Raw genomic sequence first — 49,206 nt, 5'->3', positions numbered from 1 at the left:
TCCAGAGACAGGCCGTGAAGACGCAGTTGCTCAATTAAATTGACCACGAGTAGTGAATGCCCGCCTAGTTCAAAGAAATTATCTTGCCGTCCGATTTGTTCTACATTCAGCAGGGATTGCCAGATTGCGGCCAGGGTTTGTTCAGTTTCGCCTTGTGGCACTTCGTATTCACGGCTGACAATAGCGCTTTGATCCGGTGCTGGCAGGGCCTTGCGATCCAGTTTGCCGTTGGCGGACATCGGGAAGGCATCCAGCATTACAAAGGCACTGGGTAGCATATGCTCCATCAATCGGCTGCTCAGTTGCTTGCGTAATTCAGCCGGACGAAGTGTCATGCCGGTTTCTGGGATCACATAGGCGATTAAACGTTTGTCACCGCTTTCTTCTTCACGGGCGATCACCACGGCATCGCTGACGCCTGTGCAAGCCACCAGTTGAGTCTCAATTTCCCCCAATTCGATGCGGAAACCGCGTAGCTTGACCTGAAAATCGTTGCGCCCTAAATATTCAATTTCGCCATCGGGTAACCAGCGCCCCAGATCGCCGGTTTTGTACATACGGGCATCAGGTTGTGTGCTAAATGGATCAGCCACAAATTTTTCCGCGGTTAAATCGGGGCGATTGAGGTAACCACGGGCTACACCGGCACCGGCAATATGAATTTCACCACTGACGCCAATGGGAACCGGCTGGCCGTGCGTATCCAGAATATAAATACGGGTATTAGGCAGCGGATAACCAATCGGGATAACCCCTTTAAGCTGGGGTAAATTTTGGTGATCCAATTTCAGCGTGGTGGCAATCACCGTAGTTTCCGTTGGGCCATAAGAGTTAATCCAGCGGCAGGATTGGGTTTCCTGATGGGACAGCCAGTTGATCAAATGGCGATGTTCTGCTTTTTCACCCCCCACAATAAGGGTGTGCAGGTGGGGCTAAAACCACTGCGCCCAGCCATCATCTCCTGTACCCACAAGTGCCAGAAAGCGGTCGGCATATCCATAATGGTGATTTTCTGCTCACACAGGAAGGTGACAAAAGTCATATCTGGTATCCGAATATGGGGCGGACGCAGCACCAGTGTCGCACCAGAGGCCAGGGTGGGGAAAATATCCGATACCGAGGTATCAAAAGCGATAGTCGCAAATTGCAGGATACGATCCCCCAATTGTGGTTTGCTGGTTTGATGTTGAGCGTGGATAAAGTTCACCACATTGCGGTGCTCCAGCATCACGCCTTTAGGCTGGCCGGTGGAGCCGGAAGTATAGATAATATAAGCCAGATGATGGGGTTGCAGTCCCAATTGATCAGTATCGGGATTATGGGTTGGCTGTTTTGCCACGTTATTCCGATTATATTGATCATCCAGCAGCCAGACAGGGATATTCTGTATTGGCAAATGCGTCTGTAGATGCTGTTGGGTCAGCAATAACATCGGTTTGCTGTCTGATAACTGGTAGGCCAGACGTTCAGCCGGGTATTCCGGATCGAGTGGAATGTAGCCGGCGCCAGCCTTAAGAATAGCGTATAAACCAATAATTAAATCCAGACTGCGATCAGCGCAGATTGCCACGCGATCATCAGGACGAACACCCGAAGCGATTAAATGGTGTGCCAATTGGTTAGCATGACGGTTTAGCTCTGCGTAACTCAGTTGGCTATCGCCAAACACTAATGCGGTAGCGTCAGGGGTTTGTTCCACCTGTTGTTCAAACAGTTGATGGATCAATAAGGTTTGTGGATATGGGAAGGCCGTATCATTGAAATCGTCTAACACTTGAGTGCGTTGGTATGATTGCAGCAGGGTAAACTTTCCACTGGTTGCGAATCATCTTTAACCATCGCGGTCAGCAGGGTTTGCAGGTAACTGGCGATACGTTCAACGCTGGCATGGTCAAACAGATCACTGGAATATTCCAGGCCACCCACTAACCCATTTTCGGTATCATTTATTGAGAGAGACAGATCGAAATGCGAGCTGTTTTCAGCCAGATTGATTTCACTAATGGTGATATCCGGCAATGCTATATTCTGCTGTCCAGGGGTATTATCCACTGACATCATCACCTGAAAAATCGGGCTATGACTGAGGCTACGTGGTGGTTTTAGTACTTCCACCAATTGTTCGAATGGCAGATCTTGATGTGCGTAAGGCATTGCCAGTGCATGTGCCTTGACCCTGGCTAGCAGAGCGCTGACCGTTGGATTGTCATCTATTTGAATGCGCAGAGCCAGCGTGTTAACAAAAAAGCCAATTAACGGCTCTAATTCGCTATATTGCCGATTAGCAACAGGTGTGCCAACCACCAATATCGTTTGCCCGCTAAGACGGGAAAGTAAAGTAATCCACCCCGCCATCAAGGTCATGAATAATGTTGTCCCGTGACGCTGGCTAAGGCTTCTTAATCCACTACTTAATTCCGGTGACAGAGTAATATCAACATACCCTCCGGCATAACTTTGCTGCTCTGGGCGTGGCCGGTCTGTCGGTAGTTCCAAAAGCGCAGGAGCACCCTGTAACGCATCGCGCCAGAAATTCACCTGTTTTTCCAATAATTCTCCCTGTAGCCACTCTCTTTGCCAAAGGGCATAGTCAGCATATTGGAGTGTCAAAGCGGGCAGGGGATCACCTTGTCCTTCGCTGAACGCATGATAAAGCGTGGAAAGCTCGTGCATCAGGATGTTAAGGGACCAACCATCGGAAATAATATGATGCTGGGTTAATAACAGGATATGTTCATTTGCAGCCAGTCGCAGCAAGCGCCCCCTGATTAGGGGGCCTTGCGCAAAGTCAAATGGCTGGCTGGTTTCACGCTGGGTTATCTCTTCGAGGGTAATTTGTTGTTTTTCCGCAGGCAGATGGCTGAGTTCTTCCACTGCCAAAGAGAAGCCGCTATCTGGTTTACCAATAACTTGCAGAGCTTGGCCTTCGACCATCTTGATAGTCGTGCGCAGAATTTCATGACGAGCAACAATTCTGTTTAATGCAGCTTGCAGGGCATCTAAATTCAGATAACCTTGCAGACGCAGACCGCCTGGAATGTGATATGCCGCTTGTGCTGCTGGATCTAACTGCGCCAGGAGCCATAAGCGTTGCTGTGCCCAGGAGAGGGGAAGCGTTTGCTGATCAGCGTTTCTCGGGATAATGTGCCTTTTTTCTCTGATCTGCTTTTTTTCCTCAATCTGACGGTTTTCAATGCGTTCTTTAATTTTTTTCTGGAGTACCGCTTGTCTTAATTCAAACAGGCTTAGTTCTTTGTTACTCATTTAATTAATTATCTCCATTTAGCAGGGCACGCAGTTCATCTTCGGACAAGTTTTCCAATTCTTTTTGCAGCAATTCGATGTCTTCTTGTGCGAAAAAGGTTTCGATCTGTCTTGATGCGATAAGCTCGGCGAGTTCAGAAAGTTCTGGATGGGTAAATATGTCTTGAATAGACATTTCAAGATGGAATGCATCACGTAATCTTGCCATTAACTGAATGATTGATAGGGAATTTCCACCCAGATCAAAGAAGCTGTCATGGCGTCCTATTTGTTCTAGTCCCAATAAATTCTGTAGGATAGCGGCAATTTGCTGTTCGATTTCACCTTGGGGCGCTTCGTATTCACGGCTGGCGATGGCGGAACGATCCGGTGCTGGCAGTGCTTTGCGATCTAATTTGCCGCTTCCGGTTAGCGGGAAGGCTTCCAGCACAACAAACGCGCCAGGCACCATATAACTAGCCAGACGGTTATTGAGTTGTTCACGCAGGCGATTGGCTTCTAGTGTGAAACCGGATTGTGGAATGACGTAGGCTACCAGACGTTTGTCGCCGGTTTCTTCTTCACGGGCGATGACTACAGCATCTCTGACGCCTTCACAGGTGGCGAGTTGTGCTTCAATTTCCCCCAGTTCAATGCGGAAGCCGCGTAGCTTGACCTGAAAATCGTTGCGTCCCAGATAGTCAATCATACCGTTTGGCAACCAGCGTCCTAAGTCGCCGGTTTTGTACATGCGCGCATTTGGCTGTGCGCTGAATAGATCGGCGACAAATTTCTCCGCTGTCATCTCTGGCTTATTCAGATAACCCCGTGCAACACCTGAACCAGCGATGTGAATTTCACCACGGACACCAATAGGAACCGGTTGACCGAGGGTATCCAAAATATAGATACGGGTATTGGGTAATGGGCGACCAATCGGAATATTGTCATTGAGATATGGCACTTGCGTGTTATCGATCGTCAGATGATCTACGGTCAAGGTTGTGGCAATAACGGTAGATTCGGTCGGGCCATAGGAGTTAATCCAGCGGCAGGATTGCGTTTCCGGGTGAGACAGCCAGTTCATTAAATGACGATGTTCTGCTTTTTCGCCACCGACAATAAGGGTGTGCAGATAGGGGCTAAAGCCACTGTGCCCCGCCATCATCTCCTGTACCCAGTGATGCCAGAAGGCAGTGGGCATATCCATGATGGTGATCTTCTGCTCGCGCAAGAAGGTGACAAATGTCGCATCTGGTATTCGGATATGGGGTGGACGCAGAACCAGTGTCGCGCCGGAGGCCAGGGTCGGGAAAATATCGGATACTGAAGTATCAAAGGCGATGGTCGCGAATTGCAGAATACGATCACCCCATTGTGGCTGGCTGGTTCGGCGTTGAGCATGGATAAAATTCACCACGTTACGGTGTTCCAGCATCACGCCTTTGGGTTGTCCGGTAGAGCCAGAAGTATAGATAATATAGGCCAGATGGTGTGGTTGAAGCCCCAGTTGGCGAACATCAGGGTTATGAATAGGTTGTTGTGCTAGCGTGTTACGATGGGCGTCATCATCCATCAATAAGGTTGGTATATCTTGCGTCGGCAAACGTGCCTGTAAATGGTGCTGAGTTAACAACCAGGCAGGTTGGCTGTCTGATAGCTGATAAGCCAGTCGTTCTGTGGGGTACTCTGGATCAAGGGGAATATAGCCAGCGCCTGCTTTAAGGATGCCGTACAGACCAATGATCAGATCCAGACTACGGTCAGCACAGATAGCGATACGATCATCGGGACGCACGCCGGATGCAATCAGATGATGAGCCAGTTGATTGGCATGATGGTTCAGTTCGGCATAGCTCAATTGGCTTTCACCAAACACCAGCGCAATGGCATCAGGTGTCCGTTCAACTTGCTGTTCAAACAGTTGGTGGATTAAAACATTTGGCGGAAGATCAACGGCAGTATCGTTAAATGTTGCCAATACCTCAGTGCGCTCTTCTGGGGACAGAATATCGAGCGATTCAATTTTCTGGTCATTCGCGTGTTGCAGGGCTGCGATCGTTCCCCTTAAAGCCATCTCCATATAAGTATTGATACGCGCCGGATCAATTTGCTGATAGCACTGTGCAGTGAGCGCAAATCCATCATCAAAATCATCGACATCCAGTGACAGTGGATAGTTACTGCGTTCTTCACCACTAAGTATCTGCACACCTTCCCATGCCAGCGATGCAGATTGAGATTTATTACGTGGACTATGGCGAAAGTTCAGTAAGCTGTTAAACAACGGTAATGGTGCCTGGATGCCACTGCAACGTTGAGCAACAGCCAATGACGCTTGCTCGTGATCGAGCAATTCACTGAGTTGTTGATGGGTTTCCCGAACTGCCTGCTTAACGGTACGCCCCTGTAACCGAATACGGATAGGCAGGGTATTGATAAACATACCCAATACTTCGGAAGCTCCCACTCCCCCCTGTAAGCGTCCCAGCAGGACTGTGCCAAACACCACATCGTTTTGCCCACTGCATCGGGCTAATACGTGCGCCCATGCGACATGGAACAGCACTGCGGCACTCATACCGAGTTGGCGGGCACAGTTACGCAGGTTATTGGCGAGTTCGTTATCCAGTGTGACAGTATTTTCTACAATTTTATTGCGGTTTGTTTCTTTAAGATCGTCGAGTAATTCAAAAGGTAAAGTGGGTTCTTCAACATCCCCAAGTTGTTCGCGGAAATAGGCTTGATGGATTTCCTGCGGCACGCTACGGGACTGGGCGATAAAATTACGATAAGGCAGGGGAGCCGGCAGCGTGTCACTTTCTCCCAAGATCATCGCCTTAATCTCATTGAAGATCATGCCTAATGAAATGTGATCGCATACTAAATGATGGTGCAATAAGGAGAGCAACCACTGTCCAGATTCAGGATCTTGGGTAATATGTGCAGCCAGAAGTGGTGCTTTGGTGATCGCCATTCGCACCGTGTGTGGGTCGGTGAGACGACGTAATTGCGCTTCCGTTAACAACGTGTGTTCAATAACCGGCAGCGGTGCACGACGATAAACAATCTGAACAGGTTCTGGCAATTCTTGCCAATGTACCGCACTACGCAGGATATCGTGCCTATCAATGACTTGTTGCAGTACCTGCAAGAACGTATCTAAACGTGTCCGGCTATCAAATGCCATAAGCTGATTATCCAGATAGATATCGCCTTCTGTTTCCAGCAGATGGTGGAACAGGATACCAGCCTGTAATGGCCCAAGTGGATAGATATCCTGAATATTGGTAACGCCTTCAGGAACGAGGTTGACAATCTCCTCGATCTGGTTTTGTGTCAACGCCACCAGTGGCAGCATGTCTGGGGTAATAATCTGGCTGTCTTCGCGGATCAGGTTTGGCGGAACAGCCAATTCGGTGCGACTCCGTGCGCTATTTTGATTTAAACGAGCGCTCATGGCAGCCAAGGTGGGTGCAGAAAAGACGGTACTAACATCAAGGAATAGATCATGCTGGCGTAATTCTTCGATCAAATTAACGACCAACAAAGAATGTCCGCCCAGTTCAAAGAAATTGTCATGGCGTCCCACTTGCTCCAGGCTCAGCAGGGATTGCCAAACTGTCGCCAGGATTTGCTCCGTGTCTCCTTGCGGCGCTTCATATTCACGGCTGATAACGGCAGAGCGATCCGGTGCTGGCAGCGCTTTACGATCCAGCTTGCCATTGGCGGTTAGCGGGAAAGCATCCAGCATAACAAAGGTACTGGGGAGCATATGTTCCATCAAACTGGTGCTCAATTGCTCACGCAGATAGGCTGGGTTGAGGGTCACTCCCGATTGTGGAATAAGGTAAGCAATCAGGCGCTTATTACCATTTTCCTCTGCACGGGCAATCACCACCGCATCACTGACACCTTCGCAAGCGGCCAGTCTCGTCTCAATTTCTCCCAGTTCAATGCGGAAACCACGTAGCTTGACCTGGAAATCGTTGCGCCCCAGATATTCAATGGTGCCATTTGGCAACCAGCGTCCCAGATCTCCTGTTTTATACATACGGGCTTCGGTTTGTTCACTAAAGGGATCGGGAATAAATTTCTCTGTCGTTAAATCGGGTTGGTTTAGATAACCACGAGCCACCCCTGCGCCGCCGATATGAATTTCACCACTAATCCCAATGGGAACCGGCTGGCCTTGGGTATCCAGAATATAAATTCGGGTATTGGGTAGTGGATAACCAATTGGGATCACACCTTCAAGTTGTTGCAGGTTTTGGCTATCCAGCTTCAATGTTGTGGCAATAACGGTGGTTTCAGTCGGGCCATAGGAGTTAATCCAGCGGCAGGATTGCGTTTCCGGGTGAGATAGCCAGTTTATTAAATGACGATGTTCTGCTTTTTCGCCGCCGACAATAAGGGTGTGCAGATAGGGGCTAAAACCACTGCGACCTGCCATCATCTCCTGTACCCAGTGGTGCCAGAAGGCAGTGGGCATATCTATGATGGTGATCTTCTGCTCGCGTAAGAAGGTGACAAAAGTGATATCCGGTATTCGGATATGAGGCGGACGCAGAACCAGTGTCGCGCCGGAGGCCAGGGTCGGAAAGATATCGGATACCGAAGTGTCAAAAGCGATGGTCGCAAATTGCAGAATACGATCACCCCATTGTGGTTGGCTGGTCTGGTGTTGCGCATGGATAAAGTTCATCACATTACGGTGTTCCAGCATCACCCCTTTGGGTTTGCCCGTGGAGCCGGAGGTATAGATGATATAGGCCAAATGATGGGGTTGCAGTCCCAGTTGGCGAACATCAGGGTTATGAGTGGGTTGTTGTGCCACCGCGTTACGATGGGCGTCATCATCCATCAATAAGGTCGGTATATCCTGCGTCGGCAAACGTGTCTGTAAATGGCACTGAGTTAACAGCCAGGCAGGTTGGCTGTCTGACAACTGATAAGCCAGTCGTTCTGTCGGGTACTCTGGATCAAGGGGAATATAACCCGCACCCGCTTTAAGGATGCCATACAGACCAATGATCAGATCCAGACTGCGGTCGGCACAGATAGCGATACGGTCATCGGGACGGACGCCAGACGCAATCAAATGGTGAGCCAGTTGGTTAGCATGACGATTCAGTTCGGCGTAACTGAGTTGGTCATCACCAAACACTAATGCGATCGCATCAGGTGTTTGTTCCACTTGTTGTTCGAATAATTGGTGGATCAACTTGTCTTGTGGATAGGGTTGAGCGGTATGGTTGAAATCCACTAATACCTGCTTGCGTTGTTGCGGTTGCAGCAACGGTAAATCTTGTATCCGCAGAGCATCATCAGCCACCATCGCGGCTAACAGGGTTTGCAGGTAGCGTGCCAGCCGTTCAATACTGGCACGATCAAACAGATCACTGGCGTATTCCAATTCACCAATTAACCCATTATTGGTGTCGTTCATGGAAAGTGACAGATCGAAATGGGTGCTTCTGCGGGCTAACGGCAACTCATCCAACACTAAACCGGGTAATTCAAGGGATTGTTGTATCGGTGTGTTATCCAGCGCGAGCATAACCTGAAATATCGGGCTATAACTCAAGCTACGTGGCGGTTGCAACGCTTCGACCAATTGTTCAAAGGGTAAGTCCTGATGTACATAAGCTGCCAGTGCATGGACTTTGACTTGTGCCAATAACGTGCTAACGGTGGGGTTATCTTCCAGTTTTATCCTGAGTGCCAGCGTATTGGCGAAGAAACCAATCAACGGCTCTAATTCACGGTGCTGCCGGTTAGCGATCGGGGTTCCAATAACAATATCGTGTTGACCACTGATGCGGGCAAGCAAGATTGACCATGCAGCCAGCAATGTCATAAATAATGTGGCACCATGGCGCTGGCTCAATGCCTTTAAGCCATCACTTAATGCAGGTGAAAGAGTGAATGCCACTTGATCGCCATGGTAGCTCTGAACCGCAGGGCGTGGCCTGTCTGTTGGCAGCTCCAGTAACGCCGGAGCGCCTTGCAGGGCTTCTCGCCAGAAACTGACCTGTTTTTCCCGCACTTCACCCTGTAGCCATTGTTGCTGCCAGAGAGCATAGTCAGCATATTGCACTGTCAGTGCAGGCAGTGGATCGTTTTGCCCCTGAATGAAAGCACGGTAGAGGGTGGTGAATTCATATATCAGGATGTTTAATGACCAGCCATCCGAAATCATGTGGTGCTGAGTCAACAACAGAACATGTTCATTATTGGCGAGTTTTAGCAATTGTCCGCGAATTAATGGCTCCAGGGCAAAATCAAAGGGATGGTTAGTTTCAAATTGAGCGGCGGTATCAATAGCCGCCTGTTTTTCTGTCTCAGTTAACTGACTGAGATCTTTAATGGTCAACTTGAAGCCACGCTCCGCATCGGCAATGACTTGCCGGACAATACCCTCCTCCATTTTGATCGTTGTGCGCAGAATTTCATGGCGGGCAACGATCTTATCCAAAGCCGCTTGCAGTGCATTCAGGTTTAACTGGCCTTGCAGACGTAACCCACCAGAGATGTGATATGCCGTTTGGGCGGCAGGATCTAACTGCGCCAGGAACCACAGGCGTTGTTGTGCCCAGGAGAGTGGCAGAATTTGTTGCCGGTCGGCGGGTAATATCGCTGGTTGTGTGGCATGTTGTACTGGTTGATTGGTTGTATCCAGTGATTGTGCCAAATCGGACAAAATGGGATGAGTAAATAGATCTTGCAAGTCCACTTTACGGTTGAAAACCTGGCGCAAGCGGGTTGCCATCTGTACTGTCAGTAAAGAGTGACCACCCAACTCAAAGAAATGGTCATGACGTCCCACTTGCTCCAGCCCCAGCAGGGATTGCCAGATTTCTGCCAGTTTCTGCTCAATATCCCCTTGAGGGGCTTCATATTCACGGCTGGCAATGGCAGTACGATCCGGTGCAGGCAAAGCCTTGCGATCTAATTTACCGCTGCCGGACAGGGGAAAGGTGTCCAGTATGACAAATGCACTGGGGATCATGTGCTCCATCAGGTGGATACTCAATTGTTCACGCAGATGGGAAGGAGTGAGCGTAACACCAGGTTGTGGTATCAGGTAGGCAACCAGACGCTTGTCGCCAGCCGTTTCTTCACGGGCAATGACGACAACATCTTTAACTCCGTCGCAAGCTGCCAATTGCGCTTCGATTTCTCCCAATTCAATACGGAAGCCACGTATCTTGACCTGAAAATCATTGCGTCCTAAATATTCAATGTTACCGTCCGGCAGCCAGCGCCCCAGATCGCCGCTTTTATATAGACGGGCATTAGCTTCTTTGCTGAACGGATCGGGTATGAAGCGTTCTGCCGTCAGTTCTGGTCGGTTTAAGTAACCACGGGCGACACCGGCGCCACCAATATAAATCTCTCCACTGACACCGATGGGAACAGGTTGACCGAAGGGATCGAGAATATAAATACGGGAATTGGCATTGGGGCGGCCAATAGGAATGCTATGGATAATCTCGGTAGGGGTGCCACCATTTAGGATCAGGGAAGTCACGATCACGGTGGTTTCAGTTGGGCCATAAGTGTTGATCCAACGGCAGCGTTGCGTTTCGGGCAATGATTGCCAATCTACCCAATGGCGGTATTCCGCTTTCTCACCACCGACAATCACCGTATGCAGGTAAGGGCTGAAACCTGTACGATCGGCTTTCATCTCCTGTACCCATTGGTGCCAGAACGCAGTCGGCACATCCATAATGGTGATCTTCTGCTGCTGTAAAAAATCGATAAATTCTATATCCGGTACACGGATATGGGCAGGACGCAGGACTAAAGTTGCCCCCGCAGCCAGGGTCGGGAAAATATCTGAGACGGAGGTATCGAATGCCATGGTCGCAAATTGCAGAATGCGATCCCCTGGTTGGGGATGGCTGATTTGATGTTGGGCATGAATAAAATTGACGACATTACGGTGTTCCAGCATCACGCCTTTAGGCAATCCAGTCGAACCGGAGGTATAGATAATATAGGCCAGATGGTGTGCTGACTGGCTGGCATCAGGATTATGGGTCGGCTGTTGTGCCGCAACATTTAGATAATTTTCATCATCCAGTAACCAGAACGGCACTTCCGTCAACGGTAAACTTGGCTGTAACTGTTTTTGGGTCAACAATAACTTTGGTGTGCTGTCTGATAACTGATAAGCCAGCCGTTCGGCAGGATATTCTGGATCGAATGGAACGTAACCTGCCCCTGCTTTGAGAATGCCTAACATGCCAATGATCATATCCAGGCTGCGCCCGACACACAGTGCCACGCGGTCATCTGGGCGTATACCAAAGGCAATCAGGCGGTGGGCCAGTTGGTTGGCGCGTTGGTTTAGTTCGGTATAACTTAGTTGCGTATCTTGGTACACCAAGGCAATAGCATCAGGTCTTGATTCTGCTTGTTGTTCAAAGAGCTGGTGGATCAACTTATCTTGTGGGTAGGTGAAGTCTGTGTCATTAAAATCCACCAACAATTGTTGGCGTTGCTGGGGCGTTATCAACGGCAGTTCAGCCACGTGCCGGCTATCATCAGCCACCATTGCCGCCAGCAAGGTGTTTAAGTGGCTGACTATACGTTCAATCGTGGCGTGGTCGAACAGATCACGGGCATATTCCAGATCACCCACTAACCCATTTTCAGTTTCATCCAGGGTTAATGTCAGGTCAAAGTAAGCACTATCCCTGATTAATGGCCGCTCATCTAATACCAATCCTGGCAGCTCAAAATGCCGTTGTCCCGGCGTATTATTGGTTGCCAGCATGACCTGAAAAATGGGGCTATGACTTAAGCTGCGCGGAGGTTGTAAGATCTCGACCAATTGTTCAAAGGGCAGGTCTTGGTGGACAAAGGCATTGATTGCTTGTTCTTTTACTTGTGCCAGTAGTTCACTGACAGTGGGGTTATTATGCAATTGCACACGTAACGCCAATGTATTGGCAAAAAAGCCGATTAAAGGGGCTAATTCAGGCTGCTGGCGATTGGCGATGGGAGTGCCAATCACAATATCATCCTGACCACTGAGTCGGCCAAGCAATGTAGCCCATCCCGCCAATAACGTCATAAATAAGGTAGTTCCGTGACGCTGGCTGAGTTCTTTTAAACCGGTCTGTAATGCGGGGGGAAGAATAATATTAACCCGTCCGCCGGTATAGCTTTGCTTCGCGGGGCGTGGACGGGCGGTAGGTACTTCCAGAAGTGCGGGAGCACCTTGCAGGGTGTTACGCCAGAATTCGGCCTGTTTTTCCAGCGCCTCTCCCTGTAACTCGTTTTTCTGCCAGAGAACATAATCAGCATACTGAATGGTCAGGGCGGGCATGGGATCAGGCTGTCCTTGACAGAATGCGCGATAAAGTGTGGACAGTTCTTGCATAAAGACACTGACTGACCAGCCATCAGAGATAATATGGTGTTGAGTTAACAGCAGGACATGCTGATCTTCTGCCAGTTTTAGCAAGCGTCCCCGTGCTAATGGGCCATGAGCAAAATCAAAAGGGTGGTTTGCTTCAAGACAGGCGATTTTTTCAATGGCCGCTTGTTGTTCTGAGTCTGTTCCTGCGGAATAGGATTGGCTGAAATCTTCTTGTATCAGGGGAAAACCACAATCTGCATCATGAATGATTTGTTGGGCTTCGCCTTCTACCGTCACGATAGTGGTACGCAGAATTTCATGGCGTGCCACAATGCGATCCAAGGCTGCCTGCAAGGCATTCAGGTTCAGTTTGCCCTGTAGGTTCAACCCTACTGACATATGGTATGCCGTTTGTGCAGCAGGATCTAACTGAGCAAGGAACCATAAACGTTGTTGTGTCCAGGATAATGGCACGCCGTTATCACGCGGTTGAGCCGTGATTGTTGTCTTTTGTGTCGATTGGCGGGTTATTTTTGCTGATTTGGCTAACTCAAGTAGTCTTCTGCGTTCCGCTAATGGTAGAGATGAAAGCTCGTTATTATTCATTTGATTATCACCATTTAAAACAAGGTAAATTAAAATCTAATTCATTGATTTATAAACATCTTGCAGAGACTCTGAATCGAATTGCAGTAATAGAGAGTCAATAATGCATTCTTCAAGTTGACAGAGGGTTGGGTGGGAAAACAGTTGATGAATAGATAATTCAACATCAAATGTTTGTTTTATTTGCGACTGTAGCTGTAGCACTAACAGAGAATGACCACCTAGCTCAAAGAAGTTGTCATAGCGACTTACCCGATCCAGCCCCAATAATGTTTGCCAAATGGCGGCCAATTGCGTTTCGGTTTCGCTTTCTGGAGCCGCATATTCACGACTTGACATCGCTGCGTGATCGGGAGCAGGCAGAGCTTTGCGATCGAGTTTGCCATTTGGCGAGAGAGGAAACGCCTCCATTACCACAAAGGCAGCCGGTATCATGTAATCGGCGAGAGTGCGGCTTAATTGCTCACGCAGTTGAGAAATGCTTGGGGTGCTATCCTGATTTGGGATCAAATAGGCAACCAGTCGTTTGTCATGGGGTCCATTGTCACGGGCAATCACCACCGCTTCACGAATGCCCGCACACTGGGTCAGGCAAGTTTCAATTTCACCCAGCTCAATACGCAATCCGCGAATTTTGACTTGAAAGTCGTTGCGTCCCAGATAGGCGATACTGCCATCCGGTAGCCAACGTCCCAGATCGCCAGTTTTATACAGACGAGCATCAGGATCGGCATTAAATGGGTCGTTAATAAAACGTTCAGCGGTTAATTCAGGCAGGTTTAAATAACCACGGGCGACACCCACTCCACCGATATAAATTTCCCCCGCCATACCAATTGGAACGGCTTCTCCATGAGTATCGAGAATATAGATTTGGATATTGGCAATAGGCTGTCCAATCGGCACTTGTCCGATATAGCGATCCGGAACACATTGCCAGGCCGTGACATCAATGGCTGCTTCCGTGGGGCCATATAAATTATGCAGTTCACTGTGAGGCAAGTGAGAAAGACAGTGTTGTTGCAAGGCATAAGGCAGCGCTTCCCCACTGCATAAAATTTGGCGCAGGGAAAGGCAGCGTCCGGCTGGAATGTAATGGAGAAAACTTTGCAACATGGAGGGGACAAAGTGGATCGTCGTGATATGACGGAGTTCTATCTCTTCCAATAAATAATGCGGTTCTTTGTGACCGCCGGGGCGAGCCATCACTAATTGCGCCCCAGACATCAGGGGAAGGAAGAATTCCCAGATGGAAACATCAAAACTAAACGGCGTTTTTTGTAAGACGCGATCGTGCGGGGTTAATTGATAAGCCTCTTGCGCCCAAAGCAAACGGTTAACCACGCCGCGATGCTCATTCATCACCCCTTTGGGGAGTCCGGTTGAGCCAGAGGTATAGAGGACATAGGCCAGATAACGTGATGTCAGCCCTAAATAAGCGGCCTCTAAGTTATCATTATCCTGGCGGGTAATATTGGCCTGAACGGTGGGATTATCTAAAAACCAGACAGGAATTTCAGTCACGGGCAGTTGTTCTTGCAAGCCATGATGAGTTAGCAGGATCACAGGTTCACTGTCTGACAGGATATAAGCGAGTCTGTCTGTGGGATATTCCGGATCGAGTGGCACATAAGCCGCCCCCGCTTTCAAAATCCCCAACAGACTAATGACCATATCCAAACTACGTTCCATGCAAACGGCGACGCGATCATCGGGATGAATTCCCGTTGCGACAAGGGCATGAGCTAGCTGGTTAGCCCGCTGATTCAATTCCATATAACTGAGTTGCGTATTCTCATATAGCAGTGCAATGGCAGTTGGGTTGCGTGCTGCTTGTTGCTCAATAAATTGATGGATTAAGGCGTGTTGCGGGAAGGGCTTATCCGTATTGTTAAAATCATGAAGGATTTGCTGACGTGCCTGTTCATCCATCAATGGCAAACGATCAATTGTCTGTTGTTCGTCGTTTACCATCGCTTCCAGCAGAGTCAAAAGGTTTTGCATAAGCTGGGAGATGAATGCTGCATCAAATATTGCCGTGTCGTAATAAAAGGTATAACCAATATGCTCGCCAGATTCTAAGACATTTATCATTAATGGAACTGGGACATCGGCATAGAGGGGATATGGGAAAGGTCGTAACTCTGCATTTCCCCACTGTACCGTGATATCGTCATCTTCCGCCATCCAGAGGGTAGTCAGGTCACCGATATATCTGGCTTTTTGGAATATCATGACTGTCTGGAAAACAGGGTGAACTTCTGCATTGCGTTGCAGTTTTAGTTGTTCCAGTATCTTGGTGAACGGATATTTCTGGTTTTCAATACCCTGCCGAATAGTCTTCGTCGCTTGTGTGATATGTTCCTGTACGGTCATATCACGGTTTATCTGGCAGCGTAAAGCAACCGGATTGATAAATTCGCCGACTAATTTTCCCCAACGTGCCCGGCCTCTGCCCGGCAAGATAGAACCGATAATGACGTCATCCACTGCGGTATAACGGCTGAGAAGAATTTGGTAGGCAGCCAGAAAAACAGCAAATAGGCTGTTGTCATATTTTAGCGCTAATGCTTGCAGCTTGTGCGTCAGTGACTGGTTAATGATTTTCTTTAACGATATTTTTCCTGTGGCGTGCAGGGGGCTGTTTTTTGGTGGCCATTGTGAGATAGCTAAATCACCCGCCAATGTGTTTTGCCAGAATTGCTGTTGTTTTTTAGCGCTGGCACTTTTTAGCCATTGTTGTTGCCATTCCACATAATCATGGAAACTATTTTCTGGTGCGGGTTCCAGGGGGGTTGCCGACAGCAGAGCATCAAGTTCATCTAACAGTATCCAATAAGACCAGCCATCAACGGCCAGATGATCAAAGGTCAAGACCATGACACTTTCTTGTTGATTGCGTTGATACCAGCTGGCATAAACCCGCAACGGATGGGCCAGGTCAAACATATGCCAGCAATCGTCCTGAACACGCTGTTTAAGCGTTTCTTCGCTAAGATGCTGGGCATCGTGTACTGTAAGTGTGATGTTAGCGCTGTCTGCGATGCAATAACCTAATTCGCCGTGGTATAGTCCAAAACTTGCCCGCAGCATCGGATGTCTTTGTACCAGTTTATTGAGAGCCTCTTCTAAACGCTTGGCCGTTAATCCTTTAATGCGTGTACAAAATGCACTATTATTTTGACCGCGTTTGTCAGGATCAATTTGATATTGAAACCAGCGGCTGCGTTGAGCTTCTGATAAAGGGAATGATTTCAATTTTTCGGGGTAATTCATTCTATAGCTCCCTTTTTATGGGTACATTAAAAATAAAAACATGAGAACGGATAAAACAAAAAATCACACTTGGGTTTTAACAATGAAAATAACTGACCATTCTAATAAAAAAGAACAGTCTTATTTTTTATATTTATTTAATTCCTTCTTGCCGACTAGGAAATTATGTTTATACCAATCCAACTTCAAGGTGCAGTTTGCGAATCAATGTGATTGTTTATATCTCCCTGCGTAGCGGGGAGATATAAAACACATATTGAAAGACGATTGGTATATTACAAAATTAGATAATTCAAATTAAATAGTTCTATTACATATGTCTAATAATGTTTTTCTAATATATCTCATTTTATTATAGAAATTATGTAATAAATTTTATTACCGTTAGTGATTTTTTCTCAAGTTTTTCTGAGTATATAAAGTGAAATAAGAGCCTGCTTTATCAGGCTCTCTGCCATAAGATTTATTTCATTTTATTGAATATAATGGTCCTTATGATCAACTTCTTTAATATGGCCATCCTCTAATTTAATAATGCGGTCAGCTATATTAAAGTAAGCATCGTCATGACTAATAACCAGGACAGTTTTACCTCTGGCTTTTAATTCTGGCAGTAGCTCAGTATAGAATAAGCGTTTAAACACCGGATCCTGGTCGGCGGCCCACTCATCAAACAGATAAATAGGGCGGTCTTCCAGGTAAGCTGAAACTAAAGCCAGTCGTTTCCGTTGACCTGCGGAAAGATTTGTGGTGGAAAATCCGCCATCAACAATTTTAACTTTGTGTGCCATATTTAACGCTTCAATATAATGTGTTGCTTTTTCGGTGACATTCGCATCGCTATTGAGTAACTGCTCAAATAGATGGTAATCAGAAAAAACGGCCGCAAAATGTTGACGATAATGTTCATTATTTGCTGGTGTGATTTCCACACCATTTAATGAGATAGTACCGGATTCTTGCTCAAACAGGCCAACAAGCAACATAGCAAGTGTTGTTTTCCCACTGCCATTCCCACCGACGATAAAAACAATTTCACCTTGCGATATTTTTAAACTTAATGGGCCGAGTGCAAACTGGCGATCTTCTTTATCCGTTGTGTAATGGTGGACAACATCTTTCAGCTCAATCTCGATGGCTTGCTGCTTGTTAAATGGGTTGGAGCCTTCAATTTGTGCCGACAGGGCTTCTTCCAGTTGGCTGTCAAGACGCCGCATTTTATTTAATGAAACTTCCGCCTCTCTCAGCTCCGGAATTGCGCCAATAACTTCACTGATTGGGCCGGATAAGAAGAGAACAAGCAACGATACAGTCACCAATGTTGATGGTTCCTGGGGAAGCCAAATCGGAACAACAAAAATAATGATACCAATCATGACATAAAATGTTACAGAACTGGCATTAATCACCCAGGCATAGCTGGAGTTCGCTTTAATACAGATCTCCTGAAACACTTTGGCAGCAGGCGCAATCACTTTATTAATGAAAAGATTTCCTTTTTGTTTATTGAGTTGCAGCTCTTTACTGCCATCAATCAGGCTTTGGAAATTAAGGTATATTTTATCTATTTGATCACGCATATCTGTCATTAATTGTAATGGATATTTTTCCCATAGATAAAACACATACATGCCAATCAGGCTAAGTGCCGCTAAAATGAGAAACAGTTGCCATGACATCCAGGCTAAATAACCAAAACAGGCTATGATTAGGGTGATATTACCAAAAACAGAGGGAGCCAACATAAAGGAGTGTACAAAAACATCGACATCTTTGGTTAAAACCGCCAATAAACCGTGCCGCCCAAGTTTATGTAGTTTTTTAAGTGGCGCCCGCAAAATTTTATTACTTAAACTTAGACGTAATGAAAAAACCGTGGATTGGGCTAAATGCGATAATGTAATTTCTGACACGGTCTTAGTAATGAAAAAAATAAAACAGATGCCAAAAAAGCTCCAAAGAAATGTAATCAGGTTAATCTCTTCTGTTACTCCTTGACTGATCATCCCAACTATCGAAGCACCGGCAAACCCACTAATTAATGCGCTTATTGTCGATACCAACAATAATACCCAAGATTGACGATATAAATAAGCTATTAGAGTCATAGAAAACAAGCCATTTCGAAGGTTATAATTAATATGAAAATTCATATATCTGCTTACTCAATCCATTATGGTTATTTTTTTCTTATAAAACTGCAAGCGTGATTTATGGCATAGTAATATTAATAAATATAATTTTGATAAAGATTATTCTCAATGTGAATGATAATGCGAAATTGCTTCCCTTTATCGCCGACAAACAGGCTGTGGCCATCTGCTTATTATTTCCTGTATCGATCCTCTCATTGCAGCGATTTTTGTGAATGAGGTCAATGCAGATATATTTTCGAATGGCAGGCAACTTTCTGTCTGGTGTGGTTTGGCTTCCCGGCAACACAGTTCGGGCGGTGAAATCCGCTTGTTTTCCCTCAGTAAATATTGCTATATGATCGAGCAATTCAGAATACATTATCCAGTGGCTTTCCTTGCCAACTGTTCGGAAATTTTGATATTTCTACTCATCTTGACGAGCAGTTTGCGGTCACTGAACCCCATCAAGTATAGGGATGTGACCGACATTTGGATCGGTAAACGTTGGGTGTATTTGGCTGTAGTTCTCGACTTGTTTGCGTGCAACCCCATTGGCCGGATGATGTCATTTTCCCGGATTCTGAGTTGACATAGAAAGAGTTAGAAATAGTATTTGAATCAAGGGAGAAGCTATAAGGTATCATGTTTCATCGCGATCAAGGCAGCCAATGTACTAGCAAAGCCTTCCAGGACTCAATAGATTAATGTCATGATCCAAAACCCCCATACCCACGCAATAGTTAGATGACTTTTCTCTGTTGCTATATCTATAGAAATTTTTACAAGAAAACGGTATCAATTAATAATACAAATTACATTGATAATCATTTCTATTTAAAATATTGTAATGGGGTTTTCCTTCTCAGGAGCCAACACCTCTCCTGATGAACGTTTTGTCAAATTGGATTTCTGGCGCCGCCTGTAAGCAGCACAAATTAATTGTTATTAAATATTTTCATAAGGCAAATCAGACGGTGTTTGATTATGTTTAAGATAAGAAGAAAAAAATTTATGGCGAAAATCATCGCCAGACGTACAAAATTTGGGTTTCAGGCGACACTACTTTCAATATCCATGTTATCTGACGGGGCGTATGTGGCTAGCGATGGGGAAGGGACCATAAGGGATGCAGTCGCGGAGCGGAAAAGCGTAACGCTACCCATGAGAAGGATTGTAGCGAAAAGTTTCGTATTAGGCGCTAAAACGGCGATCCTACTTCTCAAACTACGGCAGGTCATCTCCGTGGTTACTCGTCACCAGATGGATAGCAAAAGAACGATTTTCATATCCAAGGCACTAAATTATACCAACAGTGTTTTCACCAATTATCTAGATTCATCTAACCGCAACGATGAAGTCGTAAGCCACCGCTTTTGCTACATAAGTAATAAACTAAGAAAAAATACTTCCAATTTGAAAGGCGCATCTGTGCAGTTTAACGTCAATAACCTCACCATGTCGCCTCCTGCTGTGGAAAAGAAGCGCGCTTCTACTGCTACGACTACAGCATGTTCTCCACGTCCAGCTATCGCTAATAACACCTGGTATCCGGCACCGCTGGCGGCTCGCTCTCATGTTGCCGTCGGTATTTTTCTCCTCTCAGGAAAGGGGGAAAAGCTGGCACCTACACCAACAAGAGGAACTTGATTTTGTCTGGTATTACCCATGATCTTCCTTCACTAACGTTGCAAGAGGATGACTTTATCTTTCTGTCGCCCCACAAAAGCCTGCTCGCTCGGGGATGCTTCGCTACCTTGACACATCCTGCCGCATCCGGACATCATGTTGAGAGTGAGTTCCAGAAGAAAGTGCAACAGTTGCTTGGTCAGGCTCAGCAGGCCGGCGTAGAAAACCCCATTGTAGTGGGAGCTATTCCGTTTGATAAACGCCAACCCTGCTCGCTGTTTATTCCGCAGACCCACTACTGGTTCGATCGCCACGCCTTTAATCTCTCCGATTCTCCGGTGCAGGTGAAGGGGCAAGCTCACTACATTCCAGATCATGATGTATTTTGCAGCATGGTAGAAAACGCCTTGAATCCACTGCGCATTGGTGAACTGAATAAGGTGGTGTTGTCGCGCTTGCTGCAGATTGAAAGCACTTCCCCGCTTAATGCTTTGAGCTTATGGCTACAGCTCAACAGACAGAATCCGGAGAGCTACAACTTTCACTTGCCGCTAGCAGATGGCACTCTAATCGGTGCTAGCCCTGAACTGCTGTTACGTAAAGAGGGGAATGTCCTGCGCTCCTGTCCTCTTGCCGGCTCAGCGCGGCGAGGTGACGATGACTCTAGTGACAGAAATATCAGGGAAAAGTTGTTGAACTCCGGAAAGGATCGCCATGAGCATTTGGTGGTCACAGAGGCTATCCGCTGCCAATTGACGGATCTCTGCCAGTCTCTGACGATCCCTGCAGAACCCTCGCTGCTCAGCACGCCTGCGCTTTGGCATCTCGCTACTGAGATCCAGGGGATATTGTCTGGTGATTGCGATAACGCATTGTCTCTTGCCTGTCTACTTCATCCCACGCCTGCATTATGTGGTTCTCCTTATACCTCATCCCGCAACCTGATCGGCGAGCTGGAACCATTCGACCGCGGTTGGTTTGGCGGTATTGTCGGCTGGTGTGACGCCCGCGGAGACGGGGAATGGGTTGTGGCGATCCGCTGCGGTAAAGTTCGGTCTCATCAGATTGAGTTATTTGCCGGTGCTGGCATTGTTCCGGATTCTGTTCCGGAAAACGAATGGTTGGAAACCCGTACCAAATTTAACACCATGCTGAGTGCACTTGGTTTTGCAACGCAACAGGAGCAGATATTATGATTGAATTTAGTCGCTGGCCTCAGGATATGGCCGAACGTTATCGACTGAAAGGGTATTGGATTGATCGCCCGTTGAGTGAGATCCTCGATATTCACCGCGAGAACGATGCTGTGGCACTATTCTGCGGGGAGCGATGCTGGAGCTATCGAGAGCTTAATGAAGCAGTAAACCGACTCGCTGCTTCCCTGTATCGACGTGGCGTGCGTCAGGGACAAACTGCATTAGTACAGCTTGGCAATGAAGCGGAGTTTTATATCGTCTTTTTTGCCTTGTTGCGCCTGGGCGTTGCACCCGTTAACGCGCTTTATAGCCACCAGAGCAGTGAATTAACTGCGTATGCGCACCAGATTACGCCAGAGATACTCATTGCCGATCGCCAGCATCGCCAGTTTCATGACGATACTTTTATTGATCTTCTGATAGCCAAGTGTCCGGAATTGAAAACAGTGGTGCTTCACCATGAGGATTCAGATTCGAACCGTTCGCTTTCACGCCTGATATCGGAAGAGCCCGGAGACTTCACGCCAACGCCAACGCCAGCGGATGAGGTCGCATTTTTCCAGCTTTCCGGCGGTAGCACTGGCACCCCCAAGCTGATTCCACGCACCCACAACGACTATTATTACAGTATCCGCGCCAGCAATCCGATCTGCGACATCAGTAGTAAAACTCGATATCTCTGCGCACTGCCGGCCGCACACAACTATCCTATGAGTTCACCGGGTGCGCTGGGCGTATTTTATGCGGGTGGTCAGGTCATCCTCGTCCCCGATCCTAGCCCGGACGGATGTTTTCCGGTCATAGCCCGTCACCAGATCAATATTGTCGCTCTGGTGCCACCAGCAGTCAGCATCTGGCTGGAATATGCCAATATCAGAGGCCACGCCAACGAACTCTCTAGTCTGAAAGTGATGCAGGTCGGCGGTGCCCCTCTGGGAGAAACGCTGGCCAGACGCATTCCAAAAGAGTTGGGCTGCCAACTCCAACAAGTATTTGGTATGGCAGAAGGTCTGGTGAACTACACCCGACTAGACGATGACGATGCGCATACCTTCACAACTCAAGGACGCCCCATCAGTGAAGATGATGAGGTATGGGTTGCAAACCGAGAAGGCCTTCCTGTACCGCACGGAGAGCCTGGATTGCTGATGACTGGGGCCCATACACCTTTCGAGGTTATTACCGAAGCCCAGAACATAATCAGACGGTGTTCGACAGTAACGGGTTTTATTGTTCTGGCGACGTGGTTATTCAGTTTCCCGATGGATATCTGAAAGTCGTTGGACGTGAAAAGGATCAAATAAATCGAGGTGGCGAAAAAATTGCCGCTGAAGAGGTTGAACATCTGTTGCTGCGCCACCCAGCGGTGGTGTACGCCGCACTGGTCGCTATTACTGATTCTCTAATGGGTGAGAAAACCTGCGCCTTTGTGGTAACGCGCGAACGCGAATCCGTGAAACCAGCCGTGCTGCGCCGCTGGCTACGCGAGCAAGGTATAGCTGACTACAAAATCCCCGATCGTTTTGAAAGTCTACCTGAGTTACCGCTCACTCCGGTAGGAAAAATCAACAAACAGGCGTTACGTGCACTTGCCAGCGCCACCTTAGAAAATTGAGAAAATACGCTATGAGCATTCCTAAAATTCAGGACTATATCCTGCCCGATGAAACCGCCTTACCTGTAAATAAAGTCGAGTGGAGGTTGGAGCCACAGCGCGCCGCTCTGCTAATTCACGATATGCAGGAATATTTCCTCAACTTCTGGGGAAAAGAGAGCAATATGATTCAGCAGGTTATCGACAACATAGTGACTCTGCGCGCGCGTTGCCATGAGCTAGGTATTCCAGTGTTTTACACAGCTCAGCCTAACCAACAAAATGACGTTGATCGAGCGCTACTGAATGATATGTGGGGACCTGGCCTGAACAGCTATCCAGAACAGCAAAAAATCGTAGCAGCACTGTCCCCCGAACCGAAGGACACTGTGTTGGTGAAGTGGCGCTACAGTGCGTTTCAGCGCTCTGGCTTGGAAACCTATCTGCAAGAATGTAAGCGCGACCAGCTTATAATCTGTGGCGTGTACGCCCATATCGGCTGCCTAACCACTGCTACTGATGCCTTTATGCGCGATATACAGGCTTTTATGATAAGTGATGCGCTGGCGGATTTCAGCCGGGAAGAGCATATGATGGCGCTCCGCTATACTGCGGGTCGTTCCGGACGAGTGTTGAGTACCTCTATGGCGTTGTCGGCACTTATCCCTCCCGCAGTAGAACGTAGATGGGATCGCGAACGTTTGCTTGCCATATTGCAACCCGCACTGGACGAAGATGCACACGACATTGATGATGACGAAAACCTGCTTGATTACGGCTTAGACTCGCTACGCACAATGTCCTTTGTTTCAAAGTGCCGCCAGGAAGGGTACGAAATTGATTTTACCACGCTGATGAAACAACCAACGCTGCGAAACTGGCTTGCACTGCTGAACGACGATTTGGAAGAGAAATGAACGAATTCAAGGGAAAAACTGTCTGGGTAACAGGAGCTGGGAATGGTATCGGCTTTCGAACAGCCCTCCGTTTTCACGAGGCAGGAGCTAGGGTTTTTGGATTCGATTTGAAATTTCCTGATTCAATGCCGTTTGAGACGCTCATTCTGGATGTCAGCGATGCTCATGCGGTGCAAAAAATCTGCCCTCCATTGCTGAAGGCAAATGGGCTGGATGTGCTGGTTAACGGTGCGGGAATTCTGCGCTTTGGCTCTGCAGAAACGTTAAGCCATGAAGACTGGGAAAGCTCAATCAACGTTAATGCAGGTGCAGTATTTAATCTGTTTAAAATCCTTATTCCACACTTCCAGCGTCAGCGCAGAGGCAATATCGTCTCAATAGCCTCCAACGCAGCTCACGTGCCGCGCGTTAATATGGCAGTTTACTGTGCCTCTAAAGCTGCGATGCGTAGCTTGTGCCTTAGTGTGGGGTTGGAACTGGCCCCTTTTGGGGTGCGATGTAACATTGTTTCACCTGGTTCCACACTGACGCCAATGCTGGAGGGAATGCTCAACGATGATGATATGGCATATCAGCGTCTTATCAACGGCTTTACCGAACAATTTAAGCTCGGCATTCCACTTGGGAAAATCGCACAGCCCGACGAAATAGCCAACGTCATTTTGTTTTTGGCCTCCGACCAAGCAAGCCATATAACGTTGCAAGATATTGTCATTGATGGGGGCGCTACACTTGGTGCTTGATAAACCGAATGTTTAAATTTGTTTACCTGTATGCCACTATAAAGAACGGAAAGACTATAATGAGATGGAATGGGTAAGTATTAAAAATCTAAACCAAAAACTAGTTAAAGGAAAGGGATATAACATGAGCCATATTGCAGCATTGAGAAAAGTCAATAATTTAAAACAAGAATTTGATTTAATAGAAGAAATTTGGTCACCGAAAGTGATAGCTGAAACAAATGAATATAAGATAATCATATTGCTCGCTGAAGGTGATTTTATGTGGCACACACATGAAGATGAAGACAAGGTATTTATGGTTATTGAAGGTGAACTTCGTATAGATTTTAAAAATGATCACGTAATAATAAAGCAAGGTGAGTTTTTTGTGGTTCCTAAAGGGGAAGAAAGTAAGCCTTCGTCCAAGGAATTAACCAAGCTGCTATTAATAGAACCCTATGTAGTCGCGAATTCAGGCCAATAAATGATTAAAAAATTGTCAGGCCGTGAGCCTCTCAGTCAGAGAATAAGTACTACGCGTGATTTAAGATGGAAAAAGGGGAGCGGTTGATTAGCTCCCCCTTACTTCTTACCACCGATTTACCACCGATAAGTCGGTGCGGCCAATACTGATTTTAGAAGCGTACTTTCATACCGACACCCACTTCACGTGGCTCCAGCATGTATCCTGAAATCCCAGCTGTACGATCATGGTATTTGTATGTTGGCGCACGTTTGTCAAAGATGTTATTTCCGTAAACAAAGAGTTCGAGATTGTCGATCGGATTATACGATAAACGGAGATTGGAAACTAAATAGGAACTGACGCGCAATTCGGGATCGTTCTGGTCATTTGAGAAGTAACGATCCACATAACGAAGATCGCTACTTAGACGAACTTGTTCCGTGATGTTCCAGTCAACACCGACGTTAAACATGTAGCCAGGCGCTTTAGCGAATTTTTTTCCTTCAAACAAGTTTCCTCGATAATCGGCGAATTTTTTGATTTCAGTATGAAGCAATCCAAGTCCACCACGTAGGCGAAGGTTGTCCAGAGCCCGATAATCTGCCGCCAGCTCAAGTCCATAGGTTACCGCCTTATCGGCGTTGACAAGGATAGAACCGTTAGGCTGGTCTTTCCTATAATCCGTTACAGCACTCTGGAACCCCTTATAATCGGTATAAAAGATATTACCGGTTACCAGCAATCGGTTATTGAGTGCTGTACCACGTGCAAACAACTCGTAATTCCAAGCCTTCTCCGGCGCGAAGGTGTAATAGGAATGCCCAGAGAAATTCACACCTGTACCACCCGGCGCATAGCCTTTACTTATCAGAGTACCGACGGTTATATCGTCAGTAACGTCATAGGCGAGAGACGCTTTCGGCAGAATAGCATGGAACCCTTTGCTATATTCATGATAAACACCAGGCACATAGCTGGTGACCCCTTCATGCTTGACTTGGTCATATTGATAACGCAAACCGCCAGTCAGAGCCCATTTTTCCGCAAAACGCCTAGTAGTCTCTGAGAAAAGACCGACACTGGTATTAGTCAGATCGGCGTCTGCCTTGCCCAGCAGATTATCAAGCACATTTGAGGCCTTGTCCCGCGAGTAATAGAGCCCTGTCACTCCACTCCAGGTTGAATATTCATCACCGAAGTTCAAATGCATTTCGTTGGAAACATTGTTCGAATCGCGATTCGCGATACCTGAAACCTGCTTCGAGAAAGTGTAACGATACTTCGATGAAGAATATTGGAGCTGGTTGGAGAACACCATATCGTTTTCGAACGTATATTGGAGATCTAAGATACCGGCATCACTGTTGGTCTTAGCTCTGTTGGTGCCTAGCGTAAAGTTATTCAATTTACTGTAAGGCAATGACGTCGACTCACTGTCAGGATTTTTTGCTGCCATATGGGAGTAGGTCAGTTTGACCAACCAAGGGCTATCCAGAGGTTGCCAAAGTGCCTTAGCACGGATATCCAGATTTTCGAAATCTTTGTTCATATCAGAATCATAGAAATCGGGATTGGTATATTTAATGAATGTCTTTCTATCGCTGTAATCCATGGCGAGGCGTATTGCGAGATTTTCTGTCAATGGGCCGTTGACAGTAAAAGAAGCACGTTTCTTTTGGTGGCTTCCGTATAAAACCTGTCCATCGAATTCGGGGGTAAAGGAGGGATCGTTAGTCTTGATAATAACTGCACCGGCGATACTATTCGCGCCCTGTGTCGTCGTTTGTGGGCCACGGAATACTTCTACTGAATTTACGTCCCAAACAGCTCCTCTCCCAAACTAAATTCTGCGGAGCTGATATAACGCCCATCAACACTGATAGTCGCTCGTGGTATGGGTTTAGAAAGAAAGGTATTTCCTCCTACGAGAGGCCCATTTGTCTCAATACCACGAATACTCGGTGCATTTACATTGCTGGTATAAAGCACATTAGGTGTACCCTGCAAAATATCAACGATAGTTGTCGCCTCAGGTTTATCTTGTATCCGCTGCCCAGAAATAACTGTGACTGAACTTGACGTTCTCTGCAGAGTTCTTTCTGTTTTTTCACCTGTTACTGTGATGACATCGACATCATCGCTCCCTGTTTTGTTTTTCTCTGGTGGAGTCAAAGTGGCAGCTTGACTTCCCAAGGATGATAAGGAAAACAAAATCGCACTGCTAAGTAACATTTTTTTGCGTGAAAACAGCAGATTTCCCATTTTTACATTAATCGGGGTGGTTGTTTTTGCGGATATAATTCTCATTATCATTATCATTATCATTAATGTTCACAGACTAACAATATTATGTTAACCTTCTCATTTGTCAATTGTATATTTTTGTCAATTCAAATACGGCAGCCACTGCAACGCACATTCTGCAAGGCAGTATTAGTCCTCCTATGTGGCATTTAATGGATATTGGCTCGTATTGATGCATTGTAAAAAATGACTGTTCAGTTTGATAACACGATAAAATAACGAGAAAATCCATGTTGAATATTGATTCAGGAAAGTTATCGCACCTATCCATATCCCGTTACGAAGAACATATCTGGCTACTACAGCAACAAAATCCTAGCCGCATTCTCAAGCAACTCTCAGCCTGGCAGCTTCATGACGATGTTAATATTTCAATGCTGATACATGCTATTCAGTCTGTTATTGAAGCAATACCGGATCTGAACGTACGCTATGAGTTAAATGATGACGGTGAGTTACATAAAACCCGAATCATGGGCTGGCAGACATGCCTTGAGTTTTTCCATGCCAGCTCACATGCAGACATGATCAAGCAGATACTAGCTGTACAAGCATCTGCTTGGATCCCTGAACAGCATCCACCTTTTAAAGTACTGATAATACAAAAAAATAATGAAGTTGTTTTATCTCTTATTTTGCACGACATATTGGCACAAGTTTGTCATGAAAAAGAGATACTCGAAATACTGATCCGCGCTTATGCCGGTCACAGTGTAGAGCCTCCATCTCTAAAACGTGTTTCCTTACTACCTTTCGACGGAAAAGCGGCTTCTCTCGTGCCCTGGCTGCGCTGTTGCAATAGTGAGAACAGCATTATTCATTCCTCTTTTGATGTCACAACTGACCTGAGTAAAGATCGGCTTGCACTGCGTTGGAAAACAGGACTTAAAATTAATGAACTGAAAACGTCCCTTCCTCACGACAAACTATCCCACTGGGTGTCAGCCATGATTTCAGTCAGGTTTGCCCAGTTTATTGGTCTGCTCGGTGGTCAAGAAAAAATTGCACTTTGTCTGTTACAGCCGGATGGTTTCCGCCGCGTGATTATCGAGTGTGGCAGGGAAGAAACACAGATAGTCAAATCTGTCATGGATAGGCTTCAGGCTCAACCAGACGAAGACAATTTTCTCTCCGGTACTCCTGTAACAGGGAATGATGAGTCCTGGGTATATGTTCGGTTGTTATCTCGTCCGAATGGCCTGGTTGAACAACAGAGTTTCCTGAGCCATCCCATCCTATTGCCAACCTATGAAATGCGTCCCGATTTTGAACTGGCAACAGAGTGTGAAGGTACAGAAGAAATTAGCCTTATATTAACAACCGGCCAGGCGATTTCCGCTCATAGTGGCGAGTTTCTGCTAAATCGTTTTGTGTCATTCCTTAAAGGTAGTGAAGATGCCATTACGGGTTTAGTCGCGAATCCTATACCTAGCACTGCTGTGTATTCTGCTCACAATGCCCCCGAAAAGGACATTTCCGCTGGTACTGATGAAATAGCAGAGATCATATTGTCAGAGTTCCGTGAAACTTTGGCGATTACAGATATGACGCTGGATGATGATTTTTTTGACTGTGGTGGTCACTCTCTTCTGGCAACACGCATTATCGGTAAACTCCTTGGCACGCACGGGCTGGAAGTGCATTTCAGTGATTTCTTCAGTCATCCTTCAGCTGCCGCTTTGGCATCACGCGCAGTGATAATAAATCAGAGTAAGGGCGTGGAGCCTTCGGCACAGATGCAAAACGATCGCTTGACGGCACCTTTGGCACTTGCACAAACTTCTCTTTGGAATGCCTATAGCGCTTATGAATTTGGCACCATCTTCAACTTGCCATTCGCGCTGGATTTTCTTGATGAGGTTGACGAAACGATCCTTGAGCAGGCTTTTTCTGATCTTATCGAGCGTCACACCAGTCTGCGCACGCTATTCCATGTTCAAAATGGTGAGATCTGTCAGCAGATTGTCGCCATGTCGGACGTGAACAATGATAAGTGGTTCTGGCACAGTCACGAAAGTAAAGGTGTACATCTTGAGGACGAAGCTGCTTATAAGTTCGATCTTTTCCACGAATTGCCAATCAGAATACGGCTGATCCGCAATCCAGAAACCGGACGCCAAATATTGTCATTCCTCGTTCATCATATGGTTATTGATGAATGGTCGTTGAACGTTCTGATGGAGGAACTGGCCCAGGCTTATTTAGCGCGTTCTGCAGGTATGGCGCCTGTCTGGAAAAGAAACGCATTGTCATTCCATAAGTTTGCTCTACAACAGCAGGCAACTGGCTTTAATCAAAAGCACCTTGATTACTGGACTAACATGCTGTGTGATGCAACGTACGGGTTAGAACTCGGCTTATCTGACAACCAGAAGACTATCGCAGCGCATGAAAGTTCGTCAAAAGCTGGTTGGATTGAATACAAACCTAAACCTGAAATTACCCACCGTCTTTATTCCTTTGCTCGACAGAATAATGCTTCTCTGTTCAGTATTGTCTACGCTGCAATTGCGCTTTCGCTACACAAACTTGGCAATCTGAAGGATATCGTGATAGGGACCTCTGCATCGGGTCGTACCGATCCTGATACCTATGAAACAGTAGGCTACTTTACCACCATGGTTGCGCATCGGCTGCAGTTCTATCCAGAGCAATCCGTTGGCTCACTGATCGAAACCACCAGAGACACTATCAATAATTCAATGCCGTATGCGGATGTACCGCTCGACCTTATCCAACAATCGTTAGGGATGACACCGGAAGATGGTCTGATTTTCGACGTTTATATTCAGATTCATGCCAATAATGCGTTGAATGGTGCTCTTAAGACTCCGTCTGGTAACGAGATACGCTACCGACAAATCGATCCTGATAAACAAGAATCCATGTTTGGTCTTCAATTCGAGATCATGGAGGATGTCATTGATGGAGAAAGAATAATGCGACTGGTGATAACTTACCGTACGGATCGTTACCCTGAAGAACACGTCCAGCGCATCTGTGAAACCATAGATAACGTTTTCACATTCTTCACAACACCTGAAGTCTCAAGTCTCCCCCTTGCTCAAGTTCCTGTGTGATGTCTATGGGGTGATGAACCAATTATTTACGGATGTAAGTTCGGTCAGGGGAGGTTTGTTGCCTGACCGAGCCACATAACCCTACTTCGTTCTGAAAGAGAAAACATTATGCGATCTGCTATTGCTATCATATTACTGTGCTTAATGGGAACTCCGGCTTTTGCCGCAACGCGGCAGGTCACGGATACTATGGGACGGGAAGTCGTTATACCTAAAGAGCCACAACGTATTGTGGTGATGAGCGAGCCTGCTATCGGTCTGCCCCTAATGGAGCTGGGAGTTCAACCCGTCGGCAGTTATGGCCGTTCGGAAGATGGTACTTATCAGTTTGGTGCCGATTTCGTCGATACTGTACTCGGTGAAGGGCAGGCAAAACCACAAGGCATCAGTTCTGGCCGAGAAATCGATCTGGAAAAACTTTACGCACTTAAACCCGACCTCATTATTGGAACAGAGTTCGATGTCGACAAGGTAAAACAGCTTTCAACGGTTGCTCCTGTCTATTTGCAACATTTCCTTTCTGGAAAATTCCATAATTTCAATATTGAAGAAAATTTGGCCAAACTTACCGGGCGTGAGCAGAATTTTCAAAAGCGGCGGGATATGTATTTACAACGTGTAGCGGCAACGCGCACCCTTTTGCCGGAAAATATGGCTAATAAGACCTATTTACCGATCCTGGTAACAGATCAGATCAATGTCGTCGGCGAAGCAACCGGTTTCACTCAAGCATTGGAAGATCTTGGTTTCACCCGCATGAAACTCTCGGCACAAAGCGGTGTTTCTGCTACCTCATCTCAACTACTTTTACAATTGAGCGCTGACAAATTAGGCGAACTCAATCCGGATGTTCTGGTAGTACTCAATAGTTGGGGCAGCAAGGAGCACGATGAGAAAGCGATTCGTTCTGCACTTGATCGGATTGTGCCTGGATGGGCTCACTATATGAAACCTGCTCGCGAAAAACGGATTGTTTTTCTTAATGCAGGCGAAGTTTTTACCCCCACGTTTGCCAGTGCGGAACACACTCTCAGAGCGATAGGAGAGTGGGCTAAGACAAAACAATAAAATGCTCTAGTCCGCCAGAGGCTATGTGAATTCAACTTATTTTTATACTTGTTCCTATTAATCTGGATTTTTAAACCACGTGAATAAACTATGAGAGAATTAACGTCAATGCAGGCAGCCTGCTGGGTCGGGCGTAACGTTCAGGCCAATTTGGGAGGTGTTGCCGCACATCTTTATGCCGAGTTCGACGGCTATGACATTGAGATAGAACGATTTAAACAGGCTCTGGAACGTGTTTGTTCTCTGCACCCCATGCTAAGACTCTGCGTCAACGCTGAAGGGCTTCAGTCTGTTATTCCATCCGGTGAGTCGTCGTTGCTGGAGATTGAGGATTTTAGGGGATTACCAGAACAGGAGGAGGCAAGGTTACTTCTTGCTAAACGCATGGAGTGGACCCATCAGAAGCTTGATCTTTCTTCTGGTCAGGCGTCCCGTTTTTCACTCAGTCTACGAGATGGCGGAAAATTTCGCCTGCATGTCGATACAGATATGATAGCTATCGATCCTTCGAGTTTCAGGATATTAATGGAGGATTTGGCGAGATTTTATGATAACCCGGATCAGCCGATTCCGGTGATCGCGTCATATTTCAACTGGTGCGATCAGGTACGCACCGATCCCTATCTAAAAGCTGCCCGTGAAAGGGACAGAATCTGGTGGCGCTCACGTATTCCGCACATTCCACCAGCCCCTGTGTTGCCGATTAACAAAACCTTGTCCAATCAGGCTCGTAGCCATCGTCTGGCGGCATGGCTCCCGCCAGACGAGCGTCAGGCATTGAAAAGGCTTGCCCGAACACACAGGATAACCATGTCGAGCTTAATGCTGGGACTTTTCTCTATTGTTCTTGGAAGGCATACCGGAGATAAGTGCTTTCGGCTCAATGTGCCGATGTTCTGGCGTTCCCCCCTAGTGGATAATGTGGAAAAGATCGTCGGCGATTTTTCCAATATACTCATACTCAGCGTGGGTATCAATGAAGCAGAAAGCCCTGCTGACCTTTGTAAACGGCTTGGTGGACAATTGACAGATCTACTCGCCCATTCGGCTTATCCGGGGGTGAATCTGATGCGTGATCTTTCGCGACATCATGGCGCTACGCAATTGACTCCTGTCGTCTTCACCGCAGCACTGGATATCCCGGAGGGAGAGCTTCTCTCAGATCGAGTCAAGCGTGCATTTGGTCCTATGAACTGGGTTATCTCACAAGGCCCGCAAGTTGCGCTAGACGCACAAGTCGCTTCCGCCGACGGTGGTATTCTCATCAACTGGGACATTCGTCTGGATATACTGCCAGAAGAATGGATAACCCCAATGTTCGACCGTTTTGTTAATTTCGTTCGTGAAATCGCCACATATCCGCAGCGCTTCGATGAAGCAATACATTCACCCGATGAAATAACATCCCCATCACCGAGAGCCAGAATTGGAACTACTGACTCTACTGTAAAAATCGAGCGAAAGAATAGCATGGAAAAACCATTAACCTCCCTGCAACTGGCATATCTGCTTGGGCGGCGGGCAGAATTACCGCTTGGTGGCGTTGCGATGCAAGAATTCCGCGAGTATCGCGGGCGCATGGACTTGGAACATCTGCGAAATCGCTTGGCGGATATGGTTCAGCGTCATGAAAGTTTACGCACCCGGATAGATGCAAAGCGACTCGTCCAATATGTTAGCGCAGAAGCAGATATCAATTTACAGCAAATCGACCTGAGTACCCTGTCACGGGGAGAGGCACTCCGTCATGTGGAAAGCCACCGTGAAGAATTTGCCCATGCCCTTTTCGACTTGGAGCGTTCTCCGTGGGACATCACGCTGTTTCGTTTGCCAGAGAATCAACCGGAAGAGAATAACCTGATCGCGTTTGTTCGTTTTGACGCACTGATCCTTGATGGACGATCGATAGCTGTCCTGATGGTAGAACTTTTCGAGGGCAAGGTATCAATCGTGGAGGATACTGGCGCTCCCTTGGATGAGGAAGATATCTCTGAAAAGCGCAAGAGAGATGAAGCGTATTGGAAAACAAAGATTGAGGCAATCGGTGGTTCACTACGACTTCCATGGACAAAACCACTGGCACAAATAGGCACTTCTCTCTATGCACGGCAAAGTCTGATTGTAGCACGGGAAGATTATATCGCAGTGTCGAAAGCCGGTTCCAAGCAAATGCTTTTCAAGAATTCTACCATCATGACGTTGGTTCTTGAGGTTATGTCCCATTGGATCGACGAGAAGAGTTTGTTCATTGGCGTTCCCGTCGCCCCGCAGGTATCCGGGGTTTTGTGCAATCGTTCAAGTTTTATTGTGGTTAACTGGAATGCTGAGCAGGGCAATCTTTCTGAGCGAGCTAACACTCTACAGAATGAGGTGCTGGAAGGGCTAGAACATCTTGCATTTTCAGGTATAGACATTACCCGACTTCTGGTCGAAAAGCATGGTGCAGGCCCTGTTTTACCGGTGGTGATTACCAACGGACTTTCGTGGCCAGTATCAGGTCATGAAAGTTGTATGCAGTTGCATAGTGGGCTAACTCAGACACCACAAGTTGCGATGGATATTCGTTTTTCGATCAATGCAGATAAAGCGCTTGTTTTTGACATCGATTATGCCACTGAAGCGGTTGAATCGGATCTTGTTCGAGACATATTAAGAGCGATAAGCAAAGCAATACAGGCCATCGCAACTTCAGGCGTATTCGCAATTTCGGCGCAGGATATTATCGATACAAACCACTATCGATTTAACGGCATTGAAACTGATTTTCACTGCGGGCGATTTCTCAGTCGGATAGCCACCAATATTTTCGACAGCAAAAACACCAAAACAGCACTTATCAGTGGCGACAGGCATGTCAGCTACGCTGAACTGGGATGTCATGTGCGTCGAATAATGGGCGCTTTCATGGAGAAAAGGCTTTCCAAGGGGAGTGTCGTTGCCCTCTGTATGCACCGTGGGCCTGAGCACACGGCTGTGACCCTGGCCTGTGCGTTGACAGGGGTGATCTGGGTTCCGATAGACGCAGATTCGCCCTCAGAGCGACTGCGCTATCTCCTTGAGAACTGCCATCCAGATCTTGTGGTAACGACAAAAAGAGAAGGGATTGAGTATCCAGCAGAAACACCTGAAAAACTCTTGTCTGCCGAGCCGTTGGCGGAACTTCCGCTTATGCTTGACGCTCTCTCATCAAGCGAAGAACCCGCCTATTACCTCTACACATCCGGAACAACCGGAAGGCCGAAATGTGTTGTTTTATCCAATAAATCAACATCGAATGTCATCACCAGTACTCTTGACGAATGGTCCGTAACGCATCGGGATGTCTTCATTTCTGTCACGCCTTTGCATCATGATATGTCGGTCTTCGACGTTTTTGGCTGCCTGACCGCAGGTGCGACCCTTGTTCTTCCCGCTATCGGTGAAGAAAAGGATGCACTACGCTGGAACCAGTTGGTTGCCAAGCACAAGGTGACATTATGGTGCTCCGTACCTGCTATTCTGGAAATGCTTCTCGCATGCCGTCAAGGGGATGAATTGAAAAGCCTGCGGCTGATTGCTCAGGGTGGCGATTACATCAAACCGGCGGTTATTGGTAGCCTGCGTACACTCCTGCCGTCAGTACGGTTGATTTCGTTGGGGGGACCAACAGAAACGACTATATGGAGTATATGGCATGAAATAGGGCTGGACGACGTTAGCCAGATCCCCTATGGAAGGCCCTTACCGGCTAACAGTTATTTTCTGCTAGACGGGCGTGGAAATCATTGTCCGGTGGGTGTTACTGGACTTATTCATACAGCAGGCGTCAATGTTGCGTTGGGTTATCTGGAAAATGGAAGCCTCACACAGACCAATTTTGTGACCATCAAAGATACGAACGGAAAAGAGATCCGCGCGTTCCGGACCGGTGATCATGGGCATTATCGTCGTGATGGCATTATTGTCTTTGATAGCCGTGTCAACGGTTATGTCAAGGTGCGTGGAGTACGTATTTCGTTGCCGGATATCGAGAATGAACTGGTTCGCCACCCGTTGGTTAAGCACGTTCTTGTGGTGGATTATGGTGAGGAAATGCACGGTGAGACCGCCATCGGCGTACTTTATGTGCCGCAACAAGAGGAGGCTTTATCAGGCGCAGAATTGCGCAAATATGCCTGCCAATGTCTGCCAGCATCGCATATTCCAACACGGCTCCTACCAGTCACTGAATTACCGCTCTCACCAAATGGCAAGCCTGATCGCTCTAAGGCACGCAGCCTGTTGACGGAATCGGTACATGAGCAACCGTCTGTTAAGCACGACGCTTTCCCTGCTAGAGAAACAGCGATGAAAAAACAGGTGCTGGAAATTTATCTGGACGTGCTCGGCCAATCACACGCTAGCCACATCGATGGAGACAGCGATTTCATCAGCATGGGGTTGCGTCCTCAACACCTGAAAACAATTTCAGCACGGATCTATGAAAAATTTGCGATCGTGCTTTCGCTCCCGCAATTGCTGCGTTGCCGTAATGTAGAAGAAGTTGAACAGCATCTTAATGGAAAAATTTTAGAAAACAGCTCGGATTATTAATATGAATAATAATATTGACCTGCTCGGTATTGGTATTGGCCCCTTCAATCTGGGATTGGCGGCGTTACTTTCGTCACACTCTGATCTGACCAGCCTTTTCCTCGAACGTAAACTTGAGTTTCGCTGGCATGAGGGGCTTTTGTTACCCGGTACAACGCTACAGGTTCCATTCTTGGCGGATCTGGTAACGATGGCAGAGCCTACACACCCTCTGAGTTTTCTGAACTATCTTCATAAACATGATCGTCTTTATAAATTCTACTATTATGAAAACTTTCAGATCCCACGCCAGGAATATGACCATTATTGCCGCTGGGTGACGCAACAGCTTCCCTCCTGCCAATTCGGTGAAAATGTTATTAATGTGGATTATGATCCCGTTTCCGATCATTTCATTATTGAAAGTAAACCTCATACGGGACCGACGCATCAATATTACAGTCGTAACCTTGCTATCGGTATAGGAACCGCTCCATTTCTGCCTGAGTGGGCTAAGATCCAGACCAAAGCGCCTATTTTACATTCGGCAGAATTCATAAACAGACAAGCACAGCTCTCAACATGCCGGCGTGTCACGGTAATTGGCTCAGGGCAAAGTGCAGCCGAATGCGTGCTAGCGCTCCACAATGCATTGACGCCTGAAATGATAGAGGCCGGTGCTTCAATCCAGTGGATCACCCGATCTGCCGGTTTTCATCCTATGGAATCGTCGAAACTGGGTCAGGAGTGTTTCACGCCGGCCTACATGAACTATTTTCACAATATAACAAGAGAGAAACGCCGCAAGATCGTGGAGTCTCAGGGGGGACTTTATAAAGGTATCAGCGTATCAACTATCGCAGATATCTTCGATATTTTGTATGAAGGTTCTATCGGCGGTCGTGATCCAGGACTTCTGCTTGTTTCAAATTGTGAAGTCGAGCAGGTGGAAAATATAGGAGACTCTGAGGCGTTGCGAGTTGTTTTTCGTCATCGGCATCTCGATAAAGTTGGCGTCATTGAAACCGATGCTATTGTCGCGGCTACAGGTTATGAGCATACCAGCCCAGAATGGTTAGAAGGACTCAAAAATACAGTGCTTGCAACCGATGATTATGGCGATCTTATTGTAAAAGAAGACTTTAGCGCTCAGCGCCTTGACAAAGGAAAAGGCTTTATTTTCGTCCAGAATGCTGAGATTTTTCAGCACGGTATTGGCTCTCCTGATCTGGGGCTTGGCGCGTATCGCAATGGGATTATTGCCAACCAGCTGCTTGGGCGAGAGTATTATCGTTTGCCTAAAAACTCATCATTCCAGAGCTTTGATCTACTATAGTGCTACGATACAGGAGATAAAGATGACATTGTCCCTTGCGGATAAGAACAAGCTAGATGCGTTTTGGCATTACTGTGTTAAAAACCAGTATTTCAATATCGGCTATCCTGAATCCTCAGACTTTGATTATTCTTATTTACAGAGATTCATGCAGTTCTCTATCAACAATTGTGGTGACTGGGGAGCGGAGTGTAACTATCTGTTAAACTCTTTTGAGTTCGAAAAAGAGGTCATGAAATACTTTGCTGAACTGTTCAAAATCCCTTTCGAAGACAGTTGGGGTTATGTTACCAACGGAGGAACGGAAGGTAATATGTTCGGCTGCTATCTTGGGCGAGAACTATTCCCGGAAGGGACACTTTATTATTCAAAAGATACGCATTATTCGGTAGCTAAGATCGTCAAATTACTGCGTATCAAATCTTGTTTAGTAGAATCCTTACCTACTGGTGAGATAGATGATAATGACCTGATACAGAAGATTATTGCGCATAAAGAACCACATCCAATTATCTTTGCCAATATCGGCACGACGTTGCGTGGTGCGGTGGATAACATAAAGATCATTCAACAACGTATGCAGCAAATTGGTATCGCTCGAGAGGATTACTACCTACATGCTGACGCTGCCTTAAGTGGGATGATCTTGCCGTTCGTAGATAACCCGCAGCCTTTTACCTTTGCAGATGGTATCGACTCCATTTGTGTCTCCGGGCACAAAATGATAGGTTCCCCCATTCCTTGCGGGATTGTTGTTGCAAAACGGAAAAACGTTGAGCGTATTGCAGTCGATGTTGATTACATTTCTGCTCAGGACAGAACCATCTCAGGTTCACGTAATGGCCAGACACCACTAATGATATGGGCAGCCATTTGCAGTCACTCATTTGCCGATTGGCAGCGCCGCACCAAACACTGCCTGGAGATGGCACAATATGCCGTCGAGCGTTTCCGTGCCGCCGGGATAAACGCCTGGCGTCATGACAACTCCATTACAGTGGTATTTCCATGTCCGTCGGCCGCCGTCTGGAAGAAGTATTGTTTGGCAACATCGGGGGATGTTGCACATCTAATCACTACGGCACATCATCGCGACAGTAGTAAAATCGATGCATTAATCAACGATGTCATTGCTGAATCGAGCCAACTCGTTCAAGTGCAGGAGGCTGTCATGTGAGAGGTAACAAACAACGAGATTGGGGCTTACCCTGTGATCTTGGTATACTAACCAAATCATAACTATTACACTGTAATTTATTTTACATAAGATAAACTGAAGGAGTCTTTGGTGCTTACAGCAAAAAATATCACCGCAACTTACGGCAAGAAAACCGTATTGCATGATTTGTCAATAGACTTTGCCCAAGGGCGTATCACTGCACTCGTCGGGTCTAATGGCTGCGGTAAGTCAACACTTCTGAAGTCCATCATGGGTTTCATTCCCCTGAAAAGCGGAGAAATTCTGTTGGAAGGTAAGCCGATTACAGGGATAAGTCGTAAAGCGCTGGCTCGAAGAATCTCTTATCTGCCACAGGAATGTCACTGCCCGGATTACATGACACTAGGAGAGTTGATCGAGCTGGCAGCTTGTGGGCGCAATTCGCTTTTCGGCGGGCCATCCTCGCGGGATCGCAAATTGTTTCATGATGTACTGGAAATCGTCGGCTTGGCCGATAAAGCAGGCTCTCAAGTCAATGCCCTTTCCGGAGGGCAACGCCAGCGCGCCTGGGTGGCAATGGTGCTTGCACAGGACACTGACATCATTCTTATGGACGAGCCAGTGAACCACCTGGATATCAAATATCAATACACGGTGCTTAAACTGGTTCGCGATCTCTCACTCCAGCACGGAAAAACCATCGTTGTGGTGCTACATGATTTAAATCTAACAACGACTTTTGCTGATGATGTTGTGATGCTGAATACTGGCAGCATTATTGCAGCAGGTGCTGTCAATAAAACGATAACAGTAGATAATATCCAGCGCGTATTCGATATTCCGGCCGATATTTTCAGTCACAACGGCAGCGTTATCTGTCAGCCTTATCCGGGTATAAACCATCCTGAAAATCAGCCTAGAGTATGACAATGAAATCCAGATTGTTCTTTATATTTGCCCCTATTGTATTTCTGCTGATCTTTTTTTCTAGTCTCTCTTTTGGCGTGAATATTGCGTCAGTTTCGCAAATTTATGCGGCCTTAACACAGCCCGAACCGCAGAACTATGAGCAGGCAGTTATTCTATACCAGCGATTGCCACGGGCTTTGATTTCTGTTTATGTCGGTGCGGTGATGGCATGCAGTGGTCTCGTTTTCCAGGGGCTTATCCGCAATCCACTGGCCTCCTCATCAACCTTGGGGATCAATGCTGGTGCGACACTGTTTGTTATAGTCGGTGCAATCAGCCTTGAGTTTGACCTGACATTACAAGGCATAGCAGCTCTTGCCGGTGGATTATTTGGTTTTCTGTCATCTTTTGCGGTATCTCGCTTAGCGGGTGTTAACGGCGTTTCTCGCGACTTGCTACTGATACTGGCAGGCACATTAATAGCGATGCTTTATCTTGGAATAAGCAATGCGGTTCTTCTTGCCTATCCTGCATTACGAGCCGAATATTTGAGCTGGTTAGCAGGGGCTATCAATCATGTCTATATCACAAGACTTCACCATTTCTGGTGGTTCGGTATATTGGCCTTGATAGTACTTTTATTACTGGCACGTCCACTGACACTTATTCTTCTCGGTTACGAAAAGGCGCTTTCGATTGGTGTCAATGCCACACTTGTTTCACGCATTGCGTTGATTGCAGCCATAGTTGCATCCAGTTCTGCCGTTGCCATATGCGGTCCTATTGGTTTCGTGGGACTGGTTGTCCCCCATATTGTTAAACCTCTGGTTGGTCAGAATTTTATGCTGTCTCTGCCAGCTTGTGCCCTGACAGGGGCAAGTATCTGCCTGATTGCCAATCTCTGTGCACAGACACTTTTCCAGCCTTATGTCATACATACCGGCATTCTGATGGATTTTTTGGGAGGGTTGTTTTTTATCTGGATCATAAGAAAGCGCTATCTTTCAGTAACATCGGAGAGATCGTTATGAATTTCGGTCAGGCAACAGACGGACAAAGGGTATTACGTTTCGCCAACGGGTTGCAGATGCGTACCCGTGATATAAAAGTCGGTTTATATCTATTTATCATCACGATCATACTCGTGGTTATTTCTTTAAACGTCGGGGTTACGAACGTTGGTATACGCGAATTTACGCATATGCTTTTCGGACATTCCCTTGATCACCACCAATTTTATGCACTCTGGGTTGTACGGATACCTCATATTTTATTGGGTTTGATGGTGGGTTGGTGTGCAGCCCTTGCCGGCGCTATTTTACAGCCGATTGCTCGCAATCCACTGGCTGACCCCGGCCTTTTTGGCATAAGTCAGGGATCTATGACGATGATCATAGTCTTGCTGGCGTTTGTCCCTTCCGCACCTAAGATGCTGATCGTCTTTGCTGCACTGGCTGGTGGACTGGTTGTTGCGTTATTTTTGACTTTGCTCGTTGGTAATAATCGCGCAAGTGGCTTGGCAATTTTACTGATGGGGATTGCCGTCTCATCCGTTCTTAGCTCTGTCAGCTCTTTTCTTATTCTCTATCTTCCGACAGAGTTATCCTTGAATCTTTCTGGATGGATGCAAGGCTCGTTGTTTCAGGCCAATTGGTCAATTATCGCATCATTCATGCCATTATTCTTATTGAGTATTATCGGGATCCTGATCACTGGCCCCGCGTTAAACCGCTATGAGCTTGGAAACGAACTTGCTATGTCCCTTGGGGAGCCTATCAAATATTCCCGTCCTCTGCTGATGATGTTTTCTGTCCTGTTAAGCGCAGCATCTGTCACCACAGTAGGGCCATTGAGCTTTCTGGGGATATTAGCACCGCATCTGGCTAGTTTTATTTCATCGGCTACAGGCCGCGCCCGGCTGTTTCTTTCCGCTCTGGTGGGCGGCAATCTAGTCATCACCGCGGATATCATGACGAAAGCAGTGCCCTCAGAAGTCTTTCTCCCTATCGGGTTAAGTTTCACACTCATTGGCGTACCTCTGTTCATCTTGACGATGCGGCTGAGCGCACTACGTAAGCGCTGAATAGCTGGGGTGTTTTAAATAAAGCATACGATACATATTATTAAATTAACCTAAATTACGCTTAAGCTATCACTGAAAAATTGTCTTTTGAGTAGAAATTTTTAAGTGATGGCTTTTAAGTTTTTCCAATGAGGTGTTTATTTGCCGGTAACAGTTGTAAGCACTGATATACCCGCTTGACACGCTCGATAGGGGTATTAATTTATAACCAATTGATTTTAAATAATAATATTATTTACTAGGATAAAAATCACTAATTGCAAATACATTTTTTAATTTTTGGGTATAACTTATAACTATTATTCTGAATAATTATTAGACAGAAAGACATCACTTCCGCTGTCCTCAATTCCATACCTCTTTTTATTTATTTTTTTATGCATAAACGATGCATAAACTGAAAATAAATGCATTTTTATAAATTGTGAAAAACATCATAAAGTAAATTAATTGTGATTTTGTTGTGTTGACTTTGTTAAATCTCAAGGGGATTATGAGGTCAATTCATGAATCAGGTCAAACAAGATCAAAAAGAATCTTGTAATAATGTCCTTGGAAACTTATCGAAACAATGAATTGATAATTTAAATAAGGCCAATCATTAAAAATTAAATTTAATAATATATAAAATTATTCCTTATTTTTTATATCTTAATCATGTGAGGAAACACAAATGTTGAACACGATCCAAAGAAATTGGTTTGACCAGTATATGGTTCCCTGTTTTTCACCGGCAAATTTTATCCCAGTCGTCGCTAAAGGCTCACGTGTCTGGGATCAGAATGGTAAGGAATATATTGATTTTGCTGGTGGAATTGCGGTGAATTCACTGGGTCATGCTAATGATGAATTAAAGAATGTATTAAATTTTCAAATGGAAAACATATGGCATATTGGTAATGGTTATACAAATGAACCTGTTTTAAAACTGGCGAAATCTCTGGTTGAAAATACATTCGCAGATAAGGTTTTTTTCTGTAATTCAGGAGCAGAAGCAAATGAAGCTGCATTAAAAATTGCCAGGAAATATGCATTAGATAAATATGGAAATCATAAGAACGAAATTATTTCATTTGAGAACTCCTTCCACGGCAGAACATTATTTACTGTGACTGTCGGAGGGCAACCTAAATATTCTCAAGACTTTGCGCCATTGCCGCAGCAAATTACTCATCTGCCATTTAATGATATCGATGCTATCAAGGCCCATATATCAGAAAAAACCTGTGCTGTGATTGTTGAACCGATCATTGGGGAAGGCGGGGTGATCCCTGCCGAGCCGGCATTTTTAAAAGTATTACGGGAATTATGCGATCAATATCAAGCGTTGCTGATTTTTGACGAAATCCAAACGGGTATAGGCCGCACTGGGTATTTGTATGCCTACGAAGGGATTGGGGTAGAGCCGGATATCTTGACTAGTGCCAAAGGGCTGGGTGGTGGATTCCCGATTGGTGCCATGTTGGTCAGACAACATATCGCAGAGGCTTTCCAGCCGGGATCACACGGGACAACATTTGGTGGAAATCCGCTGGCGGCAGCCGTTGCTAACAAAGTCGTCGAGTTGGTAAACCAACCAAAGTTTCTTGCTGAAGTGCAAGAGCGTCACCATGAATTTATGAGACGGATGGCCAAGCTTAATCAACGTTATCAAGTATTCAGTGAGTTGCGCGGTAAAGGGTTATTGTTGGGCGCTGAGTTGGTTGAAAAATATCAGGGCAAAGCGAAAAACCTGACTAATATCGCTGCGGAAGAAGGATTGATTGCCTTGATAGCGGGTCCCAATGTGTTGCGTTTTGCTCCTGCATTAAATATCGAACAGCAGGATATCAATGACGGTTTCATCCGCCTTGAAAGCGCCCTCAAGCGATTTGTTCAGGAATAAAGCTGATTTGAGGTGATATCATGATGTTATTTAGACCCGTTCAATATGAAGATCTAGGGGATATCCTCAATCTTTCGTCCCGTGCAGGAATTGGCCTGACGACATTACCCAATAATCAGGAATATCTGACGGCACGGATTTCACGCAGTATTGATTCTTTCAACGATGTAAAGGAACGAGCACAACAAGGATTTTTATTTACCTTGGAAGATACAGAAACGCATCGTGTTGTTGGTGTCAGTGCGCTGGAAGTTGCTGTTGGGTTGGAGGAGCCTTTTTACAATTTTCGCGTACATCGATCAGTGCGAGCTTCCCGCGAATTGGGTGTCTATAACACATTTGAAACGCTGATTGTCGGGCAGGATTATACCGGATGCACTGAATTGTGTACGTTATTCCTTGATCCCGATTATCACGGGGGAGGCAATGGTGTTTTTCTTTCCCGAAGCCGCTTTTTGTTTATTGCTGCATTCAGATCTCTCTTCCCAAAAAGCATTTTTGCGGAAATGCGTGGCATTGTGAATCAACAAGGTGAATCGCCATTCTGGGATGCTCTGGGGAAACATTTCTTTAATGTCTCCTTTGCTGAAGCTGACTACTTGACAGGCATTGGCTCTAAAACGTTTATTGCAGAATTGATGCCATTTTATCCCATTTATGTCCCTTTGTTGTCAGAAGAAGCCCGCCAGACCATTGGTCAGGTACATGAAAATACGCTGCCTGCCCGCGCCATTTTGGAAAAAGAGGGATTTGCTTATCACGATGCGGTCGATATTTTTGATGCGGGCGCCATCTTGGATGCCGAAATTGATAATGTACGGACAATCAGAGCCAGCCGGCTTGTGCATGTTAAAAGAAACGATCAGGTTTCCCGATCACAGGGCGGCGTACAATGCATTGTCTCTAACCTGAATTTTCAGGCGTTTAAAGCACTCCTGTTATCTGTTTCTGAATCTTTGGATAGCGATGAATTGCTGCTTACCTCCGCAGAAATGGCGGTATTGCATGTGGATGATGGCGATCCGGTACGCTTCGTTTCTCTTTTCTCTTAGCAGTTTTCACCATTCTCGGTTTTCACAATTAAAACTTTGTCATTAAGCGCTGTTGCAATTGAGGAATTTCATAATGAATCATCAAGCAAATTACATTGGCGGTGAGTGGATAGCAGGGAAGGGTCTGCCTGTTATTAAATATTCTCCTGTAGATCAGCGGATCTTATGGCAGGCAAACGGTGCTTCTGAGCACCAGGTAGTTGAAGCCTGCCAATCCGCCCGCAAAGCATTTCCTGCATGGTCTGGATTGGCGGTTGAAAAACGGATTGCGATTATTCAGACATTTGCTGATTTGCTGACTCAAGAAAAAGAAAAAATTGCGCAGGTGATCAGTGAGGAAACCAGTAAGCCTTTGTGGGAAACACGGACAGAAGTCCAATCGATGATAGGCAAGGTTGCCATTTCAATTGAAGCATGGCTACAGCGAACAGGGTATTCTGAAACACCGATGCCAGACGGAAAATCGATATTACAGCATCGTCCTCACGGAGTGATGGCTATCTTCGGCCCCTATAATTTTCCGGGGCATTTACCGAATGGACATATTGTCCCTGCGCTCATTGCCGGTAATACATTGGTGTTCAAGCCCAGCGAATTAACGCCGCTGACGGCGGAAAAAACCGTGGAGTTGTGGATTAAAGCAGGATTGCCTGTAGGGGTATTGAATTTGGTTCAAGGAGGCAAAGAAACTGGCGGTGCCTTGCTGGATAATCGCGAAATTGATGGTGTGCTGTTTACAGGCAGTGCAGCAACGGGGTTTCACTTTCATCGCTTATTGGCAGGTCAGCCAGAAAAAATGCTGGCTCTGGAGATGGGCGGCAACAATGCCCTGATTGTAGATGATTATGATGATATTGACGCCGCGGTTTACACCATTGTCCAGTCAGCCTTTATCTCCGCAGGACAGCGCTGCACTTGTGCCCGTAGGTTGTTGGTGAAGCAAGGGGAGAAGGGCGATGCGTTGATCCAACAGTTAGTTGATGTCGCAGGCCAGATTGTGCCTGGTCATTGGAATGCTGATCCTCAGCCTTTTATCGGCGGCGTCATCTCTTTAGCGGCGGTGGAGAGTTTGCTGGGCGCTCAGAATAAGTTATTGGCCCTGGGGGGGAGATCTTTGCTCACCTTAACCCAGCCTGATCCGCATTCGACGTTTATGACACCCGGCATCATTGATCTCACCAATGTCAACGATATTCCTGACGAAGAATATTTTGGACCTCTGTTGACAGTTAAGCGCTATACCACTTTCGATGCAGCCATCTCAATGGCAAATGATACCCGATTTGGGCTGGCAACCGGGCTAATTTCTCCTGATCCCGGCCTGTTTGAGAAGTTACTGCAAGCGGCGAGAGCGGGGATCGTGAACTGGAATAAGCCACTGACAGGCGCATCCAGCAAGGCGCCATTTGGTGGTATTGGGGCTTCCGGTAATCACCGCCCCAGTGCTTATTATGCCGCGGATTATTGTGCCTGGCCGATGGCTTCCCTGACAACGGAAAATTTGGTTTTGCCTGAAACACCGGCACCAGGGCTTAATTTTTTCACCAATCAATCGGATGTCAGAGGTGGTTATGTCAGGAATTGAAGCAAATTTTGATGGTTTGGTAGGCATGACACACCATTACGCTGGCCTGTCAACGGGGAATAAAGCGTCCATCAATCATCAGGGGAAAGAATCTAATCCTCGTAAAGCCGCACTTCAGGGATTGATGAAAATGAAGGCGTTGTCTGATATGGGGTTAGTACAGGGGGTTTTGCCCCCGCAACAGCGTCCTCACCTGTCTGTATTGCGACAGCTCGGGTTTACCGGCAGTGACGAACAGGTATTAAATAAAGTCGCCCAATATTCTCCATTGTTATTGTCTAACCTGAGTTCCGCCTCTTCTATGTGGACAGCAAATGCGGCAACGGTTTCCCCTTCAGCAGATAGTGCGGATCAACGTGTCCACTTCACGGTAGCAAATTTAAATAACAAGCTGCATCGTTCGTTGGAAAGCACTACGACTTCACGAGCTTTGAAAGCAACTTTCCCAGCGCAAGACTATTTTGTTCATCATGATCCTCTGCCCCAACATGTGGATTGGGGAGATGAAGGTGCGGCAAACCACAACCGTTTTTGCGGCGAATATGATGAAGCCGGTGTACAGTTATTTGTCTATGGACGTAAGGTATTGCAGGAAGGGATTGTACCTAAGCGCTATCCCGCCCGGCAGACACTGGAAGCCAGCCAGGCAATCGCCCGCCTGCATCAATTAGAGGACTCCAGGACGGTATTTGCCCAACAAAATCCCGCAGCCATTGATAGTGGTGTGTTTCATAACGATGTCATTTCAGTGAGCAACCGTCATGTTCTTTTTCATCATCAGCAGGCTTTTTTAAATCAGCAATCAGTTTTGGCCGAGTTGGGGGAAAAAATGGCGCGGCTTGGGCACAACTTGGTGGCGATTGAAGTGCCTATGGAGCAAGTCACTCTTCAGGATGCGGTCGAATCTTACTTGTTTAACAGCCAGCTGTTGAGCCAGCCGGATGGCAACATGATGCTGATTTTACCGGAAGAGTGCCGCCAAAATCACAATGTCTCAGCTTATTTGCAAGAATTGATTGCAAAAGGAAATTCCCCCATCAATAAGCTCCACTTTTTTGACTTGCGGGAAAGTATGCGCAATGGCGGTGGGCCGGCTTGTTTGCGACTCAGGGTTGTTTTAAATGAACAAGAGTTGGCAGCCGTCAATCCAGCTACCTTGATGACACCAAAACTGTATCAACGTCTGACAGCATGGGTTGAGCGCCATTATCGGGATTCCCTATATGCGGCTGATCTTGCTGATCCGCAGCTATTGAGGGAGGTCTATTCTGCCCTTGATGAACTGACACAGATCCTCAAATTGGGTTCGATTTATGAGTTTCAGAATTAATCAGGAGATGAAATGGATTTACTGACTTTATTACTTGAAAACAAGATCGAAAATAACCTGGTTTTTCCGCCAACGATTCAGTCATCATGGCTAGCGGAAGGGGTATTACAGTTATTACCGCAAAAACGACCACAAGTAACAGGGGCCTCTTCACAAGAAAAATCTGTCGATACGTTGATTATCTCCGCCGGAATTCATGGCAATGAAACGGCACCGGTAGAAATACTTATCCAGTTATTATTACAACTGGCTCAGGGAAAATTGCCATTGCAACATAATCTTCTGCTGGTATTTGGCAATTTACCCGCCATGCGGACAGGGCAACGATATATTGATCATGATCTCAACCGTATGTTTGGTGGCCGTTATCAAAATTTTCCTTTAGGGAATGAATCGAAGCGGGCATTGGAATTGGAGTCTGTTATCCAGCGATTTTTTCATGAAACAGCGGTGATGGCATCAACGCAATATCGGCATCTTGATCTTCATACCGCAATCCGAGGTTCCTGCCATGAACAGTTTGCCCTATTGCCATACCAGGCACGTGAATATGCTGCGGATTTTTTACAATGGCTGGAAGATAGCGATCTCGATGCCTTGGTATTTCATAACACAGCAGGGGGAACGTTCAGTCACTTTACCAGTGAACATTACAATGTGGATAGTTGCACGCTGGAAATCGGTAAGGCACTGCCTTTTGGACAAAACGATTTGGCCAGGTTCAGCAATATTACCACGGCCTTGCAGGATTTGATTGCTGGATTGCCTTCAGGTAAACGCGTTAAACCGGCGCTTAAACGCTATCGTGTGGTTGATGCAATTATCAAACAGCATGACAGTTTTCAGCTCAATATCCCAGAGGATACAAAAAATTTCACTGAATTACCGCAAGGTTTTGATATCGCCCATCAGCAGCATCAATCCTGGAAGATTGAATCGCCTGCCAACTTTATCCTGTTTCCTAATGCTCATGTTGCTGTTGGGCTACGAGCAGGACTGTTGTTAGAAAAATTAACCTAATCAATTCATAAAACAACAAGCCGTAGAGGTTATTGATGACGAGATCATTAAAAACACCGGTGGAACAATCTGCCGGTGAGCAAAAACTGCACCGTGGATTAGGTAAGCGCCATGTTCAGTTGATCGCAATTGGTGGTGCCATTGGTACAGGGTTGTTTATGGGAGCAGGGAAAACCATTGCAGTATCAGGGACTTCAATTATCCTGACTTATCTTTTGATTGGCTTTTTTGCTTTTATGGTCATGCGGGCAATGGGGGAACTGTTGCTCACCAAATTGGATTACAGGACGTTTGCTGATTTTGTCGCGGATTATCTTGGGGATAAGGCCAGCTATTTTTTGGGATGGACTTATTGGATGAGCTGGATCGTCAGTTGCATCGCAGATGTGGTGGTATGTGGTGGCTATATCCAGTATTGGTTCCCAGACAGTTGGCTTTGGTTAACGGCACTGTTTATTTTGGCATTGATGTGCCTATGTAATTTCTTCTCAGTACGGCTGTTTGGTGAAACGGAATTCTGGTTTGCCATGATTAAGGTGGTGACGATAGTGGCTTTAATTGTCGTTGGCATTGGCATGGTTTTTGTCGGCTGGACTTCTCCCAATGGCGTGACCGCTTCTATAAACCATTTGACGGAGCCTGAAGTCTTCCTGCCCAATGGCGTGTTGGGATTTCTGGCGGGTT

24 protein-coding genes and 4 pseudogenes are annotated in these 49,206 nt (G+C 46.5%); 22 read left to right on the top strand and 6 right to left on the bottom strand.

Going from position 1 to position 49,206, the window contains the following annotated elements; all coding sequences use genetic code 11:
* The 4 genes and pseudogenes from AAC853_RS02475 to AAC853_RS02460 all read right to left on the bottom strand — a co-directional run.
* Window positions 1-3,264 (bottom strand): annotated as a pseudogene (locus AAC853_RS02475) (non-ribosomal peptide synthetase); the annotation flags it as partial.
* 4 nt (window positions 3,265-3,268) lie between these two features.
* On the bottom strand, window positions 3,269-13,225 hold the full coding sequence (locus AAC853_RS02470; RefSeq protein ID WP_340613597.1) for an amino acid adenylation domain-containing protein: 9,957 nt from the start codon (window positions 13,223-13,225) through the stop codon (window positions 3,269-3,271).
* A gap of 36 nt (window positions 13,226-13,261) precedes the next feature.
* A complete protein-coding gene (locus AAC853_RS02465; protein ID WP_340613596.1) occupies window positions 13,262-16,501 on the bottom strand; it encodes a non-ribosomal peptide synthetase in 3,240 nt (1,079 codons plus the stop codon).
* 473 nt (window positions 16,502-16,974) lie between these two features.
* The gene (locus AAC853_RS02460; RefSeq protein ID WP_340613595.1) at window positions 16,975-18,609 is read right to left on the bottom strand and encodes a cyclic peptide export ABC transporter; all 1,635 of its coding nucleotides are present in this window, start codon (window positions 18,607-18,609) and stop codon (window positions 16,975-16,977) included.
* A gap of 172 nt (window positions 18,610-18,781) precedes the next feature.
* Here AAC853_RS02460 and AAC853_RS02455 point away from each other — a divergent pair.
* The 8 genes and pseudogenes from AAC853_RS02455 to AAC853_RS02415 all read left to right on the top strand — a co-directional run.
* Window positions 18,782-18,970, top strand: a pseudogene (locus tag AAC853_RS02455) (transposase); the annotation flags it as partial.
* An 86-nt stretch (window positions 18,971-19,056) separates the two neighbouring features.
* Window positions 19,057-19,269: pseudogene (locus AAC853_RS02450) on the top strand (IS3 family transposase); the annotation flags it as partial.
* Between the two features lie 351 nt (window positions 19,270-19,620).
* Complete coding sequence (locus tag AAC853_RS02445; RefSeq protein WP_340613594.1) at window positions 19,621-20,283, top strand: hypothetical protein; 663 nt, start codon at window positions 19,621-19,623, stop codon at window positions 20,281-20,283.
* Window positions 20,280-21,458 carry an isochorismate synthase gene (locus AAC853_RS02435; protein WP_422824168.1) on the top strand — a complete coding sequence of 393 codons (1,179 nt, stop codon included), beginning with the start codon at window positions 20,280-20,282 and terminating at the stop codon, window positions 21,456-21,458. Before AAC853_RS02445 ends, AAC853_RS02435 begins: the two co-directional genes overlap by 4 nt.
* A pseudogene (locus tag AAC853_RS02430) lies at window positions 21,452-23,073 on the top strand ((2,3-dihydroxybenzoyl)adenylate synthase). The gene AAC853_RS02435 and the pseudogene AAC853_RS02430 overlap by 7 nt, the downstream one beginning before the upstream one ends.
* An 11-nt stretch (window positions 23,074-23,084) precedes the next feature.
* Window positions 23,085-23,969 carry an isochorismatase family protein gene (locus AAC853_RS02425; protein ID WP_338885031.1) on the top strand — a complete coding sequence of 295 codons (885 nt, stop codon included), beginning with the start codon at window positions 23,085-23,087 and terminating at the stop codon, window positions 23,967-23,969.
* Entirely contained in the window at window positions 23,966-24,712 is a 747-nt protein-coding gene (dhbA, locus tag AAC853_RS02420; RefSeq protein ID WP_340613591.1) for a 2,3-dihydro-2,3-dihydroxybenzoate dehydrogenase, read from the top strand. The genes AAC853_RS02425 and dhbA overlap by 4 nt, the downstream gene beginning before the upstream one ends.
* Before the next feature lie 124 nt (window positions 24,713-24,836).
* Window positions 24,837-25,178, top strand: a complete 342-nt coding sequence (locus tag AAC853_RS02415; RefSeq protein ID WP_338885033.1) for a cupin domain-containing protein — start codon at window positions 24,837-24,839, stop codon at window positions 25,176-25,178.
* Window positions 25,179-25,329: 151 nt separating this feature from the next.
* Here AAC853_RS02415 and AAC853_RS02410 read toward each other — a convergent pair whose 3' ends face one another.
* Window positions 25,330-26,772 (bottom strand): TonB-dependent receptor, encoded by a 1,443-nt coding sequence (locus AAC853_RS02410; protein WP_340613590.1) that lies wholly within the window; start codon window positions 26,770-26,772, stop codon window positions 25,330-25,332.
* A gap of 200 nt (window positions 26,773-26,972) precedes the next feature.
* Complete coding sequence (locus AAC853_RS02405) at window positions 26,973-27,467, bottom strand: TonB-dependent receptor plug domain-containing protein (RefSeq protein WP_340613589.1); 495 nt, start codon at window positions 27,465-27,467, stop codon at window positions 26,973-26,975.
* A gap of 227 nt (window positions 27,468-27,694) precedes the next feature.
* Between AAC853_RS02405 and AAC853_RS02400 the strand changes: the two genes are divergently transcribed.
* From AAC853_RS02400 to AAC853_RS02335, 14 genes are all read left to right on the top strand, one after another.
* The gene (locus AAC853_RS02400) at window positions 27,695-30,544 is read left to right on the top strand and encodes a condensation domain-containing protein (protein WP_340613588.1); all 2,850 of its coding nucleotides are present in this window, start codon (window positions 27,695-27,697) and stop codon (window positions 30,542-30,544) included.
* Between the two features lie 108 nt (window positions 30,545-30,652).
* The gene (locus tag AAC853_RS02395; RefSeq protein ID WP_340613587.1) at window positions 30,653-31,612 is read left to right on the top strand and encodes an ABC transporter substrate-binding protein; all 960 of its coding nucleotides are present in this window, start codon (window positions 30,653-30,655) and stop codon (window positions 31,610-31,612) included.
* A gap of 90 nt (window positions 31,613-31,702) precedes the next feature.
* Window positions 31,703-36,184 carry an amino acid adenylation domain-containing protein gene (locus tag AAC853_RS02390; protein ID WP_340613586.1) on the top strand — a complete coding sequence of 1,494 codons (4,482 nt, stop codon included), beginning with the start codon at window positions 31,703-31,705 and terminating at the stop codon, window positions 36,182-36,184.
* A 1-nt stretch (window position 36,185) separates the two neighbouring features.
* On the top strand, window positions 36,186-37,499 hold the full coding sequence (gene basC, locus AAC853_RS02385) for a putative histamine N-monooxygenase (RefSeq protein WP_338885039.1): 1,314 nt from the start codon (window positions 36,186-36,188) through the stop codon (window positions 37,497-37,499).
* A 22-nt stretch (window positions 37,500-37,521) separates the two neighbouring features.
* Window positions 37,522-38,676: a histidine decarboxylase gene (locus AAC853_RS02380; protein ID WP_338885040.1), complete on the top strand. Its 1,155-nt coding sequence runs from the start codon at window positions 37,522-37,524 to the stop codon at window positions 38,674-38,676.
* Window positions 38,677-38,787: 111 nt separating this feature from the next.
* Window positions 38,788-39,585: an ABC transporter ATP-binding protein gene (locus AAC853_RS02375; protein ID WP_338885041.1), complete on the top strand. Its 798-nt coding sequence runs from the start codon at window positions 38,788-38,790 to the stop codon at window positions 39,583-39,585.
* A 2-nt stretch (window positions 39,586-39,587) separates the two neighbouring features.
* Entirely contained in the window at window positions 39,588-40,598 is a 1,011-nt protein-coding gene (locus AAC853_RS02370; RefSeq protein WP_340613585.1) for a FecCD family ABC transporter permease, read from the top strand.
* On the top strand, window positions 40,595-41,650 hold the full coding sequence (locus tag AAC853_RS02365) for a FecCD family ABC transporter permease (protein ID WP_338885043.1): 1,056 nt from the start codon (window positions 40,595-40,597) through the stop codon (window positions 41,648-41,650). The genes AAC853_RS02370 and AAC853_RS02365 overlap by 4 nt, the downstream gene beginning before the upstream one ends.
* A 673-nt stretch (window positions 41,651-42,323) precedes the next feature.
* On the top strand, window positions 42,324-43,535 hold the full coding sequence (locus tag AAC853_RS02360) for an aspartate aminotransferase family protein (protein WP_340613584.1): 1,212 nt from the start codon (window positions 42,324-42,326) through the stop codon (window positions 43,533-43,535).
* Between the two features lie 23 nt (window positions 43,536-43,558).
* Complete coding sequence (gene astA, locus AAC853_RS02355) at window positions 43,559-44,587, top strand: arginine N-succinyltransferase (protein ID WP_422824169.1); 1,029 nt, start codon at window positions 43,559-43,561, stop codon at window positions 44,585-44,587.
* A gap of 73 nt (window positions 44,588-44,660) precedes the next feature.
* Entirely contained in the window at window positions 44,661-46,172 is a 1,512-nt protein-coding gene (gene astD / locus AAC853_RS02350) for a succinylglutamate-semialdehyde dehydrogenase (RefSeq protein ID WP_338885046.1), read from the top strand.
* Window positions 46,159-47,502 (top strand): N-succinylarginine dihydrolase, encoded by a 1,344-nt coding sequence (gene astB / locus AAC853_RS02345; protein WP_338885047.1) that lies wholly within the window; start codon window positions 46,159-46,161, stop codon window positions 47,500-47,502. Before astD ends, astB begins: the two co-directional genes overlap by 14 nt.
* A 12-nt stretch (window positions 47,503-47,514) precedes the next feature.
* On the top strand, window positions 47,515-48,522 hold the full coding sequence (gene astE, locus AAC853_RS02340; protein ID WP_338885048.1) for a succinylglutamate desuccinylase: 1,008 nt from the start codon (window positions 47,515-47,517) through the stop codon (window positions 48,520-48,522).
* A gap of 35 nt (window positions 48,523-48,557) precedes the next feature.
* Window positions 48,558-49,206, top strand: a 649-nt coding sequence (locus tag AAC853_RS02335; protein ID WP_340613582.1) for an amino acid permease, incomplete at its 3' end; no start/stop codon positions are given.

This window comes from Xenorhabdus thailandensis, from assembly GCF_037996785.1.
In the GTDB taxonomy this organism is placed as follows: Bacteria; Pseudomonadota; Gammaproteobacteria; order Enterobacterales; family Enterobacteriaceae; genus Xenorhabdus; species Xenorhabdus griffiniae.
This window is presented reverse-complemented; position numbering and strand designations above follow the sequence as displayed.

Excerpts from the sequence above, each read along its gene's own strand:
- AAC853_RS02470 (WP_340613597.1), bottom strand. The coding sequence starts at position 13,225 with ATGAATAATAACGAGCTTTCATCTCTACCATTAGCGGAACGCAGAAGA.
- AAC853_RS02465 (WP_340613596.1), bottom strand. The coding sequence starts at position 16,501 with ATGAATTACCCCGAAAAATTGAAATCATTCCCTTTATCAGAAGCTCAA.
- AAC853_RS02460 (WP_340613595.1), bottom strand. The coding sequence starts at position 18,609 with ATGACTCTAATAGCTTATTTATATCGTCAATCTTGGGTATTATTGTTG.
- AAC853_RS02445 (WP_340613594.1), top strand. The coding sequence starts at position 19,621 with ATGTTTAAGATAAGAAGAAAAAAATTTATGGCGAAAATCATCGCCAGA.
- AAC853_RS02425 (WP_338885031.1), top strand. The coding sequence starts at position 23,085 with ATGAGCATTCCTAAAATTCAGGACTATATCCTGCCCGATGAAACCGCC.
- dhbA (WP_340613591.1), top strand. The coding sequence starts at position 23,966 with ATGAACGAATTCAAGGGAAAAACTGTCTGGGTAACAGGAGCTGGGAAT.
- AAC853_RS02415 (WP_338885033.1), top strand. The coding sequence starts at position 24,837 with ATGAGCCATATTGCAGCATTGAGAAAAGTCAATAATTTAAAACAAGAA.
- AAC853_RS02410 (WP_340613590.1), bottom strand. The coding sequence starts at position 26,772 with ATGGATTACAGCGATAGAAAGACATTCATTAAATATACCAATCCCGAT.
- AAC853_RS02405 (WP_340613589.1), bottom strand. The coding sequence starts at position 27,467 with ATGAGAATTATATCCGCAAAAACAACCACCCCGATTAATGTAAAAATG.
- AAC853_RS02400 (WP_340613588.1), top strand. The coding sequence starts at position 27,695 with ATGTTGAATATTGATTCAGGAAAGTTATCGCACCTATCCATATCCCGT.
- AAC853_RS02395 (WP_340613587.1), top strand. The coding sequence starts at position 30,653 with ATGCGATCTGCTATTGCTATCATATTACTGTGCTTAATGGGAACTCCG.
- AAC853_RS02390 (WP_340613586.1), top strand. The coding sequence starts at position 31,703 with ATGAGAGAATTAACGTCAATGCAGGCAGCCTGCTGGGTCGGGCGTAAC.
- basC (WP_338885039.1), top strand. The coding sequence starts at position 36,186 with ATGAATAATAATATTGACCTGCTCGGTATTGGTATTGGCCCCTTCAAT.
- AAC853_RS02380 (WP_338885040.1), top strand. The coding sequence starts at position 37,522 with ATGACATTGTCCCTTGCGGATAAGAACAAGCTAGATGCGTTTTGGCAT.
- AAC853_RS02370 (WP_340613585.1), top strand. The coding sequence starts at position 39,588 with ATGAAATCCAGATTGTTCTTTATATTTGCCCCTATTGTATTTCTGCTG.
- AAC853_RS02365 (WP_338885043.1), top strand. The coding sequence starts at position 40,595 with ATGAATTTCGGTCAGGCAACAGACGGACAAAGGGTATTACGTTTCGCC.
- AAC853_RS02360 (WP_340613584.1), top strand. The coding sequence starts at position 42,324 with ATGTTGAACACGATCCAAAGAAATTGGTTTGACCAGTATATGGTTCCC.
- astA (WP_422824169.1), top strand. The coding sequence starts at position 43,559 with ATGTTATTTAGACCCGTTCAATATGAAGATCTAGGGGATATCCTCAAT.
- astD (WP_338885046.1), top strand. The coding sequence starts at position 44,661 with ATGAATCATCAAGCAAATTACATTGGCGGTGAGTGGATAGCAGGGAAG.
- astB (WP_338885047.1), top strand. The coding sequence starts at position 46,159 with ATGTCAGGAATTGAAGCAAATTTTGATGGTTTGGTAGGCATGACACAC.
- astE (WP_338885048.1), top strand. The coding sequence starts at position 47,515 with ATGGATTTACTGACTTTATTACTTGAAAACAAGATCGAAAATAACCTG.